The sequence below is a fragment of the Mangrovibacterium sp. genome (assembly GCF_041596335.1).
Lineage (GTDB): Bacteria > Bacteroidota > Bacteroidia > Bacteroidales > Prolixibacteraceae > Mangrovibacterium.
Map to the genome: position 1 here is coordinate 1 of NZ_JBFHIT010000007.1, position 57671 is coordinate 57671.

The 57671-nt window shown below is 44.1% G+C and carries 40 protein-coding genes and 1 pseudogene (1 of these 41 running past the window's edge); 15 read left to right on the top strand and 26 right to left on the bottom strand.

What is annotated here, in order from left to right:
- Nucleotides 1-526: 526 nt before the first annotated feature.
- From ABZD21_RS04225 to nifH, 11 genes are all read right to left on the bottom strand, one after another.
- Nucleotides 527-925, bottom strand: coding sequence for a hypothetical protein (locus ABZD21_RS04225; RefSeq protein ID WP_372773128.1), 399 nt, complete (start codon nt 923-925; stop codon nt 527-529).
- A 62-nt stretch (nt 926-987) separates the two neighbouring features.
- Nucleotides 988-2121 (bottom strand): hypothetical protein, encoded by a 1134-nt coding sequence (locus ABZD21_RS04230; RefSeq protein WP_372773129.1) that lies wholly within the window; start codon nt 2119-2121, stop codon nt 988-990.
- Nucleotides 2121-2426 carry a ferredoxin gene (locus tag ABZD21_RS04235; protein ID WP_372773130.1) on the bottom strand — a complete coding sequence of 102 codons (306 nt, stop codon included), beginning with the start codon at nt 2424-2426 and terminating at the stop codon, nt 2121-2123. Before ABZD21_RS04235 ends, ABZD21_RS04230 begins: the two co-directional genes overlap by 1 nt.
- A 123-nt stretch (nt 2427-2549) precedes the next feature.
- Complete coding sequence (gene nifB / locus ABZD21_RS04240; RefSeq protein WP_372773131.1) at nt 2550-3809, bottom strand: nitrogenase cofactor biosynthesis protein NifB; 1260 nt, start codon at nt 3807-3809, stop codon at nt 2550-2552.
- 88 nt (nt 3810-3897) lie between these two features.
- Nucleotides 3898-5307, bottom strand: coding sequence for a nitrogenase component 1 (locus ABZD21_RS04245; RefSeq protein ID WP_372773132.1), 1410 nt, complete (start codon nt 5305-5307; stop codon nt 3898-3900).
- Nucleotides 5308-5443: 136 nt separating this feature from the next.
- The gene (gene nifE, locus ABZD21_RS04250; protein WP_372773133.1) at nt 5444-6772 is read right to left on the bottom strand and encodes a nitrogenase iron-molybdenum cofactor biosynthesis protein NifE; all 1329 of its coding nucleotides are present in this window, start codon (nt 6770-6772) and stop codon (nt 5444-5446) included.
- 153 nt (nt 6773-6925) lie between these two features.
- Nucleotides 6926-8308, bottom strand: coding sequence for a nitrogenase molybdenum-iron protein subunit beta (nifK, locus tag ABZD21_RS04255; RefSeq protein ID WP_372773134.1), 1383 nt, complete (start codon nt 8306-8308; stop codon nt 6926-6928).
- A gap of 14 nt (nt 8309-8322) precedes the next feature.
- The gene (gene nifD / locus ABZD21_RS04260) at nt 8323-9960 is read right to left on the bottom strand and encodes a nitrogenase molybdenum-iron protein alpha chain (RefSeq protein ID WP_372773135.1); all 1638 of its coding nucleotides are present in this window, start codon (nt 9958-9960) and stop codon (nt 8323-8325) included.
- Nucleotides 9961-9975: 15 nt separating this feature from the next.
- Nucleotides 9976-10350, bottom strand: a complete 375-nt coding sequence (locus ABZD21_RS04265; protein WP_372773136.1) for a P-II family nitrogen regulator — start codon at nt 10348-10350, stop codon at nt 9976-9978.
- A gap of 20 nt (nt 10351-10370) precedes the next feature.
- Nucleotides 10371-10691, bottom strand: a complete 321-nt coding sequence (locus ABZD21_RS04270) for a P-II family nitrogen regulator (protein ID WP_372773137.1) — start codon at nt 10689-10691, stop codon at nt 10371-10373.
- A gap of 53 nt (nt 10692-10744) precedes the next feature.
- On the bottom strand, nt 10745-11569 hold the full coding sequence (nifH, locus tag ABZD21_RS04275; RefSeq protein ID WP_372773139.1) for a nitrogenase iron protein: 825 nt from the start codon (nt 11567-11569) through the stop codon (nt 10745-10747).
- Nucleotides 11570-11960: 391 nt separating this feature from the next.
- Here nifH and ABZD21_RS04280 point away from each other — a divergent pair, with 391 nt between their 5' ends.
- Nucleotides 11961-13007: a CNNM domain-containing protein gene (locus ABZD21_RS04280; RefSeq protein WP_372773140.1), complete on the top strand. Its 1047-nt coding sequence runs from the start codon at nt 11961-11963 to the stop codon at nt 13005-13007.
- A gap of 128 nt (nt 13008-13135) precedes the next feature.
- On the opposite strand, the gene ABZD21_RS04285 is transcribed toward ABZD21_RS04280, so the two are convergent.
- From ABZD21_RS04285 to ABZD21_RS04295, 3 genes and pseudogenes are all read right to left on the bottom strand, one after another.
- Nucleotides 13136-14125, bottom strand: coding sequence for a phosphate acyltransferase (locus ABZD21_RS04285; RefSeq protein WP_372773252.1), 990 nt, complete (start codon nt 14123-14125; stop codon nt 13136-13138).
- A gap of 60 nt (nt 14126-14185) precedes the next feature.
- Nucleotides 14186-15412, bottom strand: a pseudogene (locus ABZD21_RS04290) (malic enzyme-like NAD(P)-binding protein); the annotation flags it as partial.
- A 241-nt stretch (nt 15413-15653) separates the two neighbouring features.
- On the bottom strand, nt 15654-16028 hold the full coding sequence (locus ABZD21_RS04295) for a DUF423 domain-containing protein (RefSeq protein ID WP_372773142.1): 375 nt from the start codon (nt 16026-16028) through the stop codon (nt 15654-15656).
- A 630-nt stretch (nt 16029-16658) separates the two neighbouring features.
- Here ABZD21_RS04295 and ABZD21_RS04300 point away from each other — a divergent pair.
- On the top strand, nt 16659-17186 hold the full coding sequence (locus ABZD21_RS04300; RefSeq protein WP_372773143.1) for a T9SS type A sorting domain-containing protein: 528 nt from the start codon (nt 16659-16661) through the stop codon (nt 17184-17186).
- Nucleotides 17187-17189: 3 nt separating this feature from the next.
- Nucleotides 17190-19187, top strand: a complete 1998-nt coding sequence (locus tag ABZD21_RS04305) for a hypothetical protein (protein WP_372773145.1) — start codon at nt 17190-17192, stop codon at nt 19185-19187.
- 234 nt (nt 19188-19421) lie between these two features.
- Here ABZD21_RS04305 and ABZD21_RS04310 read toward each other — a convergent pair whose 3' ends face one another.
- Nucleotides 19422-19889: a GNAT family N-acetyltransferase gene (locus ABZD21_RS04310; protein WP_372773146.1), complete on the bottom strand. Its 468-nt coding sequence runs from the start codon at nt 19887-19889 to the stop codon at nt 19422-19424.
- A 57-nt stretch (nt 19890-19946) separates the two neighbouring features.
- On the bottom strand, nt 19947-21509 hold the full coding sequence (locus tag ABZD21_RS04315) for a sigma-54 interaction domain-containing protein (RefSeq protein ID WP_372773148.1): 1563 nt from the start codon (nt 21507-21509) through the stop codon (nt 19947-19949).
- 224 nt (nt 21510-21733) lie between these two features.
- On the opposite strand from ABZD21_RS04315, the gene ABZD21_RS04320 reads away from it, so the two are divergent.
- Together ABZD21_RS04320 and ABZD21_RS04325 are read left to right on the top strand one after the other, a co-directional pair.
- On the top strand, nt 21734-22483 hold the full coding sequence (locus ABZD21_RS04320) for a polyprenol monophosphomannose synthase (protein WP_372773149.1): 750 nt from the start codon (nt 21734-21736) through the stop codon (nt 22481-22483).
- A gap of 106 nt (nt 22484-22589) precedes the next feature.
- Entirely contained in the window at nt 22590-23933 is a 1344-nt protein-coding gene (locus ABZD21_RS04325; protein ID WP_372773151.1) for a dihydroorotase, read from the top strand.
- Nucleotides 23934-24007: 74 nt separating this feature from the next.
- Here ABZD21_RS04325 and ABZD21_RS04330 read toward each other — a convergent pair whose 3' ends face one another.
- From ABZD21_RS04330 to ABZD21_RS04340, 3 genes are all read right to left on the bottom strand, one after another.
- Nucleotides 24008-24640, bottom strand: a complete 633-nt coding sequence (locus ABZD21_RS04330) for an NAD(P)H-dependent oxidoreductase (protein ID WP_372773152.1) — start codon at nt 24638-24640, stop codon at nt 24008-24010.
- Nucleotides 24641-24751: 111 nt separating this feature from the next.
- Entirely contained in the window at nt 24752-25621 is an 870-nt protein-coding gene (locus ABZD21_RS04335) for a hypothetical protein (RefSeq protein ID WP_372773153.1), read from the bottom strand.
- A 370-nt stretch (nt 25622-25991) separates the two neighbouring features.
- Nucleotides 25992-26333 (bottom strand): thioredoxin family protein, encoded by a 342-nt coding sequence (locus tag ABZD21_RS04340; protein ID WP_372773154.1) that lies wholly within the window; start codon nt 26331-26333, stop codon nt 25992-25994.
- A 203-nt stretch (nt 26334-26536) separates the two neighbouring features.
- Between ABZD21_RS04340 and mfd the strand changes: the two genes are divergently transcribed.
- Nucleotides 26537-29860: a transcription-repair coupling factor gene (gene mfd / locus ABZD21_RS04345; protein WP_372773156.1), complete on the top strand. Its 3324-nt coding sequence runs from the start codon at nt 26537-26539 to the stop codon at nt 29858-29860.
- A gap of 473 nt (nt 29861-30333) precedes the next feature.
- On the opposite strand, the gene ABZD21_RS04350 is transcribed toward mfd, so the two are convergent.
- A complete protein-coding gene (locus tag ABZD21_RS04350) occupies nt 30334-31164 on the bottom strand; it encodes an ATPase (RefSeq protein ID WP_372773157.1) in 831 nt (276 codons plus the stop codon).
- A gap of 307 nt (nt 31165-31471) precedes the next feature.
- On the opposite strand from ABZD21_RS04350, the gene ABZD21_RS04355 reads away from it, so the two are divergent.
- From ABZD21_RS04355 to ABZD21_RS04395, 9 genes are all read left to right on the top strand, one after another.
- Nucleotides 31472-32980 carry a glycoside hydrolase family 10 protein gene (locus ABZD21_RS04355; RefSeq protein ID WP_372773159.1) on the top strand — a complete coding sequence of 503 codons (1509 nt, stop codon included), beginning with the start codon at nt 31472-31474 and terminating at the stop codon, nt 32978-32980.
- Between the two features lie 3 nt (nt 32981-32983).
- Nucleotides 32984-34423: a glycosyltransferase family 2 protein gene (locus ABZD21_RS04360; RefSeq protein ID WP_372773161.1), complete on the top strand. Its 1440-nt coding sequence runs from the start codon at nt 32984-32986 to the stop codon at nt 34421-34423.
- 80 nt (nt 34424-34503) lie between these two features.
- Nucleotides 34504-35460: a DUF4922 domain-containing protein gene (locus tag ABZD21_RS04365; protein WP_372773163.1), complete on the top strand. Its 957-nt coding sequence runs from the start codon at nt 34504-34506 to the stop codon at nt 35458-35460.
- A gap of 86 nt (nt 35461-35546) precedes the next feature.
- On the top strand, nt 35547-36878 hold the full coding sequence (locus ABZD21_RS04370; protein ID WP_372773164.1) for a SpoIID/LytB domain-containing protein: 1332 nt from the start codon (nt 35547-35549) through the stop codon (nt 36876-36878).
- 79 nt (nt 36879-36957) lie between these two features.
- Nucleotides 36958-38229 carry an MFS transporter gene (locus ABZD21_RS04375; protein ID WP_372773166.1) on the top strand — a complete coding sequence of 424 codons (1272 nt, stop codon included), beginning with the start codon at nt 36958-36960 and terminating at the stop codon, nt 38227-38229.
- A gap of 216 nt (nt 38230-38445) precedes the next feature.
- The gene (locus ABZD21_RS04380) at nt 38446-40944 is read left to right on the top strand and encodes a TonB-dependent receptor domain-containing protein (RefSeq protein WP_372773168.1); all 2499 of its coding nucleotides are present in this window, start codon (nt 38446-38448) and stop codon (nt 40942-40944) included.
- A 514-nt stretch (nt 40945-41458) separates the two neighbouring features.
- The gene (locus tag ABZD21_RS04385) at nt 41459-42409 is read left to right on the top strand and encodes a glycosyltransferase family A protein (RefSeq protein ID WP_372773169.1); all 951 of its coding nucleotides are present in this window, start codon (nt 41459-41461) and stop codon (nt 42407-42409) included.
- A gap of 58 nt (nt 42410-42467) precedes the next feature.
- The gene (locus ABZD21_RS04390) at nt 42468-43640 is read left to right on the top strand and encodes a glycosyltransferase family 4 protein (protein ID WP_372773170.1); all 1173 of its coding nucleotides are present in this window, start codon (nt 42468-42470) and stop codon (nt 43638-43640) included.
- A gap of 3 nt (nt 43641-43643) precedes the next feature.
- Entirely contained in the window at nt 43644-44564 is a 921-nt protein-coding gene (locus tag ABZD21_RS04395) for an ATP-grasp fold amidoligase family protein (protein ID WP_372773172.1), read from the top strand.
- Nucleotides 44565-44689: 125 nt separating this feature from the next.
- Here the strand turns inward: ABZD21_RS04395 and ABZD21_RS04400 are convergent, their stop codons facing one another.
- The 6 genes in view from ABZD21_RS04400 to ABZD21_RS04425 are tightly spaced (at most 41 nt apart) and all read right to left on the bottom strand, a layout consistent with a single transcriptional unit that may run on beyond the window.
- Entirely contained in the window at nt 44690-45409 is a 720-nt protein-coding gene (locus ABZD21_RS04400) for a hypothetical protein (protein ID WP_372773173.1), read from the bottom strand.
- On the bottom strand, nt 45406-50118 hold the full coding sequence (locus ABZD21_RS04405) for an efflux RND transporter permease subunit (protein ID WP_372773174.1): 4713 nt from the start codon (nt 50116-50118) through the stop codon (nt 45406-45408). The genes ABZD21_RS04400 and ABZD21_RS04405 overlap by 4 nt, the downstream gene beginning before the upstream one ends.
- Nucleotides 50115-53210, bottom strand: coding sequence for an efflux RND transporter permease subunit (locus ABZD21_RS04410; RefSeq protein WP_372773175.1), 3096 nt, complete (start codon nt 53208-53210; stop codon nt 50115-50117). The genes ABZD21_RS04405 and ABZD21_RS04410 overlap by 4 nt, the downstream gene beginning before the upstream one ends.
- Before the next feature lie 13 nt (nt 53211-53223).
- Nucleotides 53224-54282 carry an efflux RND transporter periplasmic adaptor subunit gene (locus ABZD21_RS04415; protein ID WP_372773176.1) on the bottom strand — a complete coding sequence of 353 codons (1059 nt, stop codon included), beginning with the start codon at nt 54280-54282 and terminating at the stop codon, nt 53224-53226.
- Nucleotides 54283-54323: 41 nt separating this feature from the next.
- A complete protein-coding gene (locus ABZD21_RS04420; RefSeq protein WP_372773178.1) occupies nt 54324-55811 on the bottom strand; it encodes a TolC family protein in 1488 nt (495 codons plus the stop codon).
- A gap of 14 nt (nt 55812-55825) precedes the next feature.
- Nucleotides 55826-57671 carry the 3' portion of a hypothetical protein gene (locus ABZD21_RS04425; RefSeq protein ID WP_372773180.1) on the bottom strand. 1475 nt of this gene lie beyond the right edge of the window, so the window shows 1846 of its 3321 coding nt (coding positions 1476-3321); its start codon lies beyond the right edge, outside the window; its stop codon occupies nt 55826-55828.

Here is a 57671-nt window from a genome sequence, read left to right on the forward strand (position 1 = left end):
CAGTGAACGTTTTGTTGTTTTTTGTATCTGACAGCTCGAAGATTTCTCCCCGAAACGCTTACATAACGTGGCTTTCAGCTTTCCGGTGTAGCACCGTTGTCTCTCAAAGCGGGTGCAAATATAGACCCCTTTTTTGGTTCTGCAACACCTGAACCAATCTTTTTTTATCCTTTCTCGAATTCAGCGTTTCTCTTCCCTGAGTACCACGCTTTTAGATCAAACATATTTTTTGACCTTGTATTAGTTCAAACCCCATCCGAACGCATTCAATACAAAATTACGCTAGGAAGCCCCCATCTGTGGGCCAAGAACGAAGTATAAAATAGCCCGAAGTTTGATGAATTTGTATTGCAGGAATCCAAAAGAAACGTCATCCTCAGTGTTGATTTGTAAAGATCAGGCATAAAAAAAGGCATTTGCCCACACTTTATAGTAGAACAAACACCTAAGATATAAAACAACGACGCTCCGGAAATACACCCTAAACAATAATTACATTCCCATTCACGCTAAAATTTCAAACTAATCAAACCGCTTTAACCGGTTCTTCAAGCAAAGCCTCTGTCCAGACTTTCACATTTTCAACAAAAGTGACCAGTCTTTGAATTTCTTCATCAGACGGAACCAGAGGCTTAACGATCTCCAACGAACAGAAATTCCAAAATTTATTATAGAACCGACTATCTTCTGTAAAAGACTCCGGAACTTCATACCGTTTTTTCAATTCTCTTATGATACTGGATATACTGGAATGTTCCGGCAATTGACCTTCTTTTACCAATGCAGCCGTAAGGAAGCATTCCAATGCAATTCCAATCAGGTTGTAATAAACTACGTTCCCAAACTTTCGTCCCTTTTTTATTCCGCCAATCGTCGTGTTATAATACGACATACCTTCATTAAAATAACCGTTCCATTCTTCCATCGCTTTGTATTTTATCAGGTTTACTTCAAATGTCTTTTATAGTATATACTGTATGCTCCAATTTATTTGGTCTCATTGAGGGGAGGCCGGAGCAGGACAGCTGCTTCTTCAAAATCGAACGCCCGCTTTGCGCTTCGGGCAGCGTCTTTCATTCTCTCCATTGCATCAGCAAGCTGTTCTTTGGCCAAATGAATACCTTTCGATTTTAGGAAATGATTCAAGCCACCGCTTCCTGAATGCTTTCCGAAGACTAGTTCCGTTTTTCGACCAAACAATTCGGGATTGAATGCCTGGTAACTCATCTGATCTTTTACCAAACTGCGGCAATGGATACCAGACTCGTGCCGACAAATCATTTCTCCAACAATTGGTTTCGATTCGTAAATTTTTCTTAGGGAGGCCGCCTCAACTGTACGACACAACTCCTGAAGCTTATCCAACCGGATTCCGCAATCGCTGTTTGCAGAAACCCGCATGGCTGCGGCTACTTCTTCCAAACAGGCATTTCCGGCACGTTCACCCAACCCATTCACCGTTAGACTGGCTGTTTGACAACCCGCCAGAGCTGCGGATACTGTATTTGCTGTTGCCATGCCAAGATCGTTGTGCCCGTGGAATTCGAATTCAACTTCGGGAAACAACCCGGTTAACCAACTAAATAACTCCATCGTCGATAGTGGATTTAGAGTACCGACGGTATCCGCAATTCGAATCCTGTTTGCTCCTTCGGCTAAACAGGCAGAAATGAACTCCTTTAAAAAATCCCGATTGGCCCGCGACGCATCTTGCGCCCCAATGGCAACAAAATCGAATCGTTGCCGTGCGAATGCCATCATTGGTTTCACCCGATCCAACACCCATGCTCGACTTTTGCCTATGGCTTTTTGTTGAATATCAGAAACCGGGAACGATATATTCATCCGACTGGCTCCTGTTTTCTCGGCAGCCAACATATCCTCTTCTGTCGAACGTCCCCAACAAGTCGATTTAAACTGAAAACCTGCACGAATAATTTCACGAATAACCAACTGCTCACACTCCCCCATAATTGGCGTACCAACCTCTAGCTCTTTCACACCTGCTTCGTCCAGCAAAGCGGCAATCTTCATTTTCTCGTCAAAACTGAAGACTACTCCGGGGGCCTGTTCGCCATCCCGGAGCGTAGTATCAATTATATGGAGAGGCTTCTCCATCATTATTCGCTGATTAAATATTCATCAACAGCTTCGCCTTCCTCGAGAGCATCCAGAATTTCGTCGATACGCTCCTCGGTAATTCCTCCGTACCAAAGGTTGTTTGGATGTATAACCATAACCGGTCCTTGAGAGCAAACATTCAAACATGCAGTAGAAGACACAGCTACATCTAAGCCACGGTCGTTGCATTCTTCAGAAATATACTGAATGAGGTCGGCAGCTCCGGTTTTATTACAAAAGCCTTTAGCATCGCCGGCAACCCTGTACGAGTTGCAAACTAAAATGTGATAATCTGGTTTTTTCATGGTGTATTTATTTAAAGGGTTCTTGATTTCTATTTTGTCATGCTGAACTTGCTTCAGCACCTGCCCCGAATCGCAAAAAGATCCGGAAACGAGCTCGGGATGACTTGACATTCCGGGAGACGATCAACCACAGCCGGTTCCACTTCCTGAACATTCGGCTCCGCAACGGAAAACATCAGCTTTTTTAACCGTTTTTAGCGATTTTCCTTTGTAAATAGCATCCAGTCCATCGTCAATCAATCCGGTCATTTCAACGATTTTAATTCCGGTTCGGCCAATAATCGAAGAAGGAGAAGGTCCGATTCCGCCAACCAACAAGGCACGACAGTCATTTAAACATTCGCCAAGAGCTTCCCAGCGAGTGTTACCTGTACCTGACGGGGGTGTCCGACGCTGCTCAACCATACGGTATCCCGAAGGAGTTTCTTTATATATATATAATGTATCGGCTTCACCCAGGTGCTGATTCACCAACATCCCTTCGTGACTGGCAACTGCCACATTTGGTCTGCTTTCATCGACTGCCACAGACATGGTGGCGATATCATTCAACAATTTTGCGGCTTCAGGATCATCTTTGCCCAACAGACCGACAGCATCGGCTCGACAACGCGCACAGTGAGTCATTGGTTTGATATGTTGACTGATTTCGGCTCGAATCAATTTCATCATGGCAGGAGATGGTTCTTCGAGGTTTTCGAACGGTGTTTCGGCAACCGGATACAATGGAATGCAATTCATTAGATCGGCACCAAGCTCTTTAGCCGATTTAGCAATACCGCCAACCAAGTGGTCGTTGATTCCGGGAACAACAATGGTGTTAATTTTCACTGTAATTCCGTACATCTTTAGCATTTTGATAGCTTCCAACTGTTTTTCCAACAGAACCTTTGCTCCTTCAATGCCCACATAGCCGCGCTTATCTAACCGAACCCAGCTATAAATATTTTTAGTGACTTCCGGATCGAGAGAGTTCATTGTAATGGTTACATGGCTCACTTTCAATTCTGCCAGCTCATCGACATAGGGAGCGACATTCAATCCGTTTGATGACAAACAAAGGATCATTTCCGGAAATTCTTTGCGGATCAACCGCAAGGTAGTCATCGTCTCAACCGGATTGGCAAACGGATCGCCGGGGCCAGCGATTCCAACCACCGACAGGTGAGGCATTTTTTCCTTCAATTTTATCGTGTAAGCCAGCGCTTGTTCGGGCGACAAAACTTTGCTTGTTACACCAGGGCGGCTCTCGTTTACGCAGTCGTTATCGCGCTTGCAATAATTACATTGAATATTACATTTCGGTGCGACCGGCAAATGCACCCGGGCATATTTTCCTTTAGCATCTTTGCTAAAACAGGGGTGTTTTTCAATATCAATCATAGCTCTATTTTTTTAGAGTCCCGAGACTTTGAGTACCGAGTCCTGAGTTTCTCAACTCATTACTCACTGCTCATTACTCACGACTTGGTTACATATATTTATAGCCGACCGCTGAGTGGTCTTGTTTATATTGGATCATGGCATTGACAACCTGGTCGAACAACTCCTGAGTACCAGAGTAGCCAAGGTGCTTGATACGTTGCCCGCCAATGCGATCATGGATTGGAAATCCGCAGCGAACAATCGGAACATCAAGTTCGCGTGCGATGTAATAGGCCTTGCTGTTTCCAACAAAAAGATCGGGTTTGTTTTCGATGCTCCACTCCCTGATTTTTTCGTAGTCGAACATGTTCTTTGCCAGGATTTGTTCTCCTCGCTCGGGGCAGTTTTCGCGGATTTGCTCTTCCAGTCTTCCGCTTTCGCCACCCGTTGCGGCTAAAATTACCTCAACACCGATTTCGTCGAGGAAAGTTGTCATGGCAATTACAAAGTCTTCTTCACCATAAACTACTGCTTTCTTTCCGAAGATATACTTGTGGCCATCAGCGTACGAATCGATCAATCGTCCGCGTTCGCCTTTGTATCGAGCCGGTAATTCTTTCCCGGTAATTTCTTCCAACGCTTTAATAAAACGATCGGTATTTTTCACTCCAATCGGCATTGGCATACGGTAATTCTTAACACCAAACTCATTCTCCAGGTAATGAGCTCCGGTAGCCGAGAGCTTATTGTTTTTTACGCGTCCCGACAGCGAACCAAAATTTAGGATTGTACCAAACTCGATTGACGCAGCAGCTGTTCCGCAAGTTTCAATTTTGCTAACCGGCGTTCCGCCTTCAGGAATTCGCTTGTAGCTTTCCCAGATTGGGTTATCCAACGTTTCCGAATAGTCGGGAAGCATCACGTAATCGATGCCAAAATCGTTCAACAAATATTTGAGCTGACGCAAATCTTCGGTTGATACAAAACCTGGGAATATATTGAGATGTGTTCCTTTTTCGCCACCTTTTGAAAATGCTTTTACGGCTGCCGAAACAGCTTCGTGAAAACCATCCATATGAGACCCTTGATAACTTGGGGTTGAAGCGGTGACAAAACGAGGGAGATCTTTTAACTGGGTATCTTTCTGAAATTCGTGAATGTACATTTTCACGTCGTCGCCAATGGTTTCGGAAAGACAAGTTGTTGTCATGGCTACAACCTCGGGCTTATATTGCCCGATAACATTATTAATAGCCGTATGACAGTTAGCGCCGCCGCCAAAAACGGTTGCTTCTTCGGTGAAGTTTGAGGAAGCAATATCTACCGGTTCTTTGAAGTGACTGATTAGGTAGCGCCTGATGTAGGTCGCACAGCCTTGTCCGCCATGAATGATGGGGACACAACCGCGAATTCCTTTGAAAGCAATGCTGGCACCAAGTGGAGCACAAAGCTTACAGGCATTCCGCGTAGCTGTAAATTCTTTTGTCGATTTTATAATCGGTGCATTTTCAAACATGTTCTTCAATGTTTTGGGTTAAAATTTTCGTTCGGTGTCATTCCGAACTTGTTTCGGAATTTCTTCCGTTACAGGGGAAACGCTTTGCATTAAAGTTCCTGAACCAAGTGCAGGATGACCGCCTAATCGCGTTACCCTATTTCATGAATTGCCAAACCGGACTGCAAACTGAAGCGTGTACTTCTTTTGCAAAGTTGAGCATGCCCTCGTATCCCGCGAGAGCTTCTTTCCGTTCGTGGTTGTGATCGCAAAAACCAAGTCCTAATTTGTAAGCGATAGGCCGTTCTTTCACACCTCCGATAAAAAGATCTGCTCCGGTTTGTTTCACAAATTCAGAGAGTTCGTTTGGATTGGAATCATCGCAAATGATGGTTCCATCGTCACACATTTCTTTCAATAAATTGTAATCGTCAGAATTTCCTGTTTGGGAGCCAACCACAACAGTTTTCATTCCGATCAGGCGAAGTGCTTTAACCAGCGAGATTGCTTTAAAAGCTCCCCCAACATAGATCGCGGCTTTTTTGCCTTCCAACTTCTGACGATACTTTGCCAGGGCAGGCAACAAGTTTGTCAACTCGTCTTTAACCAGCGCCCGGGCTTTTTCCATCATTTCATCCGATTTGAAAAATTTGGCCACTTCATAAAGTGCGTCCGACATATCTTCAATTCCGAAATAAGAGACTTTCATAAACGGAATGCCGTACTTTTCTTTCATTTCTTTAGCCAGGCCAATCATTGAACCTGAACACTGAACGACATTCAATTGTGCAGTGTGCGCTTTCCTTACATCATCAATCCGACCGTCACCGGTCATCGCAGCGACCAAATTCACACCCATTTTTTTATAGTATTCAGCCAACATCCAGAGTTCACCAGCCAGATTGAAATCTCCGAGAATGTTCAAACTATATTCAGGGGCTTTAAAAGTGGTATCTGTCCCGATTAATTTTGAGAGCGCTCCACAGGCTATTTTATAGCCATCTTTTTTTGTTCCGTTAAATCCTTCTGACATGACTGCAATTACGTCGATGCCTGTTTCGCGTGTAACCCGCTTACACACAGCTTCAACATCGTCGCCAATTACACCCACAATACAGGTAGCATATACAAAAGCGCCTTTCGGCTTATAGGTTTCAATTAAACTGATCAATGCTTTATACAAGCGTTCTTCGCCTCCGAAGACGACTTCTTTTTCCTTTAGATCAGTTGTAAAACTTAGTCGGTGAATTTGTGGTCCGGATGAAAGCGATCCGCGAATATCCCAGGTGTAAGCGGCACAGCCGACCGGCCCGTGAATGAGATGCAGCGCATCAGCAATTGGGTACAATACAACCCTGGAACCACAAAAAACACATGCCCGTTGACTGACCGAACCGGCCACACTGGCTTTCCCGCAAGCAATCGCTGCATCATCTTTCCCTTTGGTGAGAATTTGATTTTGTCTGTCATTAATAAATGCATCCATAGCGTTAGTTTTTTTTTAAAATGAAAGGGAGGCTGCGGGTTGCCTCCCCTCACATTTTGACATTATGAAGAACATATTATGAAGGGATGTCTCCCTGAATCCTTCGATTGGCTGAAGAGAAGGATATCTTTAGTGGTCCGAAGACCGCAATTTCTACATGGTCAGTTCGAAGGATTCTTCCGGAGAAGTTACATCGATCTTGTCCATAATGGCACTCAGGAATTTCTCGAGGATACGGATACCACCCATATAACCTACAGTTGGGAAATAACTATGTCCAACACGGTCGAGGATTGGGAAGCCCATGCGTACGAAAGGAATGTTTTCGTCGCGGGAAATGTATTTCCCGTAGGTGTTTCCAACAATCAAGTCAACAGGTTCTTCTTTGATCCACTGGTGCATCAACAACATGTCGGCTTGAGGTCCGTTCTTGAATTTCGCTTCAGGAACTCTTTCAGCAAGAAGAGCTTCAGCTTTTTTCGGGAATGATTTTCCTGGAGTTCCGGATACAATATACACCGGACGCATATCCATATCGACCATGAACTCGATCAATGGAAGAATGTTGTCAGGATCACCATAGACAGCTACACGCTTACCATAGAGGTATTGGTGCATGTCGGTGATTACGTCAACCAGGCGACCACGTTCAGCGGCGATTGATTCAGGAACAGAAACTTTTCCTGCCTGAGCCAAAGCTTGAATAAAACGGTCTGTTGCACGCAATCCGACAGGAAGATCCAACATATCGAAAGGAACTTTGCATTTGTTGTCCAGCGTTCTGGCAGCCTTGTCGGTTGCCCACTCACCCAATGCAAGTGTTTTCATGCTGTCGCCCATGCTTACCATTTCGGCAATTGTTGTTCCACCTTTTGGGTACATGGTATAAGTTCCGTCCATTGGCGTATCCAATACATCAGAAGTATCAGGCAACAAAACGGTTTTCACTTTCATCAGCGACGAAATGCGTCTCAACTCGCGCATATCCGATGGTTCAACCCATCCTGAAAGGATATTTACTTGTCTTTTCTTTTCGTCTGATTTTACTGGGAAGTACTTCACAAAAGCTTCCAACATGTTCGCATAACCGGTTACATGTGATCCAACATAACTTGGAGTGGCAGCTTGAATAACGTGTTTTCCTTCCGGTACTTTCCCGTCAGCAACTGCTTTTTGTACAATCTGTCCCAGGTCATCGCCAATTGTTTCCGACAAACAAGTTGAGTGAACGGCTACAATCTCCGGCTCATAAATCTGGAAGATGTTTTCAACCGCTGTCAGCAAGTTTGCCTGACCACCGAATACCGAAGCACCTTCTGTAAATGATGAGGTTGAAGCCATTACCGGTTCTTTGTAGTGACGAGTTAACGCCGTACGGTGATAAGAACAGCAACCTTGAGATCCGTGGCTATGGGGTAAACATCCGTGAACACCCAGCGCTGCGTACATAGCTCCAACCGGTTGGCAAGTTTTTGCCGGGTTTACCGTTAGCGCGTTACGCTCTCTTACTTTATCTGTTGTGTGTTTTAATAACATGATTAATCCTCCTTTTAAGCTTCAATAGTCATACTTCCTACAATCTCCGGCTCGTTTTTCCATGGGGCGTCTACGAGTTTCCAGATTTTTGTATCTAACATCCGTTGCATTTCTTTGTAGAAGTTGATAGCACCGTCGAAACAGGTATATGGGCCACCGTAGTCATAAGAGTGCAACTGTTTTAGAGGGACGCCGTACTTTTGAACGACATATTTTTCTTTGATACCGGCACAGAATACATCCGGCTTATAAAACTCGATCAATTTTTCAGTTTCCCAGTGGTTCACATCATCAATCACCAATGAGTTCTTTTTCATTTCAGGCATCATACCTTGGTAATCGCTGAAAGCGTAACCGGCTTCCGTCAACGCTGCCTTTTTAGCAACTAGGTCTTCTCTCCAAAGTTCCGGGTTTTCAGTTTTAGTAACTTCCAGTTCTTCGATGTTACGGGTATCCGCGTCGATCTTAATGTTCGGAATTACTTTACGTCCTTCGTAGTCATCGCGGTGAGCGAACTCATAACCGGCCGATACAACACGAATTCCTAATTCGTTGAACAAATCCTGGTAATGGTGAGCACGAGATCCACCAACGAACATCATGGCTACTTTACCTTCAACTTTTGCCTTAACTTCTTCTTTAACTGCGTTCACTTTGATCATTTCACGAGCACAGATTTCTTCCACTTTAGCGGTTAACTCTGCATCGCCGAAGTACTCAGCAATCTTTTTCAACGATTTCATTGAAGACTCTGCCCCTACGAAGCTCACTTTGATCCAGGGAATACCGTATTTCTCTTCCATCATCTCGGCGATGTAGTTGATTGAACGGTGACACATGACCATGTTCAGGTCGGCAGTGTGTGCATATTCCATGCTTTCGATCGTTGAGTTACCTGAGAAGGTTGACAACAATTCGATTCCTGCTTCTTCAAACAGACGTTCGATTTCGAAAGCATCACCACCGATGTTGTATTCACCCAAAAGGTTTACCTGGAATTTTCCGTTGCGAGCACGGTCGTTGTTACCAACTACGTTCTTGAATACCTGGTTGTTGGCGATATGGTGACCAGCTGACTGAGATACACCGCGGTATCCTTCGCAACTGAAACCGAAGATATTGATTCCCAATTCAGCTTTCATTTCGCGGGCAACAGCGTGAACGTCGTCACCAATCAAACCTACCGGACAAGTAGAGAAGATACCGATGGCTTTAGGGCCGAACATTTCGTATGCTTCGCGAACTGCTTCTTTCAATTTTGCTTCACCACCGAAAACAATGTTTTCATCCTGCATATCGGTTGAGAAACAGTAAGTGATGAAGTTGTCGCCACCTTCAGGAACGTGGGTTTGGTTACGACGAGTTAACCAGGCGTAGAAGCTACATCCGATTGGTCCGTGAACCAAGTTAATAATGTCACGTGTTGGTCCTAAAACCACCCCTTTACAACCGGCGTATGTACAACCACGTTGTGTAATAATTCCGGGGATCGTGCGAACGTTTGCCGTAATCTCCTGATCCTTCTCCGGATCATTGATTACCATGGATTTATCGCGTTTTTTAGCGACTTTGCGCGGATACTTCGAGAGGATTTCCTCTTTCAATGGTGCTGGATCCGGCAGTCCGTTTGTATAATCTTTTTTCTTTACCATAACAAATTCAATTTATCAAAGGATTGTTGTACCTGTTTCACCGGTGCGAACGCGAACTGCTTCTCCCAAAGGCATCACGAAAATCTTCCCATCGCCTGCAGCCGGTGTTTGATTAACTTCGATGATTGTATCAATCGTTGTTTGGACATTCTCGTCAGACACTGCAATGTTTAAAACACGCTGTGGTCTGAGTCTTGGCTCTTGTCCGAGGTGGGTCAATGCTTCGGGTTGGTCGTTTTTTACGCCCTCCAAAACTTTAGCATCCCATAGTCCTTTTCCGCGTCCGAATACTTTTCCTGTTGCAGTCATTGAAGTAATACCTGCTTCTGACAAAGCTTTCTTGGTCGCGTTCATTTTATCAATTCGGATAATCGCTAATATCATTTTCATAGTCGTGGAATTTTTAGGGTTTATAACTCTTTTGTTCCGCGGCTAATGGTATAAGCTTCTTCCACTTGGGTCACAAAGATTTTTCCGTCACCGAAAGCACCTTTTGGAGTTGTTATAGCAGCCTCCATAATGGCTTTAATTGCAAAGTCTTTATCTTCATCTTTAACCACTACGATTAACATTTCTTTTGGAAGCTCATCGTAAGTAACATCACCGATTTTAATACCTCTTTGCTTTCCACGACCAACAACCGGAATTTTTGTTACTGCAGGGTAGCCAGCTTCAAAAAGTGATGTTAATACTTTACTGGATTTTTCGGGACGGATGATTGCTCTGATCATTAACATATCTATGTTCTCCTATTTTTTTTAGTTAGTTGATTTAAAAGGGCTGACTAGTTGGCGATACCGAAATCGATCAACAATTTCTCCAATGTTTCAATTTCCAACGGATTAGGAATTACAAACAATTCGTTTGCGTCGATTGAAGCTGCCAGGGTAGCATATTCAGCTGCTTGTGGGTGCTCAGGAGCAAATTCAATTACCGTTTTACGGTTGATTTCAGCTTGCTGAACCATGTTATCACGAGGTACGAAGTGAATCATTTGAGTTCCCAACTGACGAGCCAACTCTTCGATCATTTCACGTTCGTTGTCAACTTTACGAGAGTTACAAATCAATCCTCCCAAACGAACTGTTCCTGCCTGAGCGTATTTTTTGATACCTTTACAGATGTTGTTGGCAGCATACATTGCCATCATCTCTCCTGATACTACAATGTAAATTTCTTCTGCTTTTCCATCGCGGATAGGCATTGCGAAACCACCACATACAACGTCACCAAGTACATCATAGAAAGTATAGTCAGTTTCGTATTTTTCGTCCCATGCACCTAATTGTTCCAACAAGTTGATAGAAGTAATGATACCACGACCAGCACATCCTACACCTGGTTCCGGACCACCTGATTCAACACAACGAACTTCACCATAACCTCTTTTGATTACATCGTCGATCTCAACATCTTCACCTTCTTCACGAAGTGTGTCCAAAACTGTTTTTTGAGCCAGTCCACCTAATAATAGACGGGTTGAATCGGCTTTAGGGTCACAACCCACAACCAATACATTTTTTCCCATTTTTACCAATCCTGCAACAGTGTTTTGAGTTGTGGTAGATTTACCGATTCCACCTTTTCCGTAAATAGCGATCTTTCTCATCTTTTTAAATTTTGAGGGTTCAACATTTTTTTCTTTGCTCCCCATATAGCGAGAAGGATGCCACGATGCCAAAGAACACATCACGAAAACACCACAACCCGCCACAACTCACTATCATCGTGCTACTTACACCTTTCGCATTTTTTTGGCACGCTTTGGCACCCAACTAAAAATCCTACATTCCGGTAGGAATAGCCTTATTCAAACACATTCTATGTTTTAGAGCATAAACCCATATTCCACTGGCAGTTCAAGCCATTAGCTACTACAGGCAGCTACAAAAATGTAAGAAACCTGTTTTTCGTCATTTTGCCATTTATCTCAATAATTTCACGAAACATTGTTTCAATATGACAGAAAAAGAAGTTATCTTGTAACAAACAGCTACAAGATGGCAGGAATGATGATTTTTTATTTGGCATTGGCTCTGGGGATTTCGTTTTTGTGTTCAGTCCTTGAGTCAGTTATCCTCACAGTTAGTTTGCCTTTTATTTATTTAAAGGAACAAGAAGGTCACAAATCAGCGAGACTGCTCAAAAAAATCAAACGAAATATTGACCGCCCGCTTGCAGCGATCCTGACGTTAAACACCGTTGCTCATACTATTGGTGCCGCCGGGGTCGGGTCGGAAGCAACAAAACTGTTTGGCGAAGTATACTTTGGAATTGTCAGTGTTGTACTCACTCTGCTTATCCTGATATTTTCTGAGATCATTCCAAAAACGATCGGTGCCATGTATTGGCGAAATCTGGCACTTCCTGCTGCGCGCGTAATTCAGGTATTTATTATTATAAGCTACCCGCTGGTTTTGTTTTCCGAATACCTGACAAAACTTTTTTCTTCGGAGCAACGATCGGACACCGTGAGCCGCGATGAACTGGCTATGTTGGCTGCACTGGCTGGCGAGGAAGGAATATTTGATGAACTGGAAAGCAAAACAATCGTCAACCTCATTCAATTAAAAGAGCTCAAAGCAAAGGATATCATGACTCCCCGCACCGTGCTGGTGGCGGCTCCGGAATCAATGTCTGCCAAAGAGTTTTTTGCCAACCAGAATTTTCTTCAGTTTTCGCGGATCCCTATCTACCACAAAAACATCGACCAAGTCAGCGGTTATGTATTAAAGCAGGACATTCTCGAGAATCTGCTGATGGAAGGAGAAGATTCGGCCCTGATGAATAAAAAGCGCCCCATTGTTAGCTGCTACGAAAATATCAGCATCCCCAAAGTATTCGAAAAACTGTTGTTGAAAAAGGAACACATTGCCCTTATTATTAATGAGTATGGCGGGACAGAAGGAATTGTGACAATGGAGGATATTATTGAAACCATTCTTGGGCTGGAAATTACCGACGAAACAGACACACAAATCGACATGCAACAATTGGCCAGAGAGCGATGGTCGAATCGAATCAAGAATAGTAATTTGAAAAAATAGAGAACGAAAACCCATCGTCCAACTATTCCGCCGAAAAAATATTTAGCGGCTGTTGAAATTAGCCACACAGCCGAATAACAATCAAAATTCAGAAAGGCATTACCAATTCGGTGATGCCTTTTCTGTTCTTACTTCTTTTCCGCTTCCTGCGCATCAACCACAGCAACCGCTACCAGGTTGGCAATTTCGCGAACCGAGCTTTCCATTTGAAGCACATGAATAGGCTTATTCATTCCCAGAAGAATTGGCCCCAACGCTTTTGCTGCTCCCAACTCCTGCAAAACTTTATAAAGTATGTTGCCGGAACTCAAATTAGGGAATATCAACACATTCGCATCTGAATCGCCTAATTTAGTGAAGGGGAATTTCTTCTGCCTTAACGCTCCGTTTAGAGCGTAGTTAGCTTGCATCTCGCCATCAACAATCAAATCCGGGTAATTTTGGTGAAGAATTTTCACGGCCTCACTAGCTCGCACCGGACTTCCTTTTCCTTTAAAAGCGCCAAAATTAGAATAACTCAACACGGCAATTCTTGGTTCTATTTTAAACCGTTTCACTTCGTTTGCCACCAATACTGTTGTATCGGCAATTACCTGCGGTGCCGGATCGGAATTGACCGTTGTATCAGCCAGAAAAAGTGGCCCCTTCTGGGTGAGCATAATGTACATGCCGGCAATGTGGTTAAACTCTTTTTTTGTTCCAATTACATGAATTGCCGGACGGATTGTATCGGCATATTTTCTTGAAAAACCGGAAATAAACGCGTCGGCTTCGCCTGTCTCAACCATCATACATCCAAAATAATCATGGTTGTACATTTTCTCCAGCGCTTCATCATAACTCAATCCCTTCCGTTTACGCTTTTCAAATAAAATCTGTGCGAACTGCTGACGCTTTTCATCTGTAACATCCCGGTAGATATCAATTATTGGCACTCCCTCCAAGACAAGTTTATTATCCTCCAGCAACTTTTCAATTTCAATTCTGTTTCCCAACAGTATGGGCTGAGCGATTCCCTGATCGACAACAAAATGAGCTGCTTTAAGCATCTTCAGGTTATTAGCATCTGCAAAAACCACTTTCTTCGGATTCTGTTTCGCTTTGTTGCAGATGGTCATAATCAGTTTATTCTCAAAGCCCAGTCTGGCGCTTAATTCACGTTCGTACTCTTCCCAGTTTTCAATTGGCTTTCTGGCGACACCACTCGCCATGGCTGCTTTCGCAACGGCCGGAGCAACCGTTCGGATCAATCTTGGATCCAACGGCTTTGGAATGATATAATCTTTACCAAAAACAATATTCTCCATATTATATGCCTTGGTAACCAATTCCGGAACATATTCCTTCGCCAACGAGGCCAGTGCTTTCACGGCCGCAATCTTCATTTCTTCATTAATTTCGCGAGCCCTCACATCCAGAGCACCGCGAAAGATGAAAGGAAACCCGAGTACGTTGTTAATTTGATTGGGATAGTCACTCCGACCAGTTGCCATGATAATATCGCCCCGCGCACTAATCGCATCTTCATACGAAATTTCCGGTGTAGGATTGGCCATTGCAAACACAATCGGATTTTCGGCCATAGAACAAACCATGTCTTTTGAAACGATATTGCCAACTGATAAACCAAGAAACACATCGGCTCCAACCATTGCGTCTGCCAGTGACTTAAAGTTCTGCTTGCAGGCAAACTGTTGCTTAGATAAATTCAAATCAGTCCGTGACGCGGAAATGACACCTTTACTGTCAACCATCACGATGTGCTCTATACGAACGCCCAACTGCACGTACAATTTTGCACAGGAAATAGCAGCTGCTCCGGCACCACTGATGACCACACGGATTTGTTCGATCTGTTTTCCGGTAATTTCAAGTGCATTCAACAAACCAGCTCCGGATATAATCGCAGTTCCATGCTGATCGTCGTGAAAAACAGGGATATCTAAAGCAGCTTTTAGTTTTTCCTCTACATAAAAACATTCCGGAGCCTTGATGTCCTCAAGGTTGATGCCTCCAAAAGTCGGCGAAATGGCTTTCACAACCTCAATAAGGCGATCCGGGTTCTTTTCATTCACTTCAATGTCAAACACATCCACATCGGCAAAAATTTTGAAGAGCATTCCCTTGCCTTCCATCACCGGTTTTCCGGCAGCCGGGCCAATATCGCCCAACCCCAACACTGCCGTGCCATTTGAAACAACAGCGACCAAATTACCTTTCGAAGTATACTTATAAACATCATCCGGATTGCGCTGGATCTCCAAACAGGGCTGTGCCACCCCCGGTGTATAAGCCAATGAGAGGTCGTATTGCGTTTCGTGCGATTTCGTTGGAACAACTTCAATCTTTCCGGGTCTTCCTTTTTCGTGGTACTCCAAAGAGTCTTCGTAAACGGATTTTTTCATGGCTACTGATTTTTAGGTTTCCTATTAAAATTACGACAAAAACGTACGTAACAACAGGAGTTTAATCATCATAGCATGCTGTTTTCCAATTTAATTCAGTCAATAAACACACCACAAACTACTTTCACGCTCCAAACCCAATGTGTCGGAGCGCTCCCTTTTCCCGAGATTCTCAAATTTGATCGCGCATGCAAGCAGGACAGTAGCGTGTTCGTTTTGCGCTAAAGACGCTCGTTCCCCCTTATGGGAAGTTTCGCCAGAATGCACCGAATAGAAACAACCAACCGGCAATAAAACTCAATCCTCCGATGGGAGTAATCGCCCCCAACCACTTAATCCCTGTTAGTGCAAGCAGGTATAAACTCCCCGAAAAGATTAATATGCCTAAAAACAAGAATAAAGCTGAAAGACTCAGCGTAACAGACGGATAATGAATCGAAAGCACACCAACGACAAGAAGCCCGATCGCATGATAAAAATGATACTCAACCCCGGTTTTATACACCTGCATCATTTCCGGACTTAGTTTAGTTTTTAATCCATGGGCTCCAAATGCTCCAATAATCACACCTGCTGCCAGGCATGCCGCTGCTATAAGAAATATCGTTCTGGTCATGAGTTAAAATTTTGAAATATATACAAATAACATCCGGGAAAAGGGATTGTTATTTTTTTTAGCAACGATTATGAAAACACTTGTCTAAATCATAATATTATTTAATCAACACGCAGGTGCGTTTCAACTTCAAATTGGAAACTAATCGGCTTCAAAAAGCCACAAATCATGAACACTCATCCCAGCACCCCCACTATAAAACATATGCTATCTTTATGCTTTTATCTTTCAATAACACAGGAAAATTAATGTAACCTACTGACAGCATATTGTTTATATTCATTTTAGATTGTGTTTTTTACAAAAAAAGTGGGTCAAAAACCGGAACCTTTTTTGCAATTTTGCCATTAATTCATGTCGGGTTATTCAGTGCGTAAGAGTAATCCGTTTTGAATTAGGAAAGAGAGCGTTTCGAGTGGAATGAAAGATTCTTCTATTTTATCACCTTTTCCATTTCTCAAATGGACAGAAGTTTCTGGAAAAAAGAAATCCTCCTCTTTTCATTGTTTCGCGCATTTTTGTAATACTACTGAAGTAAGAGACCGGTAGTTTAGGCTTAAGGGATATGAGTTAAACGTATGCGCTATTACGTTTGACATGATGTAGGAATGTGGAAAATTGAAAGAGAAAATGAACAAGATTACGATCTTAATTGGATTGGTATGCCTATTTTTCAGCGGTATATCAACAGCACGTGGGCAGGACGCAGATCTGGCGATAGCCGGAAATGCAGGAGAAACGATGAAGTCAAGCAGCTACATGATCGATTTTACGATTGGTGAAGTTTTGACAGATGCACTTATGAGTGAGACAGTTATGCTGACTCAAGGATTTCATCAAGCCGACACTGAAACGGTTGAAACAGACCAGGGAATTGTCAGTGGGCTTGAGGAAAACGAATTTCTAGATGAAGAATTGGATGTTTACCCTAATCCATTCAAAACGAAACTAAACATAAATTATTCGTTTCAGAATAGTTTAGAGATGGATGTTACTATTTGGAGTCTTACCGGAGAATTACTGCTGAGTTTCTCGCAGAATTCCGATAAAGGGACACAAACAGTCGACTTATCCGGCTACCCAAAAGGGATTTACTTCATTAAGTTCTACAATCAGGAACAACAAAAATTGCGTACATTTAAAATTATTAAAGCTTAAACGATGAAAAGAATTTTTATCATATTGGCATTAGCTGTGCTTCAACTTAGCGGTATCGCTCAAACCCCCTATTCTTTTAACTATCAAGCCGTTGTTCGAGACATCGAAGGTAAGGCCATGACAAATAAAGTAGTCGATTTCAACATTGACGTTATTTTAAGTGGTCAAACTGTATACTCCGAAGAGCATACCGGAATAGATACCGGAACCAATGGTATCGTTAACTTTAAAATTGGAAATGGCAGCTCTCCCAGCGGCGACTTCGCTGCACTTGACTGGACAAGCGGAGCATATAAAATCCGTATTAGTATGAATGGAGAATTGCTCGGAATATCAGATATCACGGCTGTTCCGATCGCTCTTTATGCTGTGAATTCTGCGGATAATCCATGGAATTACAATTCAAGCGACAACACCCTGTCGTATACCGAGGGTATGCTCGAAATTCTGGATCTGAAAGTATCTGGCAGCAGCAACCTCGCGCCCGAAGCAGGCATGATTCGTTTCGACAGCCAAATCAATGATTTTGTAGGATTTGACGGCACCGAGTGGAAATCGATGACGACTTCTGAAGTAGCTCAAACGACCACCGATACGCTTTGGACTGTAAATACCGAAGATAATTCGATCTCGTACACCGGAGGGCTAACAGAATTGAAAGACCTTCGGATTTCGGGAAGCAGCGATAATGAAGCCCTGGCGGGAATGATCCGTTACAACGAAGAAACAAATGATTTTGTAGGCTACGATGGCACTGAGTGGAAATCGCTGATCGCTGTTGCAGATACTACAATTGTTGAAATTACTCAAGTTGATACCCTATGGGTGGTCAATGAAGAAACTAAATCGATCTCCTATACCGAAGGATTAACAGAACTGAAAGACCTCAGGATTTCGGGAAGCAGCGATACTGACGCCTTAGCGGGAATGATCCGTTACAACGAAGAAACAAATGACTTTATTGGCTACGATGGTACTGAGTGGAAATCGCTTACCACTGCTACAGCATCAACTACGACAAACGACTACGTTAGTGACGAGACTGAACTGAAAGCTGCACTCGCAGCATTGGAAACGAATATCGTGATCGACACAGATATGACGATCACCGAAACAATCAACTTAACCTATGCGGTTAATATCGAATCGGTTGGAAGCCCCAAGAAGCTTACATCTGCAGGCATTACCTTATTTTCGGTGCAAAAATCGAATGCCAGCATCAAAAATTTGATGTTAAATTCGACTGGTGGCGGTGTTTCTATCGCCATTAACGCAGGTGTTTCTGATGTTACCTTAGACAAATTGCAGATCTCTGGTTATGAGCGCGGCATCTACAAGTCTGGTACTGCAAGCAGCACCGCAACCAGCCGTCTGGCAATAACAAACACAACGATTCTGAATAGTACAATTTCCGGACAAGCTGCCACAGTAGCCCTTCACGGCAATATCGAAGATCTCACCATTGATCATTTAACCATTGACGGATCTGCGGGTGAAGGACTAAGAATTGTCGACGGATGCTCCGGCTCAATTAGCTCGGTAACGATTACCGACACCAACTCCGGCGGAATTGTGTTGAGTGATTTAACGAGCAGCAGCTCACCCTATCGTCAGGTTTCGCTGGCTAATGTAAATGTAAGCAACTGTTCAGGAACTGGAATCACAATTGACCGTTCAACAGTTACTGCTTCGAACATTGCCATTTCTGAAGCTACCGGCTCGGGTGTTCAGATTACCGGAAGTGACACCCAGGTAACCCCATCTCAATTAACGAACCTGAACATTTCAGCGACAAAGGTTGCCAGTACCAATTCCTATGGAGTATCGTTATTCAACAACGCCATGGCAAATATTTCCAACTTTTATATTACCGGAAATAATACCAGTGCGGTGGACGAATCCGCGATTGGCCTTTATGCTAATAACAGTGAAAACTTCATCATTAACGGTGGTGTATTCACCAAACTTGGAAAACTAATTTCAATAGATAGTAATAACTAGTGTATTCGAAAACTCACCTCTTCCGGATCTTGTCCATCCAAGGCAGAGGCATTAAAAACAAAAAAGTCACTCTCATTTCCGGGAGTGATTTTTTTTATTTGGTATGCGACAGAATTCCTTGGAGCTGCTACCACCAACGCTTGAAACCTGCAACTGGCTTTTCTTTGGACTCAAAATATTCGGCCATACATCAGCCTCATTGGACTTGAAAAAATTGTCCTTAGCAGTCCTTGCTTACCAAAGCCGTTCCCAAAAGTGCATTGGCGGGTTACATTCAGTAAATCCGGCCTTTTCGTACAAGCTTTTAGCATTCTGGTTGTCGTGCCTCACCTCCAGATTTACCCGGCAGAACCCTTGCTTCATACCGTAAGCTGCAATCTGGTTGAGCAAAAATTGCCCAACTCCTTTTCCTCGAAAATCGGGATGAACGATGAAGTCGTGAATATTGATCAGTGGCATTGCTTTAAAGGTGGAAAAATTTTTATTGCAGTTTGCCAAGGCTGCAAATTCACCGTCGAGTTTCGCAAAAAATCCAAGATACGACGGGTAATTTCGGAGCCCTTCAATAATTTTAGAATCCAATCCTTCAGGCATCGGAGAGCTACTTCCCATCGGATCGCGCATGTAAACATCCAACAAACGAATGAGCGCATTAACATGTTCCTCCGATTGGAGGTCTATCTCCACAAAACTTAAGTTCATGCTATTTCTTTTAAAGGACGAAGGTAGAAAACAACGGGAAGGTCAGCAAACTTCAAATTACACTTTGAATCGCCAAGCATCAATTTCGTATTTCTTAACACGGGTTCCCAGCATCCGCTCGGTAACTTTCAATATTTCTGCAGCTTTGGCAATGTTTCCTTTCGTACTCGTCAACGCCTCCCTAATCAGCTGCTTCTCAACCTGTTCTACAGTATAGGTCAAACCGCCTTTTGCTTGTGTGTTCGACGAGTCGGCAGTCTGCAACGAAGGCGGTAAGTTATAGGCATGAATAACATCGTCGGTTGTTAGAATACATCCACGCTCAACACAGTTTTCCAATTCGCGAATATTACCGGGCCACGAATAAACCATCAGCATGTTCAATGCACTTGTGGTAATGCGTTTTACGCTTGTACCATTCCGTTTATTGAATTTTTCAATGAAGTGATCAACCAATAGCGGAATGTCATCGCGCCGCTCACGAAGCGGAGGTATATACAGCGGAAATACATTAATTCGGTAAAACAAATCTTCACGAAATTCACCTTTCTCGATCAAATCCTCCAAATTCCTGTTTGTGGCAGCCACGATCCGAACATCAACTTTAATGGTTTCCGTTCCGCCCAATCGTTCAAATTCACGTTCCTGCAAAATCCGTAAGATCTTCACCTGGGTTGAAAGCGGGATATCACCGATCTCATCTAAAAAGATGGTTCCGCCGTCAGCCAATTCGAAACGCCCTTTCCGGCGTGCATCCGCCCCGGTAAAAGCGCCCTTTTCATGGCCAAACAATTCGCTTTCGATCAACGTATCGGGCAAAGCCGAACAGTTTACCTTCACGAAATTGTTTTTCGCACGTTTACTGGTAAAGTGAATCGCGTCGGCAATCAACTCTTTACCAATACCGCTTTCCCCACGTATTAATACGGTTGAATTCGTTTCAGCAACCATATTTACTAACGAGTACACATCGCGCATCTTACCCGAGTTGCCAACAATATTTACAGGCCGGTGCTCTCCGGTGAGCTTACTTTGGAGTTCTTTATTCTTTTGACGGAGTACTTCCAACTCTTCCATTCGCTCTTGCTTTGAGCTTACTACCCGAGAGATTAGACTGCCGATTACCGACAAAAGGTATAAATTTTCATCCTTCGAGATAAACGGATTAAAAACACGAATCATACTTAGAGATCCGGTTACCTGACTACCCTCTATAATCGGAACACAAACGAAACTTAACTCTTCGCCATCTTTCGATTTTAATTCTTGTTGGGTTCTATTGAGGAACAAACTGGATTCGGATATCTTGTCGACAACGATCGGTCTGGCCAATTCAACCACCCGACCAATAATTCCTTCTCCCAAATCATATTTTCCCCGCGCCTGCTGCGCCGAGCTAAAACCATAGGCTGCTTCAATGTAAATCTTCGAGTTTTGTCGGTTGAAAATGGTCAGAAAACTACGCTCGGCTCCCATATACTTCACCAACAATTCCAATATAACCGACAAATCATTCTTCAACTCCTTACTTTGAATAAGGCGCTGACTGATTTCGGATAAAAGGGTTAATTCCTTTACGCCATAACATTCGTTCCCAGCTTTTCTACACTTGAATTCCATAGCCTCTTGCGTGAAAATATTTTCGTTTTGGTTTCTTTTAGATACAAAACTGACAACATTCGAGCAGTTTGCAACAAATATAATAACAATACATGACACTTTAACATTATCATAACACCGACAATTCCAATTCGTCAACACCTCATGCAAAATATCTGGAGACATAAGCGGCAGATTTCCTCAAAAAGATTATTTTCGCATAGTTCATAAAACAGAATCTGCACGTGGAAATAAATCTGGTAATCATCCCAACCTATAACGAGAAAGAAAACATTGAACGGATGATCCGTAAAGTTTTTTCGTTATCGACTCCTTTTGAAATCCTGATAATTGACGATAACTCTCCGGACAAAACAGCTGAAATTGTCAAGAAATTACAACTGGAATTTGACGGTCGACTTCATTTACTTGAACGTGAAGGTAAGCTTGGATTGGGGACTGCCTATCTCTCCGGATTTAGATATGCGATTGAACACAAAGCTGACTTCATTTTTGAAATGGATTGCGATTTTTCGCATAACCCTGAAGATCTCGAACAATTACTTAGCGCGTGCAAAAAACAGGGAGCCGATGTGGCGATCGGTTCGCGCTACATCAAAGGAATCAACGTCATTAACTGGCCGCTCGGCCGTGTATTGATGTCCTACTTCGCATCGGTTTACGTACGACTGATCACCGGCATGGAGATCATGGACACGACCGCTGGCTTTAAATGTTTCCGACGAACAGTGCTCGAAACAATTGATTTGAATGATATTCGGCTCAAAGGGTATGGTTTTCAGGTTGAGATGAAGTTTACGGCCTGGAAACATGGTTTTCAGTTGACTGAAGTTCCAATTATTTTTACGGACAGGCAGGAAGGCAGCTCGAAAATGAGCGGCGGAATTTTCAACGAAGCTCTTTGGGGTATCTTAAGAATGAAATTACGAAGTTGGTTTAAACACTTCGAACCGCAAAAAAACCAGCTTGCTTAGGCATTGCGGCAGCGGACATGAACAAAATACAGGTACAAATTGCTTAGAGCTGCAGAAATGTAGCTTTTTTGTTTTCAATTCGTAATTACAACTAAAACCATATCGTATGAAAAAGACCATCATCCACAACGCCGTAATCATCAACGAAGGAAAGCGTTTCCGGGGAGGTGTTGTCATCGAAGGCGAATTTATTTCCAAGATTTTTGAGGGAGAACTTCCTGAAACCATCGACCAATCAGCCAACCTGATAGACGCGGAGGAACGCTACCTGATTCCCGGAGCAATTGACGATCAGGTTCATTTTCGTGAACCAGGTCTCACCCATAAAGGCGACATTGCCACCGAATCGATGGCCGCACTGGCTGGTGGTGTTACGTCATACATGGAAATGCCCAACACCAATCCACAAACAACCACCCAGATTGAATTGGAGAAAAAATATGCCCGGGCGGCGGAAGTTTCAGCCGTGAACTACTCCTTCTACATGGGGGCAACGAACAGCAATTTGGACGAAGTTCTTAAAACCGATCCTTCTAAAGTTTGCGGCATAAAAGTATTTATGGGCTCGTCGACCGGAAATATGTTGGTAGACGACAAAGCGACATTGGCCGAAATCTTTAAAAACGCGCCGACATTGGTAGCTACCCATTGCGAAGACGAAGCGATCATCAAGAAGAATATCGAAATCTACCGCCAAAAGTACGGTGAGATTGTTCCCATCTCACGCCATCCAAAAATCAGAAGCGCTGAAGCCTGCTACAAATCATCGTCTCAGGCCGTTGAGCTAGCTTCGAAATACGATACCCGCTTACATGTGCTGCATATTTCATCGGCAAAAGAAATGGCTCTATTCAAAGCCGGACCGGTAAGCGAAAAAAAGATTACAGCCGAAGTTTGTGTTCATCACCTTTGGTTTGACGAGCGAGACTATATTGACTACGGTACCCGCATTAAATGGAATCCGGCGATAAAGTCGGTTGAGGACAAAGAAGCACTGTGGGAGGCCTTGCTTGCCGACAAAATTGATGTTATTGCCACCGACCATGCGCCGCACACCCTCGACGAGAAATCGCATCCGTATTTCAAAGCTCCGTCAGGCGGACCGCTTGTACAACACTCTGTTACTGCCATGTTCGAATTTGTACACCAGGAGAAGATTACCGCGGAAAGAGTAGTCGACAAAATGTGCCATGCACCGGCCGATTTATTCCGCATTGATCGCCGTGGTTATATCCGCGAGGGTTATTATGCCGATCTGGTACTCGTTAATCCGGAAAAAAGCTGGGTTGTTTGCCCCGAGAACATTATCTATAAATGTGGTTGGTCGCCATTCGAAGGAACGACATTTCATAGCCAGGTTTCGAAAACATTTATAAACGGACAACTGGCCTACGATCGGGGACACATAGAAAAAGACATTCGCGGAAAAAGACTTGAATTCTGCTACTAAAAAACAGAAAGTCCGGACAGAAACTCGTTCCGGACTTTTTGCTTTTTATCGGGATAGGGGTTAGTGATCGCTAATTAAATATTGATAAACAGCTCTTCGGCTGGCAACCGAACTTTTTTCGATTTCGCCAAGCGGTCGTTCTCCTCATCACGATAGCCAATCGCCAACATCACAACACTTTTCAGTCCTCTATCGGCTAGCCCAAGTACCTTGTCCATTTCCAATTTATCAAAGCCCTCCATCGGTGTTGAATCAATTCCGATCGCAGCTGCAGCAACCGACCCGACGCCCATTGCGATATAAGCCTGACAGGCCAGCCAGCTTTCAATCTGCCCGGAGTTTTCAGCCCTTTCGACATAACCGTTAACCATGCCTTTAAAATCACCCAACGATTCTAAATTCAGCTGCCGGGTTTCAGCCATCAACGCCAAATAATTGTCAACAAATTCAGGTTTTACCTTTTCCCAAACCGCAAAAACAAGCAAATGTGAACTTTCCAAAATCTGGGGTTGCAGACAAGCCTTTTTACTTATTCTCTGTTTCACAGTTTCATCTTCAACTACCAACACCCGAAATGGCTGTAAGCCAAGCGACGTAGGCGCCAAACGTACAGCTTCCAAAATGACATCCAATTTCTCTTTCGGTACCTTCCCTCCATTCATCCTCTTTGCGGCATAACGCCAGTTCAACACATCCAACACTTCCATTTTCTTCTATTTACTGTTTTATATTTTCTAGTTGTAACTGTTTCCTGTAAACGGGCAGCTACTAAAAACAAAAAGGTGCGAAAACCGCACCTTCTTTCAATTTTTTTTCCATTAGTTTACCTGGATAATCAGGAACTTTGAGGTTTCCCAGAATTCCTTCGGCTTATCAATCACCAACGCGTCAACCCGTTCTTCACCCTCAAAATGGTACGATCCGGCAGGATGAGTGGTTACCAACTTGGCACGCTTGGCAAGGATCTCCAGACGCAGGAAATCCCGAATATCAATCTCAGTAAAATACGACTGATTAAAATCTTCCTTCATCTTCAAACTTCTACCTAACCCTAAAAACCCGCCATCTTTCTCAACCAGGTCATTGGCAATCAATTCCTTTTGAGATCCAAATGCATAATAAGCCGTATTTATAGCAATTGTTTGATAATCAATTAAATTCGATTTTTCCAGCAAAGCCTCATCTTTTCGCATGCTTTCGCCCGACATCTCCTCAATTCGGCTGTTCAAACCAGCAATATCCATATTCATTTTCTGAATTTCAGCGTTGAGACTTGCAATTTCCGAATCTTTCTGTTCAACCTGACGCTTTAGTACGTCGATCGCCCGCTGTAGTTCAGCAACTTTCGAATTAGACGACCCAAGTTGCTTCTGAAGCTTGTTAATCAAGGCCCTATTTTGCTTCATCAATTGGTGAATAATCTCAATATCACTCAAAATATGATCCTTATCACTCAGTTTCCCTTCGCTAACTTTGCCCGATTCAATCCGAACAATTTCTTCCATTTGTTTAATTGAATCAAGATTTTCCTGAATTTCTGTCATGACCGAAACAAAGCTGATAATAGCTGAGTCCTTCTCCACGGCAGCCTGTGCAAGACTGTCCTGGGTAGCCTGCATTCGATCAATTTTTCCCTGTTGACATGATACCAACGCAAGTACAACGGCAACAAACACTAACTTTTTCATACGTATAGCCTGTTTAATTTAGATCAAAGTTATATGCTTTTCAGAATTTAAAAACAATTTCAATTGTTTTTTATGTACAGATCTTAAATTAGGTCGACTCTCGTTTATGGCGAATTGTATACATCTCATTATCTGCCTGTTAAAACCAACTAAATTACTTTGCTATAAAAACAAGCATTTCTAAAACTCAACATAGGCTGGTTAAAGGTTCAACTACCTGACAACATCGAACAGCAGGCCAATTTTCAATACCGAACTAATGCCGGCCAAACGAAAGGCTGACTCAATGGACAGCCAATTCGATCTTTTGCCTGTTGAACCGAACCTAATGCAAACTTCTGCAATCAACGAAAAGTCGCTCCAACTACTCTCACAGCAGTTTGTCGTTCAATATTTTACCAATTTGTTCTTTATTTTGAATACTACTCGTTGCATGTACGAGCTTTCCGTTTTTGTAATAAACAACAAATGGCAAACCCATGAAATTACGACATTCCGGAGCGTTGCGGATGACCGCTGCATCGGGAATATCAAACTCCATATCAGCAAAAACGACCTGCTTGTATTCGTCTTCCAGTTCTGTCATGGCAGCATAGACCGGAATGCACATTGGTCCCATCCGACCACAGCAGATCATCACATTCTCATTTTCCGAAATTAGCTTCTCGTGCTCTGCCGACGATAAAACATGTTTTAAATTGGTGTGCAGCATGATTAATTGAATTTTATATGTAAATATATTGATACCTCAACACGTATCCCAATGTTTGGTTCATTCTCTTGTGTGTTTTTTTTGATCTTTAGTTCACTAAGGCTGAATAGCAATTCCAAACAAACCAAAGAACCGGGTCATAGCCAACAAAATGGCCGTAGCCGAAAACAAATTTGTATCTTTGCCGCCAAAAATTACTCATTTTGGACTTATTCGAATTTCGCAAAAATTACCGGGAGAATCCCCTATTCCAAACCGTATTGGAAAGTCTGAAATCTCCACAGGCAAAAATTCACCTTCGGGGAATGGTTGGCTCGCTTAAAACGGTTTTTGGTTCCGTAATGGCCGAAAACCAACAGAACGTTTCGGTTTACATTCTGAACGACAAAGAAGAAGCTGCCTACTTTTACGACGATTTGAATAATCTGCAAACCAAAGGAGCAGTTTTATTTTTCCCGGGGTCATACAAACGATCCATCCATAACGAACAGTTTGAGCAGGAAAACATCATATTGCGAACTGAAGTGCTCAACCAGATCAGGGAAGGCAACCCGGCAAGCATTGTCACCTATCCGGAGGCTCTTGTTGAGAAAGTAATTTCGGGAGATACACTGGCATCGCATAGTTTTGCGGTAAAAAAAGGAGACAAGCTATCGATCGACTTCCTAAATGATGTGCTGTACGAGTATGGTTTCGAGCGCGTGGATTTTGTGTGCGAGCCTGGACAGTATTCAATCCGCGGCAGCTTGGTCGACATTTATTCGTTCTCGAATGAAGATCCTTACCGACTTGATTTCTTTGGCGACGATGTTGACAGCCTGCGAAGTTTCGACATCGAAACTCAGATCTCGAAGGAACAACTGACCAAAATTGTTATCATCCCCAATATTCAAAGTGGACTCGATGATGAGAAACGCGATCATTTTCTGCGGTTCATTCCGAAGGAAAGTCTTTTATTTGTTCACGACCTGACTTTACTGACCGACCTCATTCAAAGCCAGTATGAGGAGAACATGAGTTCCGACAATTTCACAGAAGAACTGCAGCAGCGCATTACATCGGGCGAAGAATTCAGGGAAGCAGCCCTTCAGTTTAGCTTGATTGCAACCGGAAGCAATGCGGGTTTTCAGGCCGATAAAATAATTGAATACAGCAGCTCACCTCAACCAGTTTTCAACAAAAACTTTCAGCTGCTGGCCGAAAACATGCAGCAAAACATTCACGACAATTATAAAAACTACATTCTGTCGGGCAGCGACAAACAGATTGAACGACTGAAAGCCATTTTCAATGATCAAGGCCTGAATGTTCGTTTCACCGATTTGAAGCTCACCCTACATGAAGGCTTTATCGACCACGATCTTAAAATTTGTTGCTACACCGATCATCAAATCTTCGAGCGCTATCATCGCTTTCAGGTGAAAAGCAGAAAAGAGCAGCGACAAAGTATCACCATAAAAGAATTGAACAAACTGCATCCGGGCGACTATGTTGTACACATCGACCATGGGATTGGGAAATTTGCCGGGCTGGTGAAAACTGAAGTCAACGGCAAACTGCAGGAAGCGATCCGGCTCACCTATCGCGACAACGATGTATTGTTGGTTAGTATTCATTCGCTGCACCGCATATCGAAATACAAAGGTAAAGAAGGGCTGGAGCCGAAGATTAACAAACTTGGCGGCGGAGCATGGCAAAAGCTAAAGGAACGCACCAAAAATAAGGTGAAAGATATTGCCCGCGAACTGATTGCCTTGTACGCCAAACGCCGTCAGGAAAAAGGATTTGCATTCACCCCCGACTCTTACTTGCAAACCGAATTGGAAGCATCATTCATTTTTGAGGATACCCCCGACCAGGAGAAAACCACCCAGGCGGTGAAAGAGGATATGGAACGCCATATTCCGATGGATCGCCTGGTTTGTGGCGATGTTGGCTTTGGAAAAACCGAAATTGCTGTTCGTGCGGCATTCAAGGCTGCAACCGATAGTAAACAAGCTGCTGTTTTAGTTCCCACAACCATTTTGGCGCTTCAACATTACAAAACCTTCTCCGACCGCTTGAATGATTTCCCGGTAAAAGTGGAATACATCAGTCGACTAAGGCCAGCCGCCGAGGTGAAGAGAATTCTGAAAGAGGTTGAAGCCGGAAATGTCGATATTTTGATCGGAACCCACCGCTTAATTGGGAAAGATGTAAAATTTAAAGACCTGGGGCTACTGATCGTGGACGAAGAGCAGAAGTTCGGGGTGAGTGTAAAAGAAAAACTGAAGCAGTTAAAAGTGAATGTTGACACGCTGACCCTGACTGCTACGCCAATTCCGCGAACGTTGCAATTCTCGTTGATGGGCGCCCGCGATTTGTCGATCATTCAAACACCTCCGCCAAACCGATACCCGATTGTTACCGAGCTACACGGGTTCAACGAAGACTTGATTCGTGACGCGATTAATTACGAATTGGCCCGAAACGGACAGGTTTTCTTTATTCACAACCGGGTTCAAAATATTTATGAGGTTGAAGCCACCATTCAGCGAATTGTGCCGGGCGTAAAAACAGCCGTTGGTCACGGACAAATGGAAGGTCCAAAGCTCGAAAAAATCATGCTCGACTTTATCAATGGCGAACAAGATGTTTTAATTGCGACAACGATCATCGAGTCCGGACTGGACATTCCAAATGCCAACACCATAATTATAAATCATGCCGAGAATTTTGGGTTGAGCGATTTGCACCAGTTACGCGGACGGGTTGGCCGTTCAAATAAAAAAGCGTTCTGCTATTTGCTCACTCCGCCGTTATCGCTGGTGAGTACCGAAGCCCGGAAGCGACTGCAAGCCATCGAAGAATTCTCGGACTTGGGGAGCGGCTTCAACATTGCCATGCGCGACCTCGATATTCGGGGAGCCGGCGATTTGCTGGGCGCCGAACAAAGCGGGTTTATCGCCGATATTGGCTACGAAACCTATCACCGTATCCTGAATGAAGCCATTCAGGAGTTGAAACAAACTGAATACAAAGATTTGTTCGAAGAAGAACAAACAGCGGCTGCCGGTAAAGCATTCCTTCAAAATAAATTTATTAACGACTGTCAGATCGATACGGATATGGAACTGCTTTTTCCCGATGGCTATATCCAAAGCGTTTCGGAGCGTATGTTGCTTTACCGCGAGCTCGACAGCATGGAAACCGAGGAAAACCTGCAACAGTTTGAAGCCAGCCTGACCGACCGTTTTGGAAAACTCCCACCTGCCAGTATTGAGTTGCTGGAAGTGGTTCGTTTGCGTTGGGTCGCCATTGAGTTGGGAATTGAACGCATCATTCTGAAAAACAAAAAAATGATCTGCTATTTTATTTCCGACCAGCAATCGCCCTATTACCAATCGGAAGCATTTACCAAGGTACTGAACTTTGTACAGCATAATCCCGGCAAATGCCGTATGAAAGAGAAACTGAACAAACTTAGCCTCAACTTCGAACAGGTTAATTCGATCTCCAAAGCCAAGTCAATCCTCTCTGAAATTTAACCAAACACCTAGACAACAAGCTCTATTTCAATAGCTAAAAACATTTTTATTATGTTTCTAGTAATTATTCTATCGAAATAGTTCGAAATTAAATCCAACCTACTGTATTTGTGGTAGAAAATAAATTTGAAGAGATGGATTTGATTCAATTAACCTAAGCAGAAGAGCAAGTGATACAATACGTATGAAAACTGAAGGAAGCAGTTGTCAAAGACGTAGTTGATCAGTTCGACGAACCGAAACCGGCCTACACAACGGTCGCAACCGTTCTTAACAAGAAGACTGATCCCCCGGCAAACAACGCGGCAAACCTGTACCCGCTTACTTTGCTGTAGCGATTGAATTCTAACTAAAAGCTTGTCACGAAACCAAGTCTTTCGTGACAAGCTTTTACCCCACTCTCCCGTGAATTCAATGCGACTTTAAAACCAACATTCATTTTAACGGGAGAATTAAACAAACGGCGTTCTTCCTTATCGATGATAGCCAAGCAACGCTTCGATCGGCTCCTTCAGGATGCTCCCCAATTTTAATCCTTCCTTTTCCAGCTCCGATTTTAAAATCGCCTGAAAATGAAAGGCAACAGAACCGACAAAGTTCACTGGCAGATTTCGGGATTCCGGCATCTGCAGGATATTTCGTTGAATAAAGGCCTTAAATTGATTCCGAAGCAAATCCAGACAATACGGATGTTCCGCTTCGTCACTCAGGAAGCCGGAAAACGAAGCTAAATATTGATTGGGTTTAGCAGTACGATAAACACGCTCCAACACGGCATCCTTCTCCGGGGCATATTTCCGAAAGAACTTCGTCTTCAAATCCGCGGGCATTAAGCCTTTAAAATAATCGCCCAATAGTTGCCTGCCCAAAACAGCGCCACTGCCCTCGTCGCCCAGAATATATCCCATCGGCGGGATGCCACTAACAACCTGTTCGCCATCGAAGTAGCAGGCGTTCGAACCGGTTCCAAGGATACAAACGATGCCCGGATTTTGGCCACATGCAGCACGTGCCGCGCCCAACACATCGCTAGCAATCTCACATTTAACTTCACCAAAAATGGCCACCAAAGCCTTTTTTATAACGGCAGCCTTTTCGGCATTAACAATGCCTGCTCCGTAAAAGTAAATCGCTTCAACCGGCAAGTGTTGCTGATCGAATAACGGAGTCAACTCCGCCAAAATGTCCTCGGTCGTTCGAAAAAAAGGATTTATTCCCGCGCTTTGAAAGCTTCGTGTCTCTCCAAAATCATCAGCAATCAACCAATCCGTTTTTGTCGAACCACTGTCTGCAACTAAAATCATAAGTTTCCATCTTTTAGTGAAAAGTAGTTCAAAGTTAAGCACACAAACCAAGTTCGCTCTCGTTTATGGCGAATAAAATAATTCACAGCTCGTTTTCAGCACGTTCGTTTCCTGTTGCAATTAGGTTGAACCCCATTTAAAAACCCGGTCCACCTTTCGGTTGCAGAAAACAAGTTGGCCGAAACCGCAATTGGTATGTTCCAAAAGAAAATTTTCATCAAACTATTAGCGATCTGATTTTTTTGTTGTTTTTTCGTAAAAAAGAAAAGCACATCAGATCTGTTTAATCATTAACAAGTTCAATTCAATGCGACGTCATCCCCTGATTTTATTTTTCAGCCTGCTATTTCTAACCGGATTTTCACAAAGTTCGTCAATCCCCAAATATGAGTTCAGAGCGGCTTGGGTGGCAACAGTCAACAACATCGACTGGCCTTCGAAACCTGGACTAAGCGTTCAGCAACAAAAGACTGAAGCGATCGAGCTTCTCAATCTAATGGACAAAAACGGGCTGAATGCGGTTATCCTGCAAATTCGCCCAGCAGCCGACGCCTTTTTCCCGTCGCAACTTGAGCCTTGGTCGCGCTACCTGACTGGAACACCCGGGGAGGATCCCGGCTATGACCCGTTGAAATTCTGGATCGATGAAGCACACAAGCGACAAATGGAATTCCATGCCTGGTTCAACCCATTTCGAGTCGCCCAACGAGCCGACGAACCGCTCTCTTCGTCTCATATCGCTTTTAATCAGCCCGAATGGATTATCAAATACGGAGGTAAATTGTATTTCAATCCGGCGCTCGAAGAAACCCGGCAGTTTATTGCCAAAGTGGTGAAAGAAGTGGTTGCCAACTACGATATCGATGCGGTTCATTTTGACGATTATTTCTATCCCTACCCTGTAGCCGGAGAGGTATTTCCCGACCTGAACCAGTTTGCGGCTAATCCTCGGCAATTTCGCCCTGACCAGCTCGCTGATTGGCGGCGCGACAACGTCGATCAAACCATCCAATTGCTATCGAAAACCATCAAAGAGACAAAACCTTGGGTCAAATTCGGCATCAGTCCGTTTGGCGTGTGGCGAAACGCCGACAAAGACGCCCGTGGCTCAAAGACCAAAGCCGGGGTTACAAATTACGATGATCTGTACGCCGACATTTTAAAATGGCTGCAAAACGGCTGGATCGACTATGTTACTCCGCAAATTTACTGGCAGATCGGTCACACTGCGGCAGACTATAAAACCCTTATTGACTGGTGGGCCGAAAACAGTTTCAACCGCGATGTGTATATTGGTCACGCATTGTACAAAATAGATGCGAATTCGAGCACTCCCGAATGGACTCAGCCCGATCAGCTGCCAAAACAAATTCAATTAACGCGCACAACCCCGGCAATTCATGGAAGCGCCTTTTACAGTGTCATCCATCTGAAACGAAACCTACTTGGACTTCAAGATAAATTACAAAATCAATTGTATCCATTGCCGGCATTGTCTCCTACAATGCCCTGGATTGACTATACTCCGCCAAAACCGCCATTAAAATTCAAAAAACGAGGACGAAAACTGAAGTGGGAGAAACCGGAATTCAACCACCCGATGGACGAAGCAACCCGCTATATTGTATACAAAAACAAAGTTGGCGCGAAGTTGAATGAAGCCGACGTGCAGTCGATTTATGCCATCACCGGTTTGTCTGAAATACGGATTGAAAAGCGAAAGAGCAAGAAAGAAAAGTACGAGTTTCGTGTGACGGCACTCGATCGTTTAAATAATGAAAGCCCGGCCACAAAGCCGGCAGCAGTAAAATGGTAATTTATGAAAACAGATAGTTTTATTGCCTGGTGCGGCCAGGAAAACACCCAACAAATTGTCGATCAGCTCCGCCAATCCGACCAAATGGCCAACATTTTTGTGCTGTCTCCTAATCCCGTTCAACTAGCCAATGCCTCATTCATTCAGGTTGAAGATCTTTTTTCAACTCAAACTATGAAAACCATTGCTGAGCACACGCAATCCGACTATGCCTTGCTATTGTTGCAAAACAAGTGGGTCAATACGGGTCAATACGGGGTAGAACGACTGCTGCAGATAGCCGAAAATACTGAGGCCGCCATGCTCTATGCCGATTACTACGAAAAAAAAACAGAGCAGCTGGACGCTCACCCGGTTATTGACTACCAGGCAGGTAGTCTTCGCGACGATTTCAATTTTGGCCCGGCACAGCTTTACCGGGCCGATGTGTTAAAAACCTTTGAGGCAGCCGTAACCGCCAACTGGCAACATGCCGGATATTACGCGCTGCGATTGCTGGCTTCGCGTATGGGCGAACTGGTACGCGTACCTGAGTTGCTTTTTACCATGGCCGAAACCGACACCCGCCAATCGGGTGAAAAACAGTTCGACTACGTGAAAAGTACAGCGCGCGAACGCCAGATTGAAATGGAGCAGGCTTGCACGGTACATTTGCAAAAAATTGGTGCCTTTCTGAAACCAAACTTCACGGAAGTTGATTTCGAGAACGATTTTCCGGTAGAAGCAACGGTGGTCATCCCGGTTCGGAACCGGATTAAAACCATTAAAGATGCGGTTGATTCGGTGCTTTCGCAACAGTGCAATTTCAAATTCAACTTAATTATTGTCGACAACCACTCGACTGATGGCACAACCGAACTGCTGCAATCGTATACCGACGATCGCTTGATCCATGTATGCCCGCAACGTTCCGATCTGGGGATTGGAGGATGCTGGAACGAGGCGGTTTTTCACGCGCAATGTGGCCGTTTCGCCATTCAACTCGATAGCGACGATTTGTATTACGACAACACAAGCTTGCAAAAAATAGTTGATAAGTTTCACGAAGAAAATTGCGCCATGGTTATTGGCTCATACCAAATGTGCAACTTCATGCTCGAAGAAATCCCTCCCGGCGTGATCGATCATCGGGAATGGACACCTGAAAACGGGCCCAACAATGCACTGCGCATCAATGGATTGGGTGCACCACGCGCATTTTACACACCAATCTTCCGCAGCATTCGAATCCCAAATACCAGTTACGGCGAAGACTATGCCATGGGACTGGCCATTTCCAGAACATGGAAAATCGGACGGATTTACGATCCAATTTACCGCTGCCGTCGTTGGGAAGACAACTCGGATGCCTCGCTCAGTATTGTAAAGCAGAACGCGCACAACAGCTATAAAGATTCGTTGCGAACGTTCGAATTAAAAGCGAGGATGAAAAAGTTAAAATGATCAGTCGCGAAATTCAGTAATTCGTCCTATTTATAACCGCTGTTTTCTATGGAGGGAAACAACAACCCAAAACCTGTAAGTTGAATTTTCAAACAAACATACACGAACTAATCCGGCAGCAAAAATCGGAATGGAAGCTAGCCGGAACAAATTATAACGCGTTAGCTAAAATTGAAAAGCGAAGTTTCAACTTTGACGATTTTCAAATTATTGCGCAGTTCAACCCAGAGCGAATTCGATCAACCGGTGCGCGGACAGACCATTCGGCTATTAGCCAACGTCCGTGTTTTTTATGTAAAAAGAACCGACCGGATGAACAAGTCGGCATCAATTTTCGTGGCCACTATGAAATCCTGATCAATCCTTTCCCGATTTTCGACCAACATCTCACCATTCCTGGTTACGACCATGAACCTCAACAGCTCAGCGGTCGTTTGGCCGACATGCTAGATTTGGCGGAAGAATTAACCGATTTCACCCTTTTTTACAACGGCCCAAAATGTGGAGCTTCAGCACCCGACCATTTTCATTTCCAAGCCGGCCAGCGGAAAAAGATGCCCATAGAATTAGAAATGGCAAGGCAAGCAGTAAAAGCCGATGTGCTTATCGATCGTCCATCGATCCGTATTTTGGCGATCGGGAATAGTTATCTGCGCAAAGTCATTTTCTTCCAATCCAAATCGAAAGCCGAGCTTTCGGCAACAGTGGAACAGGTTATCAAGCTCATGGAGTCGGAGTCGCCTGCTGAAGAACCGATGATGAATGTGCTCGCCAATTTTGAAGCCGGAAGTTGGCAGGTTCTGCTCTTTCCGCGCGAAAAACAACGCCCGCGCCAGTATTTCCTGACCGATGAAAATCAGATCCTCATGAGTCCGGCATCAGTTGAAATGGGCGGATTGGTCGTTCTACCCCGAGCAGAAGATTTTGCAAAACTGTCGAACGAGGATTTGTCCGACATCTATCGGCAGGTGACACTGAATGATACGGCATTTGAGACGCTAAGAAACAAAATCAGGCATCAATTCGGCCGCCAATAAATCGCAAAGACACGACGAATTTGCTTCCTGACATTCGATCTAAAATAAGTACAAGAATCAAGAACCGCTACCAGAAACCAGCAAAAATGAATCAACAGCCCGAAATACAGGTCGGTATCATGGCCGAAAAAACAATTCAGTTTCAACTGCAAGGAAGCTACCAATTACCAACCGGATTCAACGGTAAAGTATTCACGATCGCTGTGGAAGACAATCAGTTGCAGCTTACCGATGAGTCGGGATATAAAAACAAAGGCGATGAATTTGGGTTCGTCGCTTCCGGAGCTGCCGATTCTTTTCTTCTGAAAGAGGTTACCATCGGCATCAATTTTCATTGGGAGCAAAAGCAAGATCAGCAGTTTCGCGGCAGTTTAAAACTGGTATTGGAAGACGGGAAAGTTCGTGCCATCAATCGGGTTCCGCTCGAAGAATATTTACGCTCCGTAATATCGTCGGAAATGAGTGCGACAAGTTCGCCCGAGTTACTAAAGGCTCACGCGGTGATTTCGCGCAGCTGGCTGATGGCACAAATTATTAAAAGCAAGAAACTGAAAAGCGAAACAACGCCCTACCAAACCTGCACCGAGAACGAGCACGAACGAGTCCGCTGGTACGACCGCGAAGACCATCGCCTGTTTGATGTCTGTGCCGATGATCATTGCCAACGCTACCAAGGAATTACAAAGATAATTAGCGAAAAAGCCAATGCGGCAATCGATGCAACTTTGGGCGAATTTCTGGTGGCTGACGGCGAGATTTGCGATGCCCGTTTTTCGAAATGCTGCGGTGGCATATCCGAAAATTTCGAACATGTCTGGGAGCCGGTCTATCATCGCTACCTCAGTAAAATTGTCGACTCGGACGAAGCGGCAACCACCTGTGTTGATCTGCGACACGAAGACGAGGCCGAAAGCTGGATTCGAACTTCACCCGGAGCATTTTGCAATACCACCAACCAACAGATTTTGTCGCAGGTTCTCCCCGATTTCGATCAGAAAACACCTGATTTTTACCGCTGGAAAGTTGACTATAGGCAAGCAGAACTTTCAACCTTAATTCACAAGCGGTCAGGGATAGATTTTGGAGAAATTATTTCCCTGCAAGCATTAAAAAGAGGGCATTCGGGTCGCATAATTCAACTTAAAATTACTGGTACCAAAAGAACCATGACCATTGGCAAAGAGCTGGAAATTCGCCGGGCATTATCGTCCAGCCATTTGTACAGTGCTGCTTTTGTGGTCGATCATCTGGATATCCAAAAAGGTATTCCGCAACACTTCACCCTCATCGGAGCCGGCTGGGGGCATGGTGTTGGCTTGTGCCAAATTGGGGCAGCGGTCATGGGTGAAAAAGGTTATAACTACAAGCAAATCCTGGCTCATTATTTTGTGGGAACCGAGTTGGTGGTACACTATTGAACCAAACAGAATTAACCAACTGTTGACCGACTTTTTATTTTTACTAATTTAATGCCCCCAAACTGACCGACTAAGAACAATGAACAAAACCACCCGAAGCCCCTGGGCCTGGATTCCATCCTTATATTTTGCTGAAGGACTACCATATGTTTTCGTGATGACCGTCTCGGTGATTATGTACAAACGAATGGAAATCTCAAATACCGATATCGCACTATATACCAGCTGGTTGTACCTCCCCTGGGTCATCAAGCCATTCTGGAGTCCGCTGGTGGATATATTGCGAACCAAACGATTTTGGATTGTAGGCATGCAACTGCTCACAGGAGGTGCATTGGCAGGGGTGGCCTTCACCCTCCCGCTAAACAATTTCTTTCAATATAGCTTAGCGTTTTTATGGCTTATGGCGTTCAGCTCTGCTACGCACGACATTGCCGCCGATGGCTTCTATATGCTGGGCTTATCCAATCGCGATCAAGCCTTTTTTGTTGGAATCCGGAATACCTTCTACCGTCTTGCCATGCTAGCCGGACAGGGACCATTGGTAATTCTCGCCGGACACTTCGAGGAAATCAGTGAGAAAACATCAACCGCCTGGAGCATTACCTTTTTCATTTTTGCGGGCTTATTTGCAGCGTTCTTTTTGTACCACTTTATTTTTCTGCCAGTTCCGGCCTCCGATAAAAAACGAACAAACCAAAGTGTTGCTGAAATTCTGCACAACTTTGGTGAAACCTTCCGTTCGTTTTTTGTGAAAGAAGGAATTGGAGTTGCCTTATTGTTTTTGTTGTTCTTCCGCTTCGGCGAAGCACAGCTATCGAAGTTGGCCTCGCCATTTTTATTGGACGATCTGGCAGAAGGAGGTCTTGCTCTGAGCACGAGCGAAATTGGATTTATTTACGGAACAGCAGGCATCATCGCGCTAACAATCGGAGGAATACTCGGAGGCATTGTGGTGTCGCGCCACGGCCTGAAACGCTGGCTCTGGCCGATGATTATCGCCATGAATTTCCCAAATGTTGCCTATGTTGTACTGGCAGCTACTCAAAGTCAGAATTTGTTTGTGATTACATCGGCTGTAATCTGGGAGCAACTGGGCTATGGTTTCGGATTTACCGCTTACATGTTATACATGATCCAACTGGCTGATGGCGAACACAAAACAGCCCACTATGCGCTTTGCACGGGGTTCATGGCCTTAGGGATGATGCTGCCCGGAATGCTTTCAGGATGGATTGAAGACCAGGTGGGTTACCTCAATTTCTTTATTTGGGTAATGTTCTGCACCGTTCCCGGATTCGCGATCGCTCCGTTTCTGAAAATTGACCCCGAATTTGGACTCAAACAATAGGACACAAAAAGCCGTCTGAATGCCGCTCGTTTTCCTAAAAATTGACCTGATTGAGCGATTTACACATATTAACAAGAATACGTGAATTCGGATTAAACCAGGATCGGCTTGGAATGTCTTAGTAGGTGTTAACGATTTTTTGAAATCCACAGGTAAATGAAAAAGAGAAAGAACGATCCGCGATGGACGCCGAACCTGTGATAAAAGCAATTAGACATGTACAAGAAAAGAATTTTGTGGTTGGGATTTTTGGCGCTGGTATTTCTTCATCTTCAAGCCATTGCAGATACTCCATTAAAAAGATCAGACCCTACGCCAACACCATCACCAAAATCCGTCATCAAAGGTAAAGTGGTCGAAAAAGACTCTAACACTCCAATGGAATATGCCAATATTTCCATTTATAACAGTGCCGATTCTTCTCTTGTTTCAGGAGGAATTACAAACCCGCAGGGCGAATTCACCCTTGAGAAACTGAATTCCGGAACCTACTATGTTGAAGCGAATTTTATCGGTTTCAATAAAACCCGGATTAACAATATCCGGATTGGTACCGACCGAAAAGAAATCAACCTGGGTGTGATCTACCTGGAAGCTTCGCGCCAGCAAATCACAGGCATTGAAGTTGTTGCCGAAAAAGCCCGGGTTGAATACAAAGTTGACAAGAAAGTGATCAACGTATCGCAAGATATTAATGCGGCAGGCGGAACGGCGGTTGATGTTTTGGAAAACACGCCATCAGTTCAGGTTGATATTGAAGGAAATGTAACCCTGCGCGGATCGTCGAGCTTCACCGTTTTTATCGACGGCCGACCAACAGCATTGAGCGGAAGCGACGCTTTGCAGCAAATTCCGGCGTCGGCACTCGAAAATATTGAGATCATCACCAATCCATCTGCCAAGTACGACCCCGATGGAATGGCGGGAATCATTAATCTGGTGATGAAAAAAAACGTACTATCGGGCTTCGATGGAATCGTCAATGCCTCTGCAAGCAGCAACGAAAGCCGAAGCATGGATCTGACCCTAAATCATAAAAATAAAAAACGCCAACTAACTTTTGGATTCGACACCGACAATCGCCTTTTTAACAGTGATCAGGAATCGACACGGGAAACTTTTTATGATGACCGCACAGAGTACATGACTTCGAATGGCGAGCGGAATTTCAACCGGCATGGATTTAAGTTTAAAGGGGGACTCGACCTATACCTGACCGACAAAACCACCTTAGGTTTTGTTGCCAATGCCGGAAAGTACGGTTTCGACTCGAGTACTGACATCAATAACATCTACCAAACCATATACAACGGACAAACAACCGGAGACAACCGATATACCGTTGAATTGGAGGAGTCCGACCGAAACCGAAAATTCGTGGATGCCAGCGTGAATTTCCTGCATAAATACAATGCTGAAGGAACCCATAAATTGGAAGGAATGTTCTATTTCAGAAACCGCACGGGTGACGATCTGGAGTTTCAATCTGAAGTTCAAGCGAATGAAAACTTCGTTCGTGGATCGATTTACGATTTGCAGGTGCGCACGACAGAGGGGGAAGAATCGCAGGACTACCGTGCTAAACTGGACTACACCAAGCCACTTGGAGAAACCGGAAAACTGGAAGCAGGTTATCAAAGTCGGATCCGCAGGGAAACAGAGGACTACCTCTTTGAAAACTTCGACACCGATATACAGGAATGGATAAATAACCCTGATTTTACAAGTTCAATGGATTTCAAACGGGACATCCATGCCATTTATTCAACCTACTCGAACAAAATTGGACGGTTTGAAGCGATGGGCGGACTTCGCGGAGAATATACCAACCGGGAAATAAAGCACACTGGTACAAATATGAATTACAAGCTAGATCGTTTCGACTGGTTCCCTTCGCTTCACACGTCATACGAAATATTCATCAATACGCAATTAATGGCTAGTTACAGTCGTAGGATTGACCGCCCCGGTGGCCGCGATCTGGATCCTTTCCCTAGTTATTTGAATCAGTACACCATTCGAATTGGCAACCCCGACCTGAAACCCGAATACACCAATTCGTTTGACTTGAGCGTGATGCAAAGATTTGGAAAATCATTCATCTCACTCGACGGCTTTTACCGGGAAACCAGCAACGTTATTTCACGCATTAGTGAGTTGGGCGACGATGGCATCTTGTATCAAACAAGTGCCAATGTTAGTCAGGACAAATCAACCGGCGCCGAGTTAATGTTGAATCTGGATCTAACCAAATGGTTGTTATTAAATACCAGTCTTTCGGTGTACAATTACAAACTGCAAGGCGAAGTTTTAGGGGAATATATCGACAAAGAGAGCACCAACTTCGACGGCCGGATGAATGCGACCGTGAAATTTTCGTCGACTGCCAGAATGCAGCTAATGGGAATGTATCGGGGGCCGTCAGTATCGGCACAAGGCGACCAGAAAGGATCATTCTACTCCAACATTTCGTACCGACAAGAATTCATGAATCGGAAACTGACAGCTACCGTGAGTGTTCAGGACATTTTGGGAACCGCCTCGTGGAAAGGAAATAGTAACGGAACGAGCTTTAATTCAACTTATAACTTCAAGCACGAACCACGGGTGATTCAATTAGCCTTGAGCTTCAAAATAAATAACTACAAGATGGACAACGGCCGATCTGGCTCTGATGACACCAACGAAATAGAATTTGATCAGGGAGGCTTTTAAGCTTCCAACAATTAGGGTAAATCTTCTCCAGGAGGAACTGCAAGCGGTTCCTCCTTTTTTTTGCCCATGCATATTGATTGTAAACCTCGATGTCATGGAGCAGAACAGCCTCCAAAGCCTTTAAAAAGTACCAATTTACATATCCCCAAACTCTTATTCATCACCGCCTTAAATCTTAGATATATTCCAGACAATCAGGCACTTTGCCTCAAGATCACAAATTGTTCGGCATCAGCAAATGCGAACCCAACATATTTTGATAAGCAACTATTTTTATTCTATACAACATAACAAGCCGTGTTGCTTATTTACTTCAAAGTCAAGATCTTTATAAGACAGCCTTCTTTAAGCATTGAACGATTCTTTCTTCTGTGAGAGAAGCGGCGAAGCCTTAAGAGTTATAAAAGTTTCAAATTCACACCTGCCAGTTTCATTTTTTAATTCTACTGAACAAAAAAAAGGGCATTGCATTCCTTTAACTCTCAATTTGAGAGAAACCAGACCAAAGGCTACTATGACAAAAAAAACACCGGTTTTACTGATCATTTTCAACCGACCTAATCTTGCTGAGAAAGTATTGGATGTTATCCGCCAATATCAACCAGATCAGTTGTATATCGCATCGGACGGTGCACGAAAGCATATCGCCGGCGAAGAAGAGCTCGTGAAAAAGACACGTGAACTCGTCTTAGGTTCGGTTGATTGGGACTGCAACGTCAACACCCTGTTTCAGGATGAAAATCTGGGGTGTGGCCCGGGACCTGCGACAGCAATTAGTTGGCTGTTTTCGCATGAACAGCAAGGAATTATTCTGGAGGATGATTGCATTCCGCAACCGGATTTTTTTGAATACTGTCATTACCTGCTGAACAAATATGCAGACAATCATCGTGTTTGGTTGATCTCGGGCCGATCGGCTTACCCGAATAGTAAGTACTTTAAAGATCGTGACTACATTTTCAGCACCCAAACAGAAACCTGGGGATGGGCAACATGGAAAAGAAGCTGGGACAAATTCGATCCGTTAATGAACACCTGGCCAGACTTTTATAAGCAAGGCGGGTTTAAAAACATTCAGTTTTCGAAAGTGGCGGGCATGTATCTCAACTGGAGATTCAAAGCACATTACAAGCAAGCGAACTTAAAAGATCATGTTTGGGATTTTCAGTTTTACTTTAGCATGAACGCAAACGGTGGACTGGGAATAATTCCGGCAAAAAACCTGATCGAGAACGTTGGTTACGAAGGCACCCACTTTTCAGGCATTACCCATTCGCAAAAACTGAAGTCGCAGAATGGCTATAAAATACAGCGCGAGCCTGCAGTCGTATTACCCGATCGGAATTACGAGATTCATCGTTTCTACGACAAAATACGGATTAAGCTAATTAACTTTTTAACTCGCAAACTCAGAAACGCATACACCAATACGACCGGAATAATTCCGATCAAAAAACAGCGATAGCTTTTTGAAATAAATTTTCCGAAGAATTCGCGCGATTCCGGAATGAAAGGTATTCTAAATGAAGAAAAAAATTCTTTTTTTAAGTCCGCTACCCCCTCCAATATACGGTAGTAATCTGTCCAGTCTTACCTGCTTAAAGGTCATTCAACAACATCCTAATTTTGAGGTCAAAAATATTCAGTTGAATCATCCGGCGAAATTTATTGATCTGAATAAAATTACACTTGGAAAACTGTTTGGAGGTCTGATTTTAATTGGGAAAACACTCGCTGCAGTCAACAGGTTTAAACCCGATTTAATCTACATTATGCCATCAACCGGTGGTTTTTCATTTATCCGTGACTTTGGAGCAGCATTAACCTTTAAACTACTTAACCAACGCGTTATTTATCATCTGAGAACCCAACTGTGCGACGGTGATCTAAATAACGGGGTTAAGTCATTTATCTTAAAAAACGCCTTCAAAGATTCGGCGGCAATCGTGCTAGGGAAGGAATTAATGGAAGGGGTCAACAAATATATCCCCGCTGAGCAAATTAAAATTCTACCAAACGCAATCAGAAAAACGCTCTCCGACGGGGAGTTTCAATCGATTCAAAAGGAAAGGCTAAAAACTCCAAAGCTTCGGTTACTATTCTTGTCGAATATGATTAAAGAAAAGGGATGGCCCCAAGCCATTGAGACCGCCCGAATTTTGAAAGACAGAGACTGCGATTTCGATATGACCTTCGCCGGTAGCTGGCCTTCCCGTGCTGAAGAAATTGAATTTCAGACACTCGTTGAAGAATATGGCTTACAGGAATTTGTGCGTCATATCGGGTTTATAAAAGGCAAAAAGAAGCAGACGACTCTTGCTCAATCAGATCTGTTAATTTTTCCGACTGCGTATCGATACGAAGCCCTACCGAGGGTTATTATTGAAGCCATGGAGTACGGATTGCCGGTGATCGCTAATTCCACAGCAGCCATTCCAAGTACAATTGTCGATGCGTATACCGGGTTCTTATTAGTTGAAAATACACCCCAAGAAATTGTTGAAAAGATAGACCTCATGCATTCAAAGCAAAAAATAGCTGAAATGGGACGAAATGCAAGGCAACGTTATGCAGACCACTACGAATTGGAGATTCTCCGAAAAAGTTTTATTAGCATTTTAAATGATCAGCTTCATGGGCAACCAAACGGATCAGCAGTTAATGGCTCGCAGGCTGTCAGAACCAACAATACCTAGGATATGAAAGATTTCATTTTGAAAGCGCTTCGCAAAACAACATCCGACAAACTGTACTACCAATGCAGGTACTTATTCAAACACGGAGAGTTGCTAAACTTAAATCATCCCACGACCTTTAACGCTAAGCTAATTTGGTTGAATTTATACGACCGAAAGCCCGAATATGCCTATTTTGTTGACAAATACACTGCTCGTGAATACATTCGCAGGCGCATTGGAGAGCAATACCTCAACGATCTCTATGGCGTATACGATCGTGTTGATGCCATTGATTTCTCAAAATTGCCAGACTCCTTCGTTCTGAAAGCGACACATGGCTCGGGCTGGGTGATTGTTTGTAACGACAAAAGCAAACTGGACGTTGAAGCCGCCAGAAGGGAAATGAATTCATGGTTAAACCAGAACTTCTACGATTTATATGGCGAATGGGTTTACAAAGACTTAAAGCCCCGGATTATCTGTGAGAAATTCCTTCACAATAAAAATGAATCCGGATTGACTGATTACAAGTTCTATTGCTTTCACGGGATCCCTCGTTTCGTTCAGGTAGACATGGATCGGGGTACAAACCATACCCGTACTTATTTCGATTTATTTTGGAAAAGAATTCACTTTGAGCTAGGCGGGTGCCCGGCACGAGACGAAGAAATTCCATGTCCGGAAACCTTTGACGAAATGCTCCGCATTGTGCGGATTTTATGCCATGGATTTAAGTTTATCCGGGTTGATCTGTACGAAGTAGAAGGACAGCTTATTTTTGGCGAACTAACGCTTTTCTCCGGAAATGGGATGTTAAATTTCTCGCCAAAATCGTTCGACACAAAAATCGGATCATGTTTGAAAATTGAGGAAACAGAAACACTGGAAGAACAGGCCGTGAGAGTTTGTAATTCTATTTATAAGAAAAGCGACACCAAATGATGTCGCTTTTTTTCGAAACTATTTTGCTATAACAGTTTGGCAGATGTATTGACCCACCTGCCGTCATTCAGGAGATTTCAAAATATTAGCGTTGCCTATGGCTCTAACTGAAACCAGCGATTAAACTAGATAAACTTTTCGCGCTTTTGCAGATTGAAAAGGCCATACAACAAAAACACCAATGCTCCGGTAAACAGGAAAATCCTGTTTTTGATCGCAATTCCTTCCCAAACCAACTCATTCATATTTCTGGGCACATTAAACGGATTTAGGAAAATATTCCACATTGTCCGCTCAAGAGTATCAGACAAAAAAAGTGCCACAACGCCCAAAATTACCATAACCACAGCTGTTCCATTACCATTTTTTATGATGGTGGAGAACATGAATGCCATGCTTCCGAGAAAGAAAACCGGGAACATGATTTGCCAGGTCATTTCCACCACACTAACCGGTGCCAAAAAAATGTAGCTTAACACAGCAAAGCCTGCCAGAATAATTGATACCAGCACAAATACCAACACCAGTCGCACCAGCCAAACTTTGTACCGGTAATCGGGAATGCCGAACAGAATTTCCAGAATTCCGGCATCAACATCATTCTGAATACCAAAGGTCATTGGATAAAAGATGAGCAATATGGCCGGGAACATTAATATTCCGTATATGAATTCTTCGTCGGGCAGTTCTCCATTGATAACTCCCATGATAGAAATGAACACATAGAAAGCTAAAGCCGCCAACAAAAACCAGATGAACCGCCCGGCAAATATAATTCGGAAATTATACCGAATCATACTGAGGATCAGGTCGATTGTATTGCGTATTTTTCGTTTATCCATCATTTTAAGTCTTTAATCAAACACAAGTAAGCGTCTTCAAGCATCGGTTTTACTTCGATAGCGTCGATCGAAGGCTTCTCTTTGGCTAGCAGCCGTAAACGAATTTTATCTTCAACACGCATATGGTGAACAACCATTTGCTTATTCGGCATTTTATCGAATTCGGCAGCAGGCACATCATATTGCCAAACCAGTTTGTCAGCCAGGTTCACCATATTCATTGGAGAACCATGATATTTCAACCGGCCACGAATAATTACGGCGACCTGATTACACGAGCTTGCAATATCTTCGATAATATGTGTTGAAAAGATGACTATTCGCTCCCGGCTCAACTCAACCAACAGGTTTCGGAAACGGATGCGTTCGCGCGGATCCAGACCAGCAGTTGGTTCATCAACCACAAGAATACGTGGCAGATGCAACAGAATTTGTGCAATTCCGATACGTTGTTTCATTCCACCCGAGAAGGAACCAATTTTCTCCGTCCGGCGATCGTACATATGAACGGCTTTAAGGACATATTCCAGACGTTTCTCGCGCTCTTCCACATCGGTCAACCCCTTCAACATTGCCTGATATTCAAGGTAATCCCATGCCGGCATATTTTCGTAGGTGCCAAACTCCTGAGGCAAGTAACCAATCAGTCCTTGCAGTTCCTCCCGTTTTTCCTGAGTGTCTATTCCGTTAATCCATATTTTACCGTAACTCTGTTCCAAAATTCCGCAGATGGTGCGCATCATCGTTGATTTACCGGCACCATTGGGTCCCAGTAGCCCGAACATTCCAGTGTTAATTTCGAGCGATACTCCGTTAAGAGCTTTGAAGGGCACTTTCTGTTTTCCAATCAATGGGATTTGTTTCACCAATCGGTAGACAGTGCGGCGCAACAAACCGAAGCGACCGGTGATCCGGTCTACATTCACCTTTTCGTTGTAAAGCCTTTTTGCAGTTACCGAAACCACCAAGCCCAAATACCACAAGGCGGCAAAGGCGGCAACAAGTCCAATGTAGTTTGTTTTCCGATACAGCACCACCAGCTCCACCAAAGGAAGAAACCAGAAAATAGCTTGTTCACTTCGTTTTCCAAGAACGCCAAAAACAGGTTTCTTGGTTTCGTCATACCTGTTGTTCAGATAGATCGATATTGGAGTCCACATGGCGAGCACATAGAAATAAACCATCAACATCATAAAGGAAATCCAGAATGCATTGACCAGAAAAAAGAAGGTGAAATAGATGAAAAAGCCCAACAGAGGCAATTGCCAAATGAGTTGATCGAACTCACGAATTGAGCGGAACTCTTTTTCCAGCCCGGCGCGACGGCGAATATTGAGTCCACCAATCCACTCGCGTGAGAAACGTCCCGGACGATCGTAAATCTTAACTAAATTCTGAATCCGTATTTGAACTTTCTCGTTCGGATCAATCAACTTAGTGCCGGCTTTCTTCAAGCTGTTCAGCACAAACCAGGTTGTTCCCGGGATAAGCACCACTGCTAATACCGTATCGAGCATCTGCCAGGTAAGATCGTCTACTTCAATATAAATTAAAGCAAAAGCACCGACGATTAAAATCAGTTGAACCGCCTTCAATTTCCAGCTAAGCGAATGGAACCACTCCAGCGCATTTTCCAAACCTGAATAAAGTGTTGGGATGAAAATCAGCGTCAACAAGGTACTCAGGGCTAGACCTCCAATAACGATGATCGCGAACGGAGCACCAATTACGCTTACATATTCGGCCTGCCCCATTGCTAGCGGCACCATGGCTACGATCGTTGTGATAGCTGTAATCAGGATTGGGCGAACGCGCGAAAGCCCTGCTGTCATGAGTGCCCGCGAGCGCCGATAGCCACGTTTACGAAGGATATTACTATAATCGATCAGGATAATCCCATTATTAACGACCACTCCCAACAATATCAGGAAGCCGATCATGGTGTTGGCGTTAAACAAGCTATTACCTGTGATAATGAGAGCGATAAGTGAACCAATTGCGGCCAGAGGAATAGAAAACAGCAGCACAAAAGGTGTGACCACCGATTCGAAAACCGATGCCAGAATCATGAATATAAGCAGAATAGCCGCTCCAATCAAAAAGTAAAATTCGTCCAATTCACTGTCCTCATGGATCACTTCGGCAGCAATACCGGTTGGAAACGAATAATTGGCGACAAGATTATCAATCTCATAGCGGTACGATGCCAACAAATCCTTCGAACTTTGCGCGTCAGACACCAGACTGTAGGTAATCTCGATCTGCTTCTCCTGATTAACCCGGTTGATACCTGAAAGGCCTCGGGCATAGACAAGTCTCGTAAAATCCTGGAGATCATGCAAACCATCACTATCATCGCTCACCTGTACTATTTTCAGATCGTCCATTGTGCGGGCCTGCTCTTCTGTTTCATCGGCATCCTGGTTGATGATAATTTCATACTCATCGACTCCCTGGTTAAACATCACTCCGGTGGAAACTTCACCCGAGAAAGAATTCAGCTCGCTGGATACATTCGACAAGTTAATCCCCAGCTCTGTCATCACCAGTGGGTCGAAACGCATATGCACTTCGGGTTGATTATCGGAAACATTCAGCCTCACCCGATTGATGATGTCCATATTTTCGAGGAAATAACGCAGGTCTTCAGCAACTGTTTGCATCATTTCAAAGTCTTGCCCTTTCAGTACAATTTTTTCTTCATCGGTACCAATACCCAGCATTTTCTGAAAACTCATCATCTTTCCGCTACCGCCAAAACCGCCACCGCCACCTCCGCCGCCTGAGCTGGTTTGCTCAAACGAAACTTCAGCGGGATTGATGTCTTTCACCAACTCATAGGCTGCATTTTTTATTTCAGCGAAAGTTCGTCCATCGACCTTGTCATAGTCTTCAACCAGTTTTAGAGTGACATTGGCCGATTCCTCTTCAATACGACTCACCACGTCCAGTCTTTCTTTCACCTCCGCCAGCTTTTCCTCCATTTTCTGAACCGTCTCGTCAGTCTTCGTCAGGCTCGACCCTGTAGGCATAGTTACGTAAAGTTGAATCTCGTCGTTTTCAACTTCAGTTAACGAGCTCACGCTAACAGTTAGCGCTAAAAAGATGGTGATAAAAAAGATGACTACTGCGCCCAAAACAGTTGCTGCCGGAAAGCGCATGCATGATTTTAGCAACAACAAGTAAATCTGAACCATCCGGTTATTGGTTGTTACCCGTTCAAAGGCAATTTCCTTTCCTCGTCTTCCTTTCAGGATATAATGAATGGCCATTGGCACAAACAGCAGCGCAACAATCAACGAAACTACCAAGGTCGATATGATTGAAACGCCAACGTTTTTCCCAAGCATTTCAACCATATAGTTACTCGAAAATACGAAAGGCAGGAAAACCGTTATCGTTGTCAACGTAGCGGCCACGATCGAACGCCAAACTTCGCTGGTTCCTTGTGTTACCGCCGTATCGGCATCAACACCCTTTCCGGCCAGCCGATAAATATTTTCGAGCACAACAACACTGTTGTCGAGCAGCATGCCCACCGCCAGCGCCATACCAACCAATGTTAAACTATTGAGGGTGATACCGTAGGCGTAGAAAAAGTTGAAAGCGGTAAAAATTGAAACAGGAATCGCCAGGGCGATAAAGGCCACAATACGTACGTTCTTTAAAAACATCCAGAGTACAAACACAGCCATAAAGCCGCCCACCAATGCCAGATTAATAATTTGGTCGATGTTGGCTTCCATTGTTTCTGCCGAGTTGCTCTGTACAACCAGTTGTACATCTTTGGTCTTCAGCTTTTCATTTAGCTTATCAACCAATTCCAAGGTCTTGTGCGAAAGCTCGATCTGATTTGCCTGCGAATCATTAATCAACTGAACAGTAATGGCGTCCAGCCCATTTACCCGACTGTAGCTGGTTTGTTCTTTCACGCCAAACCGAACCTGCGCCACATCTTTCAACAGAATAGGGCCGTCGGCAACCACCAGGTTTTCAATGTCGGCAACTTGCTCGTATTGAGCTGTTACATGCACAAAGTAAAGCCGGTCTTGTTCTTTTAGATTACCTACATAGGTTCTCGATTGCGAATTCGAGCTGAGTTTCGAACGTAGGTTGGCCGCCGTTATGTTGTAAGCCTCGCAAGCTCCGGGGTCAGGAATAATTTCGATGGTTTTTTGCTGACCGCCATAAACATTCACGCCGGCAACACCGTCGAGGTTCTCCAAATCACTCACCACTTCTTCGTCAACCACATTGCGAACCCGATCGACACCCCCACTGCCACGAGCCTGCAATTCCATGAAATTGTTATTCATTTGTGTCAGATCGACCCGATTGACGGTTATCCGAATATCTTCGGGGAGGCTCGACTCCATCTCATTCACTTTTTCCTGAAGTTTCAGGTAAGCAAAATTAAAGTCGACATTTTTCTGGTAGTAAACCACAATGCTTCCACGTCGGGAGTTTATGCTCGACTCCAGCGACTCAATCCCCTCGAGCGTACTGATGGCTCCTTCCAGCGGAATGACCACCTCATTTTCGAGGTACGAAGGATCGGCTTCACGAGTTGAGACCGCCTGCACATACAGGAACGGAAGTTCCGCGTTTGGCAACAACTCGACACCCAACTGCTTGTACGACACATAGCCCAAGAGGGTAAGGCCGATAAACAGCATGCTAATCAGGGTCTTTCTATCTATAATAAACCTCATAATTCATTGCTTTCAGCTGCGGGTTTCACAAATCGATCTTTAACGCGTTCAAAAATTTCGTATACACAGGGAATCACCACCAGCGAAAGCAGGGTCGATGTGACCATCCCTCCGATAACAGCCAACGCCATCGGGGAGCGCAACGAAGCACTTTCGCCGAAACCAAGTGTTAGCGGAAGCAGAGCCAGAATGGTCGTCAAACTTGTCATCACAATTGGTCGTATCCGTTGTTGGCCTGCCTGTATAATTGCTTCGCGCCGCGTCAGTCCGTTTTTCCGTAATTGCAAAATTCGGTCGACCAAAATGATGGCGTTGTTTACGGCAATACCTGCTAACATAATGACCCCAATAAAAGCCATCATGTTAAACGATTTGCCCAGGAAGAAGAAGGTCCAAATGGAACCAACTACAGCCATAGGAATGGTAAGCAGGATGGTGAATGGATGCAACAACGACTCGAATTGAGAAGCGAGCACCATATAAACCAGAATGATTGACAGAATCAGAGCAAAGCCCAGACTGTCCATTGATTCCTGCCGCTTGGCTTCTTCACCGCTAATGTTGATTTTATAATCCAGTGGCAAATCGATCGGTGCAATCGCAGCTTTAATTTCTTTCACAGCTTTGTCGAGCGGCGTTTTTTTGTCGAGCTGAGCAGTAATTTTTCCGATTCGGTTTTGGTTGCGACGGAAAATTTCTTTCGGCGACTGCCCCATTTTGATGGTTGCCAACTCGTTCACAAAAAATTCCTGCCCATTGCCTGTAATTCTCAAATCGCTTAAATCAACCAACCCTTTGTCGGGTAATTTCAGGTAGATGTCCTGCATTTCGCCCATACGCTCAACCTCCCCGGCTTCTTTCCCCGACAATTGATCCTGAATTTGCGTAACAATGCTGCTCACGCTCAGGTTCTGCATGCCGGCTCGCATACGGTCGACCATAATTTCAACTTCAGGCGATCCCTCTTCCATCGATGATTCGATGTTGTAAATGCCCGGCAAATTTTCGATCTGCCCTCTGACTTCAGCCACCAGCGATTCAATATCTTGCAAATCGGTTCCCTGAACCTCAATTACCAGCGGTGCTTCATCGGTTCCCATTATACTTTTTAGGGCCGTCTCGTCCTGTTTGTAGCTAATTTCCGTTTCGGGAATGTCGCCCAAGGTATTACTAATGGCCCGAATGGCTTCGGTTGATGCCATCTGACTATCTGCCTTCAATATAATTTTTACTGTCGCTGTATTTTCACCTTCAAAAATGGATGACGAACTGGTGCTTATTCCGGTTGACGGACCAACTTCACTGTAAATGGTTTCCAAATTCTCTCCCAGCAATTCAGTTACAATATTTTCGATGTTTTCAACGGCCGAACCGGTTCGTTCCAAACGAGTTCCTTCGGCCATACGAATGTCCATGCTAAACTCGCGGGTTTCGGTTTTCGGCATAAATTCGGTTCCAATCATCGGAACCAACAAAACCGAAACACCAAGCAAAACCACCGAAAAAAGGACAATAAGCCATCGCCGGTTGAGCATTTTGTCCAGAAAACGTCCGTAGCCTTTCACCTGAACCGTTTGAACTTTAACAGTTTTTCGGTTCTTATAAAAAAGGTTGAAAAGCATGGGGATAACTAAAATCGCCACCACTAAGGACGAAATCAGCGAGAAAGCCACCGTCCAGGCTTGATCTTTAAAGAGTTCGCCCGATGCGCCATGCAAATAAACGATGGGTAGGAATACCACAATGGTTGTTAGCGTTGATGCAGTGATTGCTCCACTCACCTGCGCGGTTCCTTCAATTGCAGCTTCTTTCACAGACATGCCCTCGTCGCGGTTCCTGAAAATATTTTCCATCACCACAATGGCATTGTCCACCAACATACCGGCGCCAAGAGCCAGCCCCCCGAGTGTCATAATATTCAATGTCAGATCATTGAAATACATTAGGTTGAAGGTGGCAATTATAGAAATTGGTATCGCAATACTAATAATGAGCGTACTGCCAATTCGACGTAAGAACAAAAACAACACAAAAACAGCCAGGACAATACCCAGCAAGGCTGAGTTGGCGACTTCGTTAATCGCTCCGTTTATGAATGTTCCCTGGTTTGAAACCATAGTTAGGTGATAACCCGGCAAAGCTTTTTCAATGTTGCCTATTTCGTTATTGATCGCTTCTACGGCTTTCACCGTATTGAACTTTGTTTCTTTGTATATCGACAGCCCCAGGCAACGTTGGCCATTGAGGCGAACAATATTCTCCGGGTCTTTATTTTGAATGCTTACTTTTGCTACCTCGCGTAAATAGATCGGTGCATACTCAGATTCGCTATTGCTGGCATCCACTTGTTTATAGCCCACAATTACTTGCTCAAAATCCTCAACATCAACAAGTAAACTAATCCCTTTCACCACATAACGGGTGCCCATTTCCTCAATGCTTCCCCCCGAAATGCTTTCATTGAAGTTGCCGATTCTGGTTGAAATACCATCCAATGTCAATCCAAAAGCGTCCAGCAGATACTGGTTTGTCTCAATCAAAATCTGCGGTTCCTCATCACCGGTTACTTCCACTTCAGCTACTCCTTCAAGTCGAACCAACTCGTTACGGATATAGTTTTCGGCGACCTTGCGCAGCTCGTTCATATCGTCCACATTGCTGTGGGTAAGACCCAACTGCATGACCGGTGTTGTATTGGGGTCGTGCTGAGTGATGTTTATCTCATCAAGATCCTCATTTTGAGCATAGCTGGAAACGGCTTTCTGCAAATCCAGAAATGCATCGTCCATATTTTTGTTCCAGGCATATTCTACGGTAATCTGGGCGCTCCCAACTTTCGAGATCGACGACACCTCAACCACATCCGATTGGCGAATCGATAAGGCTTCGAGGTTTTCGACAAACTGTTTTTCTATTTCTTCAGGAGGTCGTTCTCCGGCTTCAAGCTCGATATACAAACGCGGGTTATTCATATCCGGAAACAAGTCAATCCCCAGCTTGTCGTATGAGATCGACCCCAGAAGTAAAACTCCGAGTACAATCATCAGAATCGTTACCGGGAACTTGACCGAAAATTCGCTTAAATTTCTCACGGTTTACCCCTTTCTATTTGATGATTTTAACTTTGGAGCGATTGCGCAGCGTTTCAAAGCCTTTCACCACCACACGATCGTTAGCAGCGAGCCCCGAGGTAATTTCTACCCGGTCGTTGTCTTCATATCCAAAGGTGACTTGTTTTTCTTCGGCAGTACCTTGGGTTACAACAAAAACCGTTTTACCCCGACGGTTTGATGTGACGATACTTTTGGGAATCACCACAACACTGTCCTTTCGATCGAGAATAATTTCAGTTTGAACAAACATTCCCGGACGCAGTTTCAATTCCGGGTTTTCAACCACCAATTTGCCCAAAAATGTGCGGGTTTCGGTGCTAATTGCAGGCGACAGCTCGGCCACTTGCCCTTGCAATGTATCATTTGGAAGGGTGTAGTTCATCACCCGGATGTTCTGGCCCTGGTGAATATCGTTGATGTATTTTTCGGGAAGATTGACTTCAAGCAATAGTTTACTGTAGCTCATCAGTCCAACAACTGATGTACCACTGGAAACCCGTGTTCCCTGGGTGAAGGTAGGCAGCTCGGTGATAATACCCCGAAAAGGAGCGCGAACCTGCAACTTACCCAATTGAATTTGAGCCAGCTCGAAATTATCTCTGGCATTCACGAGTGAAACCTCCGCGCTGCTCATTTCACTTAAAGTGACACCGCCTTTGTCGTACAGCGATTTCTGCTTTTCGTACGTTTGCTCAGCTATTTTCAGGCTCAGTTGGGTAGACTCTAAGCCGATACCATTCAGATATTCTTCGTCCTTCAATTCAACGATCAGCTGACCTTTTTCAACCAAATCACCCAAAGCGAATGCGCGTCCGGTTTTCGGATTGTTCTTCAGAACATAGTCGCCGCTGGTTTCAGTGGTGAGCGTTGTCTGCTGCGAGGCGCTTACGGTCCCGGTTGAACTGATGGTTTGTTCGATGGAACTCAATTTAATATCATCGACAGAGACCGGAATAGCCAGGTCGGTTTCGGTATTGCTGCTTTGGTTGTTGCAGGCGGAAATCCCTAAAAAGGTAACAAAGACCAGGGGGGCATATAATTTAATATTCATATTGGTATTGTTTTTCAAATAGCGGTTTATTCTCGATTCAATTAGTTTTTACTTTCAGGTTGAAGGATCTCCATTGGAAATATCGCTTCGTTTCGCTCGAAATCGTACAGAGTTTGTATTTTTAAGTTGAGCAGTTCAATTTTGTAGTTGATAAGAGCCTGCGCATAGGCCATTTTTTTTGTCGACAACTGATTCTGATATAGATTCAGATCCATACCGGTAAGATCTCCATTATTATATCGCTCCTGATTAATTTCGTAGGTCAACTGAGCGTTTTTCTCGTTTTGCTTCGCAATATCGATTTGTGTTTGTTGGTTCTGAAGGCTGCGGCATACCGACCGAATATCGATCACAATTTGTGTCTTTTCTTCGTCCAGACTGAGTTCCCTGGTTTGAATTATTGCTTCTTGTGCTTTGATTCGCGCTTTCTTTTCGCCCCAATCAAACAGCGGCACATTAAACGAGACCGACACTCGCGGGTTCTGGGTTGGGTTCGCGTAAATATCTTCCAGGTTTTTATTGTCACCAATAATCCCGATTGACATATTTACTTCACCCTCAAACTCATTCAAGGCCTTGGTCGTAATCAGATCGAACTGTGAATTTTCAACTTCGATTTCACGCTGACGGATTTCCATACGCGAATTGAGGCCATATTTGATTGCCTGCTGCATATCGACCTCAACCGATGTCGCGTTTACATCTGCCATCACAGTAATTTCTTCAAAAATGTCCATTCCGATGTACTGCTTAAACAGGTCTTTTGCACTTTCGAGTGCAACCCGTTGGTTTTGCACATCCGATTTCGACGTTGCAAAATTCAATTCGGCCTGGTAAAGCTCTTCCATCGCCGATAAGCCGGCTTCCACTTTATTTTTGGTTATCTCGTAGGTCTTCTCCGTATTTGCCAACTCGTCCTGAGCAATTTTTAAACTCATTTGAGCTGTATAAACATCGTAAAAATACTGCGTAACCAGCTTTTCAAGGTTTAACTTCTGCATGGCATAGCTCAGGTTCGAATTCTCGAGGTCCAGCTCGAGAGTTTTCAATTCAAGCTTCAGCTTATTGTAAGTAAAAAGCGGCTGACTTACACTCAGATATAAATTATTGGTAAACGATTCGTTTTCGACCCCACTGGCTGTACTATTACTTTTTTGCCATCCGAACCGGTTGACCAGCGACACAGTTCCATCGGTAACCAACACCGGCTGGGCGACGGTAAACGTTCCGTATGATTGATAACTTTCATTGGTATACCAAGTTGACGTATAATCGTCGAACGAGCGGTTTTTGCTATAATCAACCGGATTGAGGCTCAACGTAAACTGCGATTTCAATGCAGCTTTCTGGGCTTTTAACAATTGCTGCGAACGCTCCAGACTAAGGAGTGAAGTTCGAATTGAGGGGCTGTTTTGTTGGGCAATCTCGAGCGCCTGATCCAGGGTCAGAATCTGCTGGGCAAACAGCATTTCTGCCGGCAAGAGCAAGCAAATGAGCAGTAGTTTTGTTTTTGAAAGCAAGAGTTTCATCGTATGAAATGGTTTTATTGTTTAATCAATTTTATCGCGTCGGCAACAACGACACTCCCCGTGTTCAGGTTCGACAGTTCAACCAAAGCTGTATCGCGCGAAAAGTAAAAGGCTCCCAGATGGTTCCATCCTTCATCGGCCGATTTAACTTCAACGACTGCTTTTTCGCTGCCATCATCGTGGTGAATGGTGTAATGAAATTCCCCCGGATTCCGGTTTCTGCGTCTTTGACCTTCTTTATAAACGAAAGCATACACATCGTAAAAACCAGCATCCGTAATCGGAATATTCCAGCGGGCAACCTGGTCGCCCTCGCCCGAACGTATGTAATAAGCCGAACGAATATAGGCTCCGTAAAATGAAGAATTAGTTGTCAAAGTCCACGTTCTGGGTGCACGCCAACCATTAAATCCCTGGTATTTATCGGTGGTGGCATCATCGTCAATCAGCAGTTGCCGCAATAGGCTAACTTGCTGGCTGGCACTAATTTCGAAGCCGGGATCTTCATTATCCAAAATAATTTCATTGTCTTCGGCAATTCGCACAGGACTATCAACCACTTCTTCACCTTCAAAAGGAATGGCTTTCGGATCTTCTTCAATATTATCCAAACGGAGTTGAATTTCGGAGGGAATATTTCGCGACACCAGGGTATTAATGGTTGCTCCCCGCGGTGTGCCCGACAGCAAAAAGCTAACTTCTTTGGTTTGATTGCCATCCAGATGAATCAATTTACTGACATTGTCCGACGAACTGCTGCTTCGCCCAAAACCTCCTCCGGTGCGGAATTCTACCAATAAAATGCCTTCTGTATTTTCGGTGTTACTTACCTTAAATTTCACCATTGTTTTCAGTTGGTCAACATCTAACACATTCACCGCCGAAATAGGTCCAATTAAAAAAGCAGGCAGATCGGTACTGGCGAACCAGTTTTCCATGTACGGAATCAGGTCGATATCGAATTCGTTTTTGGCCTGCCGGTTGAAATCTTCAATGGAGGCATTCGCAAATTTCGCTTTGCTAAGGTAATCGAACAGGAAGTCTTCAAAGGCTTCGTCGCCTGCTTGTCGTTTGATGATTGAAAACAATGCGGTTCCTTTCAGTTGGATGACATTGTCGATGATCTGTTTTTGATCAGGATCTTCCAGTAAATCTTCGAAACTATGCGACAATAACGCCAGGTTTGCTTCTTCATTTTCCGACATTCCTTGCAGATCGCGCATCCAGCCCATCGTGCTGTTATTGAGTTGCCCTTTCTTGTAGCCCTCAAAAACACGGTCAGTAATCGGCCACCGATCCGAAGAAATGTAGTAGGCGTAATTATAGAACAACGGAAAAATGTAGTAGATATTTGGTTGCTCTTCAACCTGCATTTGTCCCTGGGAACGACTAAAATTTGGTCGGCCTGACTTTGAAGTGAACGAAGAAATAAAATTCTTCAGCACCTGAATCTTTTTTTCTTCCGGGGTCATATCTTCATTCCGATCCCGAGAGCCGAAACGCCCCTGATTTTCCATTCGTCCGGCAAAATCGGCATCGTTCACCAATAGTCCTTTCTCAGCAAACAACACCATTTCCGGCTGCGTTTGCTCACGCGATCCGGTTAGCACCCGGTCGTAACTACAGAATTGAATGGGCGTTTCAACAATCGAAAACTGCTCGAACGGATAATACATGTCCAACGATCGTTCAAAATCCTGTAAGGCCTCGGTCACAACTGCCGGAATCGTATCTTTAATATCTTCAAAAAAAGACGAAAAATAGTCGTGTCCCTTTTTTACGTAGATATTGAAACTCAACCCATCAATGTCTTGTTCAATCCGCTCATAGTCGCCAATTACCAGGGATATTTGCGAATTG

Excerpts from the sequence above, each read along its gene's own strand:
- ABZD21_RS04225 (WP_372773128.1), bottom strand. The coding sequence starts at position 925 with ATGGAAGAATGGAACGGTTATTTTAATGAAGGTATGTCGTATTATAAC.
- ABZD21_RS04230 (WP_372773129.1), bottom strand. The coding sequence starts at position 2,121 with ATGATGGAGAAGCCTCTCCATATAATTGATACTACGCTCCGGGATGGC.
- ABZD21_RS04235 (WP_372773130.1), bottom strand. The coding sequence starts at position 2,426 with ATGAAAAAACCAGATTATCACATTTTAGTTTGCAACTCGTACAGGGTT.
- nifB (WP_372773131.1), bottom strand. The coding sequence starts at position 3,809 with ATGATTGATATTGAAAAACACCCCTGTTTTAGCAAAGATGCTAAAGGA.
- ABZD21_RS04245 (WP_372773132.1), bottom strand. The coding sequence starts at position 5,307 with ATGTTTGAAAATGCACCGATTATAAAATCGACAAAAGAATTTACAGCT.
- nifE (WP_372773133.1), bottom strand. The coding sequence starts at position 6,772 with ATGGATGCATTTATTAATGACAGACAAAATCAAATTCTCACCAAAGGG.
- nifK (WP_372773134.1), bottom strand. The coding sequence starts at position 8,308 with ATGTTATTAAAACACACAACAGATAAAGTAAGAGAGCGTAACGCGCTA.
- nifD (WP_372773135.1), bottom strand. The coding sequence starts at position 9,960 with ATGGTAAAGAAAAAAGATTATACAAACGGACTGCCGGATCCAGCACCA.
- ABZD21_RS04265 (WP_372773136.1), bottom strand. The coding sequence starts at position 10,350 with ATGAAAATGATATTAGCGATTATCCGAATTGATAAAATGAACGCGACC.
- ABZD21_RS04270 (WP_372773137.1), bottom strand. The coding sequence starts at position 10,691 with ATGATCAGAGCAATCATCCGTCCCGAAAAATCCAGTAAAGTATTAACA.
- nifH (WP_372773139.1), bottom strand. The coding sequence starts at position 11,569 with ATGAGAAAGATCGCTATTTACGGAAAAGGTGGAATCGGTAAATCTACC.
- ABZD21_RS04280 (WP_372773140.1), top strand. The coding sequence starts at position 11,961 with ATGGCAGGAATGATGATTTTTTATTTGGCATTGGCTCTGGGGATTTCG.
- ABZD21_RS04285 (WP_372773252.1), bottom strand. The coding sequence starts at position 14,125 with ATGACCATCTGCAACAAAGCGAAACAGAATCCGAAGAAAGTGGTTTTT.
- ABZD21_RS04295 (WP_372773142.1), bottom strand. The coding sequence starts at position 16,028 with ATGACCAGAACGATATTTCTTATAGCAGCGGCATGCCTGGCAGCAGGT.
- ABZD21_RS04300 (WP_372773143.1), top strand. The coding sequence starts at position 16,659 with ATGAACAAGATTACGATCTTAATTGGATTGGTATGCCTATTTTTCAGC.
- ABZD21_RS04305 (WP_372773145.1), top strand. The coding sequence starts at position 17,190 with ATGAAAAGAATTTTTATCATATTGGCATTAGCTGTGCTTCAACTTAGC.
- ABZD21_RS04310 (WP_372773146.1), bottom strand. The coding sequence starts at position 19,889 with ATGAACTTAAGTTTTGTGGAGATAGACCTCCAATCGGAGGAACATGTT.
- ABZD21_RS04315 (WP_372773148.1), bottom strand. The coding sequence starts at position 21,509 with ATGGAATTCAAGTGTAGAAAAGCTGGGAACGAATGTTATGGCGTAAAG.
- ABZD21_RS04325 (WP_372773151.1), top strand. The coding sequence starts at position 22,590 with ATGAAAAAGACCATCATCCACAACGCCGTAATCATCAACGAAGGAAAG.
- ABZD21_RS04330 (WP_372773152.1), bottom strand. The coding sequence starts at position 24,640 with ATGGAAGTGTTGGATGTGTTGAACTGGCGTTATGCCGCAAAGAGGATG.
- ABZD21_RS04335 (WP_372773153.1), bottom strand. The coding sequence starts at position 25,621 with ATGAAAAAGTTAGTGTTTGTTGCCGTTGTACTTGCGTTGGTATCATGT.
- ABZD21_RS04340 (WP_372773154.1), bottom strand. The coding sequence starts at position 26,333 with ATGCTGCACACCAATTTAAAACATGTTTTATCGTCGGCAGAGCACGAG.
- ABZD21_RS04350 (WP_372773157.1), bottom strand. The coding sequence starts at position 31,164 with ATGATTTTAGTTGCAGACAGTGGTTCGACAAAAACGGATTGGTTGATT.
- ABZD21_RS04355 (WP_372773159.1), top strand. The coding sequence starts at position 31,472 with ATGCGACGTCATCCCCTGATTTTATTTTTCAGCCTGCTATTTCTAACC.
- ABZD21_RS04360 (WP_372773161.1), top strand. The coding sequence starts at position 32,984 with ATGAAAACAGATAGTTTTATTGCCTGGTGCGGCCAGGAAAACACCCAA.
- ABZD21_RS04370 (WP_372773164.1), top strand. The coding sequence starts at position 35,547 with ATGAATCAACAGCCCGAAATACAGGTCGGTATCATGGCCGAAAAAACA.
- ABZD21_RS04375 (WP_372773166.1), top strand. The coding sequence starts at position 36,958 with ATGAACAAAACCACCCGAAGCCCCTGGGCCTGGATTCCATCCTTATAT.
- ABZD21_RS04380 (WP_372773168.1), top strand. The coding sequence starts at position 38,446 with ATGTACAAGAAAAGAATTTTGTGGTTGGGATTTTTGGCGCTGGTATTT.
- ABZD21_RS04385 (WP_372773169.1), top strand. The coding sequence starts at position 41,459 with ATGACAAAAAAAACACCGGTTTTACTGATCATTTTCAACCGACCTAAT.
- ABZD21_RS04390 (WP_372773170.1), top strand. The coding sequence starts at position 42,468 with ATGAAGAAAAAAATTCTTTTTTTAAGTCCGCTACCCCCTCCAATATAC.
- ABZD21_RS04395 (WP_372773172.1), top strand. The coding sequence starts at position 43,644 with ATGAAAGATTTCATTTTGAAAGCGCTTCGCAAAACAACATCCGACAAA.
- ABZD21_RS04400 (WP_372773173.1), bottom strand. The coding sequence starts at position 45,409 with ATGATGGATAAACGAAAAATACGCAATACAATCGACCTGATCCTCAGT.
- ABZD21_RS04405 (WP_372773174.1), bottom strand. The coding sequence starts at position 50,118 with ATGAGGTTTATTATAGATAGAAAGACCCTGATTAGCATGCTGTTTATC.
- ABZD21_RS04415 (WP_372773176.1), bottom strand. The coding sequence starts at position 54,282 with ATGAATATTAAATTATATGCCCCCCTGGTCTTTGTTACCTTTTTAGGG.
- ABZD21_RS04420 (WP_372773178.1), bottom strand. The coding sequence starts at position 55,811 with ATGAAACTCTTGCTTTCAAAAACAAAACTACTGCTCATTTGCTTGCTC.